Genomic DNA, 55,620 nt, shown 5'->3' on the forward strand with positions numbered 1-55,620 from the left:
ATTTCGTCGAGATGTTCGTGGGTGTCGGCGCGAGCCGCGTGCGCGACCTCTTCAAGGAGGCCAAGGAGAACGCTCCGGCCATCATCTTCATCGACGAGATCGACGCCGTCGGTCGCCACCGCGGCGCCGGCATGGGCGGCGGTCACGACGAGCGCGAGCAGACGCTCAACCAGATGCTCGTCGAGATGGACGGCTTCGACCCGAAGGTCTCGGTGCTCGTGATCGCGGCGACGAACCGCCCCGACATCCTCGACCCCGCGCTCCTCCGCCCGGGCCGCTTCGACCGCCAGATCGGCGTCGACGCGCCCGACCTGAAGGGTCGCCAGCGCATCCTCGAGGTGCACGGCCGCGGCAAGCCGCTCTCGCCGTCGGTCGACCTCGCCGTCATCGCGCGCAAGACGCCCGGCTTCACCGGCGCCGACCTGGCCAACGTCCTGAACGAGGCCGCGCTCCTGACCGCCCGCTCGAACGCCCAGCTCATCGACATGCGCGCGCTCGACGAGGCGATCGACCGCGTCATCGCCGGTCCGCAGCGTCGCACGCGCGTCATGAAGGACAAGGAGAAGCTGATCACGGCGTACCACGAGGGCGGCCACGCCCTCGCCGCCGCAGCGATGAACCACACCGACCCCGTCACGAAGGTCACGATCCTTCCCCGTGGCAAGGCGCTCGGGTACACGATGGTGCTGCCGCTCGACGACAAGTACTCCATCACCCGCAACGAGCTGCAGGACCAGCTGACGTACGCGATGGGCGGCCGCGTCGCCGAGGAGATCGTCTTCCACGACCCCACCACGGGTGCCTCGAACGACATCGAGAAGGCGACCGGCATCGCCCGCAAGATGGTCACCGAGTACGGCATGACCACCGACGTCGGGCCCGTGAAGCTCGGCTCGTCGTCGGGTGAGGTCTTCATGGGACGCGACATGGGTCACGGCCGCGACTTCAGCGAGCGCATCGCCGAGCGCGTCGACGCCCAGGTGCGCGGACTCATCGAGCAGGCGCACAACGAGGCGTACGAGGTGCTGAACGCGAACCGCGAGGTCCTCGACCGGCTCGCCCTGGCGCTGCTTGAGAAGGAGACGCTCGATCACCTCGAGCTCGCCGAGATCTTCAAGGACATCAAGCGCCTGCCGCCCCGGCCGCAGTGGCTCTCGAGCAGCGAGCGTCCCGTCTCGACGCTTCCGCCCGTCGAGGTGCCCCGTCGCGCCGAGGCTCCGGTCGCGGCGAACACCGAGGCCGAGCAGCCGGCCCCCGAGACCTCGTCGGCGCGCCACGCGACCGGGCAGGCTCGACCCGCGACGGCCTGAGGCGGCGCGCATGGCGGTCGACCGCGAGCGCGTCTCCGAACTGGTGCGGGAACTGCTCGTCGCCATCGGTGAAGACCCGGAACGTCCCGGCCTGAAGCTGACTCCGCAGCGCGTTGCCGACGCGTACGCGGAGTTCTTCTCGGGTGTGGGTGAGGATGCCGCAGCCCCGCTCGCGCATACGATTTCGGTCACGCGCGGTCCGGCGCCCGACACGCTCCCCTCCGGTGCGGTCATGCTCCGTGACATCCGGTTCCGCTCCGTCTGCGAGCACCACCTGCTGCCGTTCGCCGGGCATGCGCACGTCGCCTACCTTCCCGGCGAACAGGTCGTGGGACTCGGCGCTCTGCCGAAGGTGATCGACATCCTCGCGGCGCGCCCGCAGGTGCAGGAGCGCCTGGGCGAGCAGGTCGCCGACACGATCGCCGGCTCGATCGACACCCGCGGTGTGCTCGTCGTGCTCGACGCGGTGCACGAGTGCGTGACGATGCGCGGGGGACGGCAGCCCGCGGCATCCACTGTCACCATCGCCGCCCGCGGCGTGTTCACCGACCCCGTGGCGCGCGCCGAGGCGATCGCCCTGCTGACCGGCGGTCGGACATGACCCTCGTCATGGGCATCGTGAACGTCACGCCGGACTCGTTCAGCGACGGCGGACGGTACGCCACGCACGAGGCGGCGATCGCCCACGGCCGCGCCCTCCTCGCCGACGGGGCTGACCTGCTCGACATCGGCGGGGAGTCCACTCGGCCCGGCGCGACGCGGGTCGCGCAGGGCGACGAGCAGGCGCGCATCCTGCCGGTCATCGAGACGCTCGCCGCCGAGGGGGCGGTCATCAGCGTCGACACGATGAACGCGGGCACCGCCGCTGCCGCGGTCGCAGCCGGTGCCCGGATCGTCAACGACGTCTCGGGCGGCCTCGCCGACCCCGACATGCTCGCCGTCGTCGCCCGCACCGACGCGGACGTCGTCGTGCAGCACTGGCGCGGGCACTCCGACGACATGTACGGCACCGCCGTCTACGACGACATCGTCGCGGAGGTGGTCGGCGAACTCGCTGAGCGCGTCGCCGCGGCTCGGGCGGCCGGCATCCCGGATCACCGCATCATCGTCGACCCGGGCTTCGGCTTCGGCAAGACGCCCGAGCAGAACTGGCACGTCGTCCGCGGCCTCGACGAGCTCGTCGGCGGTGGTCATCGCGTGCTCATCGGCACGAGCCGTAAGCGGATGCTGGCGGTCGCCGCATCCGCCGCGGGTATCGAGCTCAGCGGTGAGTCGGACCTCGACCTCGCCACGGCCGTCACGAGCGTCCTCGCCGCGCAGGCCGGCGCCTGGGCGGTGCGCGTGCACGACGTCGCCGCGACGCGTCTCGCCCTCGCCGTGCGGACCGCGTGGGAGGGTGAAGGATGACGACCGACGAGATCGCGATCACCGGCATCCGTGCCACCGGATTCCACGGCGTCTACGAGCACGAGCGCCGCGACGGGCAGGAGTTCGTCGCCGACCTGGTCCTGTCGCTGTCGTTGGCCCGCGCCGCGGCGACCGACGACGTCACCGACACCGTCCACTACGGGGAGGTCGCCGAGCGCGTCGCCGCGATCCTCGCGGGCGACCCCGTCGACCTCATCGAGACCGTCGCCGAGCGCATCGCGACCGCCGTCCTCACGGGCTGGTCGCTCGTCGACGCGGTCGCCGTCACCGTGCACAAACCCGCCGCGCCGATCCCGGTGCCGTTCGGCGATGTCGCCGTCACGGTGAGGCGGTCCCGCGGATGAGCCGCCGCCTGGCCGAGGGGATGCCGCAGAAGGAGCCGCGCGCGCACGGCCCCGCCCACCGCGCCGTCGTCGCCCTCGGCGCGAATCTGGGTCAGCGCGTCGACACCATCGCCGAGGCGATCGCCGACCTCGGCCGCCTGCCGATGACCGAGCTGGTCGCCGCGGCCGAGCCGATCGAGTCGGTCGCGATCACCCTCGGCGGGCCGGATGCCGACGCCCCCCGCTACCTGAACACGGTCGCGCTCATCGACACGCGTCTCGCCCCGTCGCTGCTCCTCGGCTATCTGCACGCGATCGAGGGCCGGCACGGCCGTGAGCGGCGCGAGCGGTGGGGGAGCCGCACCCTCGACCTCGACCTCATCACCTACGGCGACGTGCGTTCCGACGACCCGGCTCTCGTGCTGCCGCATCCCCGCGCCGCGGAACGCGACTTCGTGCTCGACCCGTGGCTGAGTATCGACCCCGACGCGGTGCTCCCCGGCGTGGGCACGGTCGCCGATCTGCGCGCCGCGTTGCCCGGAGGTGCGGGATGAGGCGTACGAACCCGCTCCTCCTCGTCGCGGTCGCCGTCGTTGCCGGCATCGCGGGGTTCTTCGTCGACCAGGTGCTCACGGGGATGGGGCAGCCGACCTTCACCCCGTCGCCGCTGTTACCGATCCTGCTCGTCGCGCTCGGTGCCGCCGTCGTCCTCGCTGCCATCCCGGTCCGCCGGGCGACAGCCGGAACCGCAGCACCCGTCGACCCCTTCCGAGCGCTCCGCATCGCGATGCTGGCCAAGGCATCGAGCATCGTCGGAGCGCTCGTCGCCGGATTCGGCGGAGGGCTTCTCGCTTTCGTGCTCACACGACCCGTGTCGCCCTCGTTAGGCTCAACGGGTGCGGTGATCGCCGCGGTGGGGGGCGGGTTGCTCCTCGTCGCCGGTGCACTCGTCGCCGAACACCTGTGCACCATCCGGAAGGACGATGATGACGACCAGCCCGGACCCGACGAACCCGGCTACGGGCTCTCCCACTCCGACTGACGAGACGTTCACGAAGATCCTCGAACCGCGGGGTGCCTCGCGGCTCCCGCTGGGGGATGGCGCCTGGCGCCAGCTGTCGCGCAAGTACGTGATCGGGCAGGTCATCGGCTACGTCGTCGTGCTCCTGCTGATCGCGGCCGCGGTGCTGACGCTCTGGCTCATGTTCGAAGCGACGTGGCCGTTCATCCCCGGCGGCATCCTCTTCGCGATCTTCCTCGTGACGCTCGTCGTCACGCCGCGTCAGGCGCGATCGATCGGCTACCAGCTGCGCGAGGACGACCTCGTCTTCCGCCGCGGCATCCTCTGGCAGCGAATGGTGTCGGTCCCGTACGGCCGCCTCCAGCTCGTCGACATCACGCACGGCCCGCTCGATCGGATGCTGGGCATCGCCCAGTTGAAGCTCGTCACCGCGGCGGCATCCACCGGTGTGACGATCCCCGGCCTGCCGCAGCGCGACGCCGAACAGCTGCGCGACACGCTCATCGAGGTGGCTGAGACCCGGCGGACCGGTCTGTGAGCGATCTCGACCCCCAGCCCGCGCCGCTCGAGCAGGCGTCCGCTCCGCCGCCCGCCGCGGTCCGCTCCGAGATGAGCGACGGCGAATGGCACCGGATGCATCCGCTGTCGCCGCTCCTGCGCGGCGGGCTGACGCTCATCGTGATCATCGGCATCCTGGTCGCGAACCTCCGCGACCGACTGATCTCGTTCTTCCTGCCCGAGAACTTCCGCTACGGCGAGGAGGACCCGGTCGACTTCGTCTTGCAGAACGGCATCGCGGTGCAGGCCATCGTCGCCGTGGCGGTCGGCCTCGTCATCCTGATCGCCCTCTTCTGGACCGCCTGGCGCTTCCATACCTTCCGCATCACGGGCGACGAGGTCGAGGTGCGCAGCGGCGTGCTGTTCCGCACGCACCGTCGCGCACCGCTCGACCGCGTGCAGGGCGTCAACCTCACGCGCCCCGCCCTCGCCCGCCTCGTCGGACTCGCCAAGCTCGAGGTGGTCGGCGCCGGCCTCGACGCGAACGTCAAGCTCGAGTACCTGTCGACCCGCAACGCCGAGACGGTCCGCGGCGACATCCTGCGCCTCGCGTCGGGACACCGGACGAAGGATGCCGCGAACCGCCCGGCATCCGCGGGCGGGCCGCTGACCTCTCGCGTGACCGCCGGGATCAGCGAGATCATCGACGGTGTCGACGACGACGGTGCCGAACCCGAATCCATCGTGCGCGTGCCGATATCGCGCCTCATCCTCGCGGGGTTGCTGTCAGGCTCGACCATCTGGTTCGTGCTGGTCGTGGTGGCGGCGATCGTCGGGCTCGTGCTGCAACCGATCTGGATCATCCCCGCTCTCGGTGCGTCCATCCCCGCGGCGATCGGTTTCGGCGCGTACGCGGTGCGGCAGTTCATCAAGACGGTCCGCTACTCGATCGCGCCGTCGTCGGCGGGGGTGCGCGTCACCTTCGGTCTGCTCACGACGGTCACCGAGACGCTGCCCCCGGGTCGCGTGCACGCCGTCGACATCCGGCAGCCGCTGCTGTGGCGGTGGGGTGGCTGGTACCGGATCAGGGTGAACAAGCTCTCGGGCCGCTCGGCAAGCGACGCATCGGCAGCCCAGATGGGCGACGTGCTGCCCATCGGTACGCAGGCCGACGTCGAGCGGGTCCTGCGACTGCTGCTGCCGTCCCTCTCCGTCGACGCCGCGATGCTCGACGCGGGTCTCCGCGGTCCCCGCGAGGGTGACGGGTACGTCACGTCGCCTGCCCGGGCGCGGGTGATCGACCCGCTCACGTGGCGACGCAACGGCATCCTCGTCCTGCCGCAGGCGGTGCTGATGCGGACCGGCCGGCTGTGGCCGAAGCTCACGATCCTGCCGCTGGCCCGCATGCAGTCCGTGCGTCTCTCGCAGGGGCCGCTCGCGCGTCGCCTCGGGCTGGCCGCCATCACGGGACACACGGTCATGGGACCCGTGAACGGCACCATCGAGTCGATCGACCACACGCGCGCTTACGAGCTGTGGCGGGCGATCACGGATGCCGCGGTGGCCGCGGCATCCGCCGAGAGCGCTCAGCCGACCGACGGGAACGCGGTCGAGGTGGAGTGGCCGGAGGCGGCTTCGGTCGCGCCGCCGCTCGCGCCCCCTGCGCCGGTGCCGCCCTTGTGGGTGCCCCCCGCCCCGCCGACGGGGGAGCGATGAACCGTGAGGGGCGCCTCGGTGTCGGCGTGATCGGCGCCGGGCGGGTCGGGCCCGTCGTCGCCGCCGCTCTCGCCGGGGCCGGGCACGCGCTCACCGGGATCACCTCGGGTTCGGACGACGACCGCGTCGAGGCGATCCTCCCCGAGGTGCCGAGGGTCAGCGCCGAAGAGGTCGTCCGGCGCAGCGAACTCGTGGTCCTCGCCGTGCCGCACGATGAGCTGCCAGGGCTCGTGGCGGGCCTCGCCGAACTCGGTGCGTGGCAGGTGGGGCAGATCCTTATGCACACGGATGCCGCGCACGGCATACAGGTGCTCGCTCCCGCGGCGGCGCGAGGCGCCATCCCCGTCGCCATCCATCCCGCGATCGCCTTCACCGGCACGTCGACCGATCTCCGCGCCCTCAAGGACGCGTATGCAGCCGTGACGGCGCCCGCCGCGGTCATGCCGATCGCGCAGGCGCTCGCGGTCGAGATGGGATGCGAACCGGTCGTGGTCGCCGACGCCGACCGCGCCGCATATGGCGAGGCGATCTCGACGGCGACCGCGTTCTCGGCATCGATCGTGCAACAGGCGGCCGGCTTGCTGCGCGGCGCCGGGGTCGAAGACCCCTCGCGGTACCTCTCGGCGCTCGTGCACACGACGATCGACCGCGCACTGAGTGACGCCGCGCCCGCACTCGGCGACGGGCCGCCCCTTCCGTGAGCGACGTGGAGCTCGCCCGCATCTCGGCGGGCATCGTCGAACTGCGCGACGCGCGTCGTCGTCGGCGGTGGACCGTCGCTCTCGAGCCGTTCGAGATCGGCGTCTACCCCGTCACGCAGGAGCAGCTCTCGGAGGTGATCGGGGTGGCGGCATCCGACCCCCGCCGTCCCGCCGTCGAGGTGAGTTGGCTGCGCGCTGTGCGGTTCTGCAACGCGCTGTCGGAGTGGGAGGGGCTCGATCCGGCCTATGCCGTCGACGGCGAAGAGGTGCGGTGGCACGTCGACAGCGACGGCTTCCGCCTGCCGACGGAGGCCGAGTGGGAGTACGCGTGCCGCGCCGGGTCGGCCGGCCCGCACTACGGTCCGCTCCCCGAGGTGGCGTGGACCGCGGGTGACGGTGTGACCTCGCCGCAGCCGGTCGGCGGCAAGCTCCCCAACCTGAACGGGCTGTTCGACACCCTCGGCAACGTGTGGGAATGGTGCTGGGACTTCCTCGACACCGAGCGCTACGACGACTACCGGGTGTTCCGCGGCGGCGGTTTCGCTGACGACGCGTGGAACGTCCGCGCCGACACCCGCCGCGGCGGCGGACCCCGCATGACGCACGACGACGTCGGGTTCCGCGTAGCGCGGGGCGGCTTCGATGCGGTCGACGCCGCACAGGGCTGGTCGGCCGCGTTCGACGCCGAGCGCGCTGCCGGCGGCGACCCCCGCCCGCCCGGCTGGACCCCGCGCCGCTGAGGCTTGGCGGTCGAGGTGTTCGCGGATGCAAGGGATTGTGCGCGACACCCCGGGGTGGGATGCCGTGCCGCGGCGTGTCGGGGCGGATCTCTTGCATCCGCGCACACCTGGCGCACACCCGGCGCACACACCCCGCGCCCGCGTCGCCCGCGCCGAAACCGCCCGCAGCCCGTCGATAGACTGAAGGGTCGAATCCCCGAGGAGCCCCCGAACATGACCGACGCGTCCGCGCCCACGCCCGCCGAGACGACCGAAGAGGACGTCATCGAGCAGAAGGCGGTCCGTCTCGCGAAGCGGGAACGGCTGTTGAGCGAACGAGCGGATGCCGCGGGTGGCGCCTACCCCGTGACCGTGCCCGTCACCGACACGATCTCGGCACTGCGCGAGCGGTTCGCATCGCTCGAGGCGGGCGATGAGACCGGCGAGACCGCGTCGGTCGCCGGCCGGATCGTGTTCAGCCGCAACACCGGCAAGCTCTGCTTCGCAGCACTCCAGTCCGGCGACGGAAGCCGCATCCAGGCGATGGTCTCCCTCGCCGAGGTGGGCGACGAGTCGCTGCAGGCGTGGAAGGAGCTCGTCGACCTCGGCGACCACGTCTCGGTCACCGGTCAGGTCATCTCCAGTCGCCGCGGCGAGCTGTCGATCATGGTCACCGACTGGACGATCGCCGCGAAGGCGCTGCTGCCGCTCCCGAACCTGCACTCCGAGCTGAGCGAGGAGAGCCGCGTGCGGTCGCGCTTCCTCGACCTGATCGTCCGCGACACCGCCCGCGAGACCGTCGTCGCCCGCGCCAAGGTGAACGCGTCGCTGCGGCGCACGTTCGACGCGCACGGCTTCCTCGAGGTCGAGACGCCGATGCTGCAGGTGCAGCACGGCGGCGCCGCGGCCCGCCCGTTCATCACGCACTCCAACGCGTTCGACACCGAGCTGTACCTCCGCATCGCGCCGGAGCTCTTCCTCAAGCGCGCCGTCGTCGGCGGCATCGACCGGGTCTACGAGATCAACCGCAACTTCCGCAACGAGGGCGCCGACTCCACCCACAGCCCCGAGTTCGCGATGCTCGAGGCCTACCAGTCCTACAGCGACTACAACGGCATCGCCGACCTGACGCAGGAGCTCATCCAGAACGCCGCGATCGCTGTCGCCGGCTCCACCACCGTCACGTGGGCCGACGGCACCGAGTACGACCTCGGCGGCCAATGGGACCGCATCTCGATGTACGAGTCGCTGTCGGATGCCGCCGGTCGCCGCATCACGCCCGAGACCTCGTTCGAGGAGCTCCAGACCTTCGCGGCCGAGTCGGGCGTCGAGGTGCCGGAGAAGATCGCCACCCACGGAAAGCTCGTCGAGGAGCTGTGGGAGCACTTCGTGAAGGGCGGCCTCGAGCGCCCAACATTCGTCATGGACTTCCCGCTCGACACCTCGCCCCTCGTGCGCGAGCACCGCACCATTCCCGGTGTCGTCGAGAAGTGGGACCTCTACGTCCGCGGCTTCGAGCTCGCGACCGGCTACTCCGAGCTCGTCGACCCCGTCATCCAGCGCGAGCGTTTCGTCGAGCAGGCGAAGCTCGCCGCGCGCGGCGACGACGAGGCGATGCGTGTCGACGAGGAGTTCCTGCGCGCGCTCGAGCACGGCATGCCGCCCACCGGTGGCATGGGCATGGGCATCGACCGCCTGCTGATGGCGATCACCGGCCTCGGCATCCGCGAGACGATCCTCTTCCCGCTCGTCAAGTGAGCGCGGGCGCGGGCGCACGACGATGCGTCCTCGCCAGCGGAACCGTCTCGGCGATCCGAGCCGACAGCGCGTCGACCTCCGCGGGGCGGAACCGGAGTGCCCGGAAGGTGCGCGGCATCCCCGCGTAGAAGCACACGTCGGCGACGAGCGGATGCCCCGCGAGCCGGCTCGTGCCCACGATGTGCACGGCCGCGGCGGACAGCACCGTCTGCCGTTGCACGACGTGACTGACGAGGAGGACGACCCGGTTGGAACCTGCGTCGACCCGCAGTCGTGAACAGAGGACGACCGTGACGGGCCAGGCGATCGCGAAGACGATCGCACCGGCCGCGAGGACGAGCAGCGGCGGCCACCCCAGTCCCGCGGCGACCCAGCCGGCGAGGACGGCGGCAGCGATCAGCCCGGCGAGCAGAACGACACCCGTACCGGTGGCTCGGGCACCCCGATCGCCGGTGAGCAGGCGCGTCGACGGGTCCTCGTCGAACGCCTCGTGCAGCAGGCGTTCCACGACCCGGCGGGGGAGCGACGGGAGCAGGAGGTTCGTGCCGAGCTGCGCGGCCGAGTCCGTCGTCAGAAGCGACAGTCGGACGCGTCCGAGCAGCGTCTCGACGAGGTTGCGCTGCAGCACGACGCCGATCGTCGTCGCCCGCGAGACGCTCCGGGTGTGGGTGGAGAACAGGCCGTAGGAGATCACGATCCGGTCGCCCGGCATCCGTCGCACCTCGAACGAGGCGTAGCGCACCACCGTCAGCACGAGGCCGAGCGCGACGATGCCGACGGCGATCGCCACCGCCCAGACGACCGGGGGGAGCGGGAGCCACCGGGTGAGCGCCGCGTCGGCGCCGAACATACCCAGCGTCTCGGACACCCCCAACGCCGCGCCACCGCCGATGAGGGCGAACTGGCCGTAGACGACGCTCGCGAGCAGCAGGTGCGTCAGCCGCACCCGGTAGAGCAGGATGCCGGGCGCCGGCCGCGCCTGCTCGGCAGGCTGCTCGGCGGTCACCTCCGCCTCAGTCGTCCCGAGCGCGTGCCCGGCGCGCGCCGTCACCTCGCGATGGAGGTCCTCGTCGACCGCCCACAGGTGGACCTTGGTCCGCTCGTCGCCGGCCTGAGACAGCGTGAGGACCCGCAGGTCCCACCGGGCGAAAGCCCAGGACTGCCTGCTGTCGACCGTTCCGATGTCGGCCCAGGCGAGGGACTGCTGGCGTCGCGTGAACGCACCGGTCGTCACCACCAGGTGCTCCGGGGTGAGCGCCACCCGGGTGAAGGTCCACCGCCAGATCGGTTCGCACAGGAGAACGGCGATCAGGGGGCCGAGCGCCAGCCACGCCCAGGCGCCCGGCCACACGGCCGGTCCGAAGAGATAGACGGCGCCGGCGATGAAAGTGCCGACGAGTTTGGGAGAGGACTCCAGGTACGACGCCGGAAGGTAGCGCAGCGGAAGACGCCGGGGGACCTCGTCGGAGGGGACGGTCACCGCGCCGGCTCCGCCTGCGCGTGGAGCACGGTCGTGCGGATGCGCTCCGCCGCGCGCGGTTCGAGCGGGCCGAGGCCCTCGACCTCGGAGATGCACGTGAATCTCACGCTCACGGCGTCGAACGCGCGCAGCAGCGGCCCCTGCACGACCTCGACGTTCAGGATCTGGGCCGTCGCGATGACGGTGGTCCGCCGCCAGAGCCAGCCGCGCGTGATGTAGACGTAGTCGGCGGTCGCGGTGTAGCTCGTGTTCTCGACCTGCTTGCGATTGAGCCAGGGCAGTTCGATCAGCAGGGAGACGACGGCGAGGATGCCGACGATCACCCAGAGCGCCGTGCGCCACCCTGGATCGGGGAGGAAGGCGATGGCGACGGCGAGTGCCGTGGTGACGAGGACCGTCGTCACGCCCTCGCGGACGTTGAGGTAGGTCAGGGCGCGGGGTGCCAGCACCGAGTCACCGCGGGTGCCGTGCGCCGGCGGGTATCCCGAGGACGGGGTGCTCGCGTAAACTGATCCCGCTTCATCTCGATCCGATTCGAAGCACCCCTGGCTGGCGTCTTGACCGAGACGCCAGCCAGACCCCTTTCCAGAGGGGGCGCCGGTCATTGCACGTCGGCCCGCTGATTGCGGGCGAATCCGATGGCGAGCGGGACGACCAGCCACAGGAGTCCGGCCGTCAGAGCCGGGCCGAGCTCGCCCGTGCCGCTGCCGGCCTCGGTGATGGCGGTCAGCCGGAACCACGAGCCGATGCCGTGCGGGATGAGCATGAGCAGCGGGTCGATCACGAATCCCTGCACGAGCGAGAACACGATGGCGATCGCGACGCGCTGCGTCGCCGCGCCGTACGCGATGCCCGACACGGTGCCGACGGCGGCGCTCCAGAGCAGGACCGCGATGCTCTCGGCATCCGCGTTCCACACGATGGTCGCCCCGGCGGCGAGGGCGAGGCCGGCGGTGAACACGACGGCCAGGACGGCGGCGACGGCGACGAGGACGGTGCACACGATGAGCGCCGTCAGTGCCTTGGCGAGGAAGACGATGTGCCGGCGCGGTTCGAGGGCGAACGTCGTCAGCACGTCTCGCGACTGCCAGTCGGCGGCCATGATGAAGATCGCCAGGATGGGGACGAACACGGTGACGGCCGCTCCCATGCCGAGGAGCGCGCCGGAGATGCTCACCGATTCCGCGTCGACGAGCAGCGCGATCGCGGCGACACCGGCGCCGACGACGACCCAGAGCGCGGCGGTGAGGCCCAGCGCCCACCGCGTCCCCCGTGTCGTGCGGACGTTCCGCAGTTCGGCCCGCAGGCTGCGGCCGAAGCGGCCGGCCGTCTGCGGGGTGCTGTCAGCGAGGATCAAAGACGTCACCTTCCACTCGGTACTGGCCGCGCGTCAGGCGACGGTAGAGGTCGCTGATCGACTCGCGGTCCTCGGCGAGCTCGTCGAGCACGATGCGGTCGGCGATGCAGATCTCGCTGAGGGAGCGGGGGTCGATGCCCACCGAGAAGCGCCCGTCCTCGGGACGCACACTGAACGGGATGCCGCGGGTCGTGAGCGCGCGTCGCAGCAGGTCGGTGTCCGCAGCGATCGCCGTCGCGTTCTTTTCGGCGGTGAGGTCGCCGACCTCGCCGGAGTAGCGGATGGCGCCCTCGCTGAGGACGACGATGCGATCGGCGAAGGTCTGGAGTTCCTGCAGGAGATGCGTCGAGACGAGGACGCAGCCGCCCGTCGTGTGCGCGTGATGGACCAGAGTCGATCGCAGCCAGTCGCCCGTCTCGATGTCGAGACCGTTCATGGGCTCGTCGAGGATGAGGTGTCGAGGCCGACCGACGAGCGCGACGGCGAGGGCGACCCGCTGCTTCATCCCGAGGGAGAGCGCGCCGAATCGGCGACGTGCGGCAGAGGCCAGGCCGAGCGTGGCGATGAGTTCGCCGACCCGCTCGCGCGGTGAGCCGGTCAGGATGGCGGCCGTCGCGAGGGTGTCCTCGACACTGCGCCCGGGGTGGTGGGCGCCCGGGTCGAGAAGGGCTCCGACGGTACGGCCCGGCTGCGCGAGATCGCGGAAGAGGACGCCGTCGAACGTGGTCGATCCGGCGTCGGCGATCGTCAACCCGAGCATCGTGCGCATCGCGGTCGACTTGCCGGAGCCGTTGGGACCCAGCAGGCCCGTGACGGTGCCCGCGGGGATGTCGAAGGAGACGTCGTCGAGGACGCGCTTGACGCCGTACGTTTTGGAGACGCCCCTCACGCGGATGCCGGTGTCCGGTGTCTGCGGCATAGGTCGCCTCTCCTTCTCTCTCAGGTGGTCGCGGTGTCCCGATGGGACGGCACGCACGTGTGCCGTCCCATCGGGACAGATCTCAGCCGATGCCGAGGATCCGCAGGATGTAGTCGACGATCGTCGCGAACGAGATGCCCGCGTTGATCCACTCGAGCACGCGACGCCAGTTGTTGCGTGCCCACGCGGTGATACGTCCGACCTGGCCGGCGACGGCACGGCCCCAGCGGCCGATGTTCGCGATGACCCACGCGATGAACCTCAGAACTGCCCCCATGATGTTTCCTCTCGATCCGTTGGTGTTTGTCAGTGACGCTGCGTTCGTGACCGCGATCGCAGCGCCGGAAGTGACGCTACCGACGGCTCGGGCCGCCGCTCTTGAGCCGAAAGGCCCCAGCGTTCGTGCGGGGGACGCAATCCGCATCCGCCTTTAGACGCAACGGGACCACCCGGGGTGCCGCCCCCGGATGGAATGCGCTCTCGCGCCGTATCGAGGTGCGCAGGCCGCGGCTAGGCTCCGAGGCGTTCCCACCCACATCGACGCGCGGCAGACACACGGTGCCCGTTCGTCCGCGACGTAAGGAATCCCATGGCTGACAAGAAGCGGACCGCCGCGGACGGCGCGGCATTCGCCGCACTCTTCATCGTCGCGCTGACGGTCAACATCTGCCTGGCCGTCTTCACCGACGTCGAGGTGATCCTGCGCTGGGGGATCACCGCCGTGGCCGGCATCGCCGCCGCGGCGACGGCCTACGCGATCGTGTCGCGCCGGAGCCGTTCGCGCAGCTGAGGGACGCCGCCCCGCTCAGGGGAGTCGGATGACGCCGGTGGTCGCGGCGTAGAGGAGGACCTGCACCCGATCGCGCACGCCCCACTTCGTCATGATCCGGCGCAGGTGCGACTTGACCGTCGCCTCGGACAGGAAGAGGTCCCGCCCGATCTCGGCGTTCGACATCCCCTTGGCGAGCAGCTCGAGGACGTCGAGCTCACGACGGGAGACCTGTTCCGCGGGGCTCAGTGTGACGGTGGGCTGACCCGCCTGCGCGCCGATCCGCCGGACGAGATCTCGGCCGGCGACCGACGACAGGACGAAGCCGCCGTGGTGCGCGCTGCGGACGGCCGCCGTGATGTGCTCCGGTTCGGAATCCTTCACGAGGAAGCCGACGGCGCCGACCCGGAGGGCGCCGGCCACCGTCTCGTCGGATCCGTAGGTCGTGATCGCGATGGTCCGTGCGGACGGCAGGTCGACCGACAACTGCTCGATCGCGCGGATGCCGTCGCCTCCCGGCATCCGGATGTCCATCAGGATCACGTCGGGCTTCAGTTCGAGGCTCAGGCGGACAGCGCTCGGTCCGTCGCTCGCCTCTCCTACGACCGTCATCCCCGGTTCTGCGTTCAAGAACACCTGGAGAGCCCGTCGGACGAGAGCCTCATCGTCGGCGATGAGAACTCGGATGGGGTCCATGCGATCAGCATAGGTGCCGGTTTTGCGTCTTGCGGTGACGGGATTGCGTCTTGAGCAGGAGCGTCCCCCGGCACTCCTCGCGTCAGGATGGGCGCAGGGCGTGCCGGGAGCTCCTTCCGGCACGAAATCGAGATGGGGAGAGAAAGAATGTTCCGATGGATCCCGTTCGCGAGTCAGCCGACAAATCTGTGGACGCACCTGTGCCGGGTGCTGCGCATCTGCAACTGACCCGCGGCATGCACGGCGCGGGCGGAGCAGCCCGTGCCGTGCAGCGCGAGCTGTGGGACTACGTCCTCCCCCCGAAGGTCGCCCGCGCCATCCTGGCTCTGCTGCCCCTGCTCGCGGCGGTCGACGTCGTGTGGGCGCAGCTGACATCGGGGCCGTCGGTCTCGTGGCCGACGATCGCCGCCTCCGTGCTCACCAACGGCTCGATCATCGCGATGGCCTGGCGGCCCACGTGGGGAGCCATCGTCCTCGTGCTCGCCGGATTCGTCGCCGTCGTCGCGGGTCAGAGCGGTGAGTATCTGACCGCGGTCGCCATGAGCATCGGGGTCGTCTTCTACTGCTGCAGCGCCGTGTTCTCGACCGCGTACGGTGTCGCGGCCGTCGCCTGGGTGGCGGCGATCGCCACGGTTCCGCCGGGTCTCGACGTCGGCGGAGTCGTGGCCGTCTTCGTCGTCGGGCTCCTGTCGGCGACGGTCGGACGGGGCCTGCGTCGCGTCGTCCGCCGGAACGTCGTCCTCGCCTCGCAGGTCGACGCGCACGAGGCGCAGCTCGACGCGGCGCTGCTGGCGGAGCGCACCCGTATCGCCGACGAGCTCCACGACGTCATCGCGCACGAGATCTCCATCACCGTCATGCACGCCCGCGTCCTGGAGCGCACGGACGACCCCGAGATCCGCTCCAGCTCGCAGCGCGCGATCGTCGCGGCATCCGCTCAGGCGCTGACCGACACGCGTCGCGTGCTGCAGCTCATCCACGGCAGGACGGGGACGGACGGCGTGACGGATGCCGGTGCCCCCGGCATCCGCCGAGAGGTCGACTCCCTCGCCCAGAAGCTCCGCGACCTCGGGCACACGGTGCGGACGGAGGTCACCGGTGACGCGGCGCTCGCCGGCATCATCGAGACGACCCTCACCCGCGCCGCGCGGGAGGCGGTCACGAACATCGTGAAGCACGGCGCGCCGGCCATGACGATCGATCTGTCGCTCGTCGTGACCCCGCACACCGTCGTGCTGTCGGTGATCAACGATCCGCATCGCCCCGTGTCGGGTCAGCGCCCCGGTCCCGCATTCGGACTCGCCCGGCTTCGAGAGCGCGTCGAGGTGCTGAGCGGCACGTTCGCCGCAGGCCCCGACGAGGGTCGATGGCGCGTCCGCGTGGAGCTGCCCACGCGCTGACCAGCGTCTACGCCCGCGCCGATGCGCGTGTCAAGGTCTTGCTTTTTCGTCGTCTGAACCGGTTTAGTGGATCAGGTCCGCCACGAAGGAGTGACCGATGCCCCCCGCGACCCGTCCCACGATCGCGGATGTCGCGCGCGCGGCGGGCGTCAGCAAGGGCCTCGTCTCCTTCGCACTGAACGGTCGTCCCGGCGTCGCCGCCGAGACGCGGCAGCGCATCATGGACACCGCCGCCGAACTCGGCTGGACGCCGAGCCTGAGCGCCCGGTCGCTCAGCGTCGGGCGCGCCTTCGCGTGCGGACTGGTGATCGGGCGGAGCCCCGACGTCATTGCGGCCGACCCCTTCTTCCCCTCGTTCATCGCCGGGCTCGAAGACGAGTTCTCCGTCACCGGGCAGGCCCTCGTCCTCGCCGTCGCGAACCCGGGCCGTCAGGAGGAGGCCACCTACCGGGCGCTCGCCTCGGACCGGCGCGTGGACGGCGTCATCCTCACCGACATCCGCGTCGCGGACCCGCGCATCGCGCTCCTCGCCGAAGTCGGGATCCCCGCCGTCACCCTCGGCGTCCCCGACGTCGCCTCGCCGTTCGCCTCGGTCTCGACGGACGACGGAGCCGGCATCCGTCTCGCCGTCGAGCACCTCGCCGGCCTCGGCCACCGCCGCGTCGGGCACGTCGCAGGGCCCTCCGGCATGCTTCACGCCCAACGCCGCCGCGACGCCTTCCTCGATGCCGCGGATGCCGCCGGCCTCGACGTCGTCGTCGTGGAGACCGACTTCAGCGCCGCCGACGGCGCGCGCGCCACGGCATCCCTCCTCGACGAGGGGACCCCGCCGACAGCCATCATCTACGCGAACGACAGCATGGCGGTCGCCGGCATGGGGATCGCCCACCAGCGCGGGCTGAGCGTGCCCGACGACCTCTCGATCACCGGATTCGACGACACCGAGATCGGCCGCTGGGTGCACCCCGCTCTCACGAGCGTCGCGACCGACGCCCGCGGCTGGGGCGTGGCCGCCGCACGCACGCTGCTCGCCGCGATCGCCGGTGACGCGCCCACTCACCTCGACCTCCCCGATCCCACCCTCGCCGTCCGGGGTTCGACGGCACCTCCACGGGCGCGTGACGCGCGACCGACGACAGCAAGAGAGCACGAGTAACCGAACGAAGGAGCAGGACATGCAACGACGCATCCTCATCACGGCAGCCGGCGCAGCCGGTGTGCTGGCCCTCACCGCGTGCGGCGGCGGAGGCGGAGGTGGTGGCGGCGACCTCGAGAGCCGAGGCGACATCACCATCTGGTACTCCAACAACGAAGCCGAGATCGGCTGGGGCAAGAAGATGGTCGAGGCATGGAACGCCGACCACCCCGACGAGCAGGTCAAAGCGCAGGAGATCCCCGCCGGCGCCTCGAGCGAAGAGGTCATCGGGGCCGCGATCACCGCGGGCAACGCCCCGTGCCTCGTCTTCAACACCTCGCCCGCGGCGGTGCCGGGCTTCCAGCGCCAGGGGGGCCTCGTCGACCTGTCGACCTTCGAGGACGGCGACGACTACATCACGGCCCGCAGCGGCGACCTCGCCGACCAGTACCGCTCCGACGACGGCGATTTCTACCAGCTGCCGTGGAAGTCGAACCCGGTGATGATCTTCTACAACAAGGCCCTCTTCGAGAAGGCCGGGCTCGACCCCGAGAACCCGAAGCTGTCCACCTACGACGAGTTCCTCGAGACCGCGCGGACGCTCAAGGAGAAGGGCGTGTCCGAGTACGCGATCAACCCCGCCCCCACGAGCGAGTTCTTCCAGTCCTGGTTCGACTTCTACCCGCTCTACGCGGCGCAGACCGGCGGGACGCAGCTGCTCGAGGACGGCAAGGCGACGTTCGACGACGACAACGGCAAGGCCGTCGCCGACTTCTGGCGGACCCTCTACGAGGAGAAGCTCGCCGGCAACGAGCAGTACCAGGGCGACGCGTTCGCCGACGGGTACGCCGCCATGGCGATCGTGGGGCCGTGGGCGATCAGCGTGTACGGCGACTCGATCGAGTGGGGAGCCGTGCCGGTGCCGACGAAGGACGGCACCTCGGCGGGTGACACCTGGACGTTCAGCGACGCGAAGAACGTCGGCATGTTCACCGCGTGCAAGAGCAAGGGCACGGCCTGGGACGTCCTCAAGTTCGCCACCAGTGAGGAGCAGGACGGCGAGTGGCTGAAGGCCACCGGCCAGATGCCGCTGCGTCAGGACCTGACGGGTACCTATCCGGACTACTTCGCCGACAACCCCGCCTACGAGCAGTTCGGCGATCAGGCCGCGCGCACCGTCGAGGTGCCCAACGTCGTCGGATCGGTGGAGATCTGGCAGGCCTTCCGTGACGGCTACTCGAAGTCGGTCATCTTCGGTGAGACGCCGGTCGATCAGTTCCTCTCCGACACCGCGGCAGAGGTCGACAAGCTGGCGGCGGGCTGAGATGACCGCCGTCGTCCCGGGTCGCGCCGGGTCCGATCCCGGCGCGACCCGCGGTGCCACCCCCGGGAAGGACGGGAAGGATGCCGCGCCTCGCCGCGGCATCCTCCACCGCCTCCTCGGCGCGCAGCCGCACGGGCTCCTCTTCTCGGCGCCCTACATCGTCTTCGTCCTGGTCGTCTTCGCCTACCCGGTGGTGTTCGCCGTCTGGATGTCGTTCCAGGACTACTTCTTCGCCGCCCCGGGGGCAGTGGTCGACCGGCCGTTCGTCGGCTTCGACAACTACGTCACGGCGCTCAGCGACCCCGAGGTCTGGCGGTCGTTCGGCAACGTCGGGATCTTCCTGATCATCAACGTGCCGCTGACGGTCGTGCTGTCGATCCTGCTGGCGACGGCGCTCGACCGCGTCACGAAGGCGCGGACCTTCTTCCGGGTGAGCTACTACGTGCCGTACGTCACGGCATCCGTCGCCGTCGTCGCGGTCTGGCTCTTCCTCTTCGCCCGCGGCGGACTCGTCAACAACGTGCTCGGGCCGCTCGCGCCCGACCCGTCGTGGCTCGTGAACTCGGCGCTCGCGATGCCGACCATCGCGATCTTCGTGACGTGGAAGGGGCTCGGGTTCTACATCCTGCTCTACCTCGCCGCCCTTCAGAACGTGCCGCGCGAGCTGTACGAATCGGTGTCGATGGACGGCGGCGGGAAGATGCGGCAGTTCTTCTCGGTGACGGTGCCGAGCGTTCGGCCGGCGACGCTGCTCGTCGTCCTGCTCGCCACGATCACCGGGGCGAACCTCTTCACCGAGCCGTATCTGCTGACCGGTGGCGGCGGTCCCAACGGAGCCTCGACGTCGCCCGTGCTGCTCATGTACCAGCGCGGCATCGAGCAGCAGAACCCCGACGTCGCCGCCGCGATCGGCGTCGTGCTGATCGTGTTCGTCCTGGCCATCGCTGCCCTGCAGCGCAAGCTCGTGGGAGGTGAGGAGCGATGAAGCGCGCACTCGGGTCGAAGATCGCGATGTACACGGCGCTGTCGGTCGGTGCGCTCGCGTTCCTGTTCCCGTTCTTCTACATGATCGTCGGCTCGTTGCAGACGAACGTCGATCCGACGCCGGCGGGGGCGTTTCCCAACCCGTCCAATCTGACGCTCGACAATTACGCCGCCATCAACGGGCGCATCGACCTGCTGCAGGGGCTCGCCAACTCGGGCATCTTCACCGGCGGGGTGATCCTCGGCACGGTCGTCTTCGGCGTCCTGGCCGGGTACGCCCTGGCGATCCTCCGCTGGCGGGGGCGCGGGGCGACGTTCGCCCTCGCCCTCCTGGTGCAGGTCGTACCGTTCCAGCTGTTGATGATCCCGCTCTACGTCATGATCGCCCGGGATTACGGCCTGGCCGACAGCTACCTCGGCATGATCCTGCCGTTCTTCATCAACTCGACGGCGGTGGTGATCTTCCGGCAGTACTTCCTGCAGCTGCCCAAGGAGCTCTTCGACGCCGCGAGGATCGACGGCTCGAACGAGTTCCGTCTGCTGTGGAGCGTGGCGCTGCCCCTCGTGCGACCGGCGCTGCTGACGGTCGTGCTGCTGACCTTCATCGGGCCGTGGAACGAGTTCCTGTGGCCGTTCCTCATCACGAAGGATGCCGAGATGCAGCCGCTCGCGGTGTCTCTCGCGAACTTCATCTCGAACATCGCGGCATCCACCGCGAACCCGTTCGGGGCGATGATGGCCGGTGCCGTGGTGCTGGCCGGCCCCGCCGTCGTGCTGTTCCTCGTGTTCCAGCGCTACTTCACGTCCAACGACCTCGGATCCGGAGTGAAAGGTTGACCATGACCACCGAGACCCACGTGCCCTACCGACTCACCCGCATGGGGGTCGTGATGACCCCCGCCGCGGGCGATCCGAACGAGGTCGAGGGGGTGTTGAACCCCGGTTCCGGCCGCGGCCCCGACGGGGAGCTCTACCTGCTGCCGCGACTCGTGGCCGACGGCAACGTGTCGCGCGTGGGCCTGGCCCGCGTCGTCGTGGAGGACGGGGTGCCGACCCGCGTCGAACGCGAGGGCGTCGTCCTCGAACCCGACCGAGGGTGGGAGCGCGGGGTCGGCAACGCCGGCGTCGAGGACCCCCGGGTCACCTGGATCGAGACGCTCGGGCTGCACGTCATGACCTACGTCGCCTACGGGCCCCTCGGCCCGCGCACGGCGATCGCGGTGTCGAGCGACCTGCGCGAGTGGCGCCGACTCGGGCCGGCGCTGTTCCGGTACCAGGACGACCTCGACATGGACCTGAACCTGTTCCACAACAAGGACACGGTGTTCTTCCCCGAGCCGGTCACCGCGCCCGACGGGCGGGAGGCGCTCGCCGTCCTCCACCGCCCCATGTGGGACCTCGGCGAAACGAAGCCCGGCCAGGGCGTCCGCCTCCCGGCGGGCGTCGAGGACGAACGGCAGTCGATCTGGATCAGCTACATCCCCCTCGCCGACGTCCGCGACGACCTCGCGGCGCTGACCCTGTGGGAGCAGCACCGCTTCGTCGCCGGCCCGGAGTTCCCGTTCGAGGCGCTGAAGATCGGCGGGGGACCGCCGCCGCGCCGCATCCCGGAAGGCTGGCTCGTCCTGCACCACGGTGTGACGGGCGTGCTCGAGAGCGCCTTCGCGCAGCAGCAGAAGGTCAACTACGCCGCCGGGGCGCTCATCCTCGACGCCGACGACCCCTCGACGGTCGTCGCCCGCACTCCGGAGCCGCTGCTGGCACCGGAGACAGACGACGAGCGGAGCGGCATCGTGCCGAACGTTGTCTTCCCGACCGCGATCGAAGAGGTCGACGGTCGCCTGTTCGTGTTCTACGGCATGGCCGACTCGAAGATCGGCGTCGCCCTGCTCGAACGCACCGACTGATCGCGTGCCGAGTGCAGGTCCCCTCGGCCATCGGGCGCCCTGAAGCGCTCCGATCCGACTCTGGACCTGCACTCGGCACCGCAACGAAAGGAATCCCCCCGTGAACACCTCCGCACACCGTCGTGCGAGGACCGTCGGCCTCACCGCGCTCGCTGCGCTCGCCCTGACCGTCCCGCTCGGCGTCACCGCCGCTGCCGCGGCGCCCGCCGACCCTCCCGTCACGAACCTCGCGCACCTCGACTTCCTGCTCGACGAAGCGACGCCGCCCGCCGACGTCGACGGGCACAGCACCTACCGACAGGCCGAGGAGCCCGCGCTCGTCATGCCCTGGACCTATGCCGATGCCCGGGACGGTGGGACGTTCGAGCGGGTCGGCGGCGGACCCCTCGACCCCGAGACCGGCTACTGGGGCCAGGGGGCCTACAACGCCGACGACATCACCCGTGCCGCCGTGGTCTACATCCGCCACTGGGAGCTCACCGGCGACGACGACAGTCGCGACACCGCGTATGAACTGCTCCGCTCGGTCGCGTACTTCCAGAGGACCGATGGTCCGGATGCCGGCAACGTCGTCCTCTGGATGCAGCCCGACGGCACCTTCAATCCCTCTCCCGAGCCCGTCGAGCTCCCCGACCCGTCCGACAGCGGGCCGAGCTACTGGCTCGCCCGCACCCTGTGGGCGCTCGGCGAGGGCTACGCCGCGTTCAAGGACGAGGACCCCGCCTTCGCCGCCTTCCTCGACGACCGCTTCGACCTCTCTCTCGGCGCGCTGAACCGCCAGGTCCTGTCCAGGTACGGCACCTGGACGGTCTCGGACGGCAAGCGCGTGCCGGCCTGGCTCATCACGAACGGGGCGGATGCCTCGGCTGAGGCCGTGCTCAGGTTGGCGGCGCGTGTCGCCGCGAGTCCCGACCGGGCCTCGGCGACGGCGCTCCGCCGGCTCGCGAAGGGCATCGCCGCGATGTCGGACGGGTCGACGCGGGAGTGGCCGTACCGAGCCGTGCTGCCGTGGGCGGAGTCTCCGGCGATCTGGCACGCGTGGGGCTCGCAGATGCCGGCGGCGCTGGCCGCGGCATCCGTCGTCCTGAAGGATCGTGCGCTCGCTCGTCCCGCCGTCGCGGACGCGACGAGTTTCGCGACCACCCTGCTCACCGCGGGTGGACCCGACAACGGCTGGAACCCGAGCCCGGTCGACCGGGTGCAGATCGCCTATGGCGCCGACTCGCGGGTGCAGTCGCTCCTGGGGGTCGCCGACGCGACCGGGTCGGAGGGGTTCGAGGACCTCGCGGCGATGCAGGCCGCCTGGTTCTTCGGCGCAAACCACGCCGGTCAGCGCATGTACGACCCGGCGACCGGCGTCACCTACGACGGTCTGCAGCCGGACGGCACCGTCAACCGCAACAGTGGTGCGGAGTCCACGATCCACGGGTTGCTCACCGCGCTCGCGCTCGACGCCCACCCGGACGTCCGGCGTCATGCCCTCTCGCTGACCGAGGTCGGCGACCGTGAGGGGCTCACGTGGGTCGAGGCGGAGGATGCCGCCCGCACGACGGGTGAGATCTCGACGCCGGAGTCGTGGACGGGCGAGTCGAGCTGGTCGGGCGACAAGCTGACGCTGTCGCGCGGTGAGACCGCGGTGTTCGACGTCGGTACGGCGGGCACGGATCGATGGATCGAGCCCATAGTCTGGTCGGAGGTCGGCGAACGTACGTCGTCGACGTGGACGAGCGACCGCGGCCGACTGGGGAGCCTGCAGCTCACCGGTCCTCGGCAGGGGATCTCAGCGACACCGGGTGCGATGCATCCGCACACGCTGCAGAAGGCCCTGCCCGGTTCGCGTGACGAGCTGCGCGTCGTGTCGACGCGCGGCGAGGTGCAGCTCGACGGCATCCTCGTCCGGCCGTTCGTCTCCCGCCTCGTGCTCGAGGGCGACGGCGGTGCGCGCACCGAACTCGTGCACTCGGCGGCGCGCTCGCCGCAGAAGGTCAGGGTGGGCGCCGGCGACCTCGCGGTCTACGACGACCGCGGGCGCGAAGTGCGCGCCAAGAAGGACCGCACGGGCGTCCTCACCCTGCCCGCCGGCGGCTTCGCGATCGTCGAGCGGTGACGATCCGACCGGGCCGTGGGATGCCGCGGCCCGGTCATCGCCGGAAGGCCCAGTCGGGCAGGTGGGCGTGCGCCACGAACGATCGCACGATCTCGCCGAGTCCGTGCTCGCGTTCGAGGCGCAGCGCCGCCGCGGCGTGACGATCGGCGTGGGTCGAGCGTCCGAGCGCCCAGGCGAGCCATGCGGCAGTCGCCAGCGGACCCGCCCGGTGGGCCTCGGGCGTGCGGGCGGCCACGTGCCGCACCAGCTCGAGCGCCGCCTCGAGCCGGGTCGGGTCGGGCCGTTGGCTCTCGCCCCACATGACCGACGCCAGGTCGGCGGGGTACTCCTCGCCGTCCTCCCACCGGCGTTGCGCGTCGAGGGCGGCATCCCCTCCGGCCCGGTCGGTCGCCCACTGCACGATCCCGACGTCCCGGAGCGACGGACGTGCGAGGCACCACGCGAGCACGGCCGTCCGCATCGGGTCGAGGTGTGCGGCATCCCACGTCAGGCAGGTCTCGAACAGGGCGGGCAGGTCGTCGAGCGCGCAGCCAGCCTCGAGCGCCGCCGGATCGATGCGCGTCGGGGCATCCGCCAGAGCCGGGATGCCGCACAGCACGGCCAGCGCCGACTCGAGCGACTGCAGGGCGGCGGCGACGTCCGCGATGACGACGGGGTCCGCGGTCGGCAATGCGGCGCCGTCGTGCTGGTCGTGATCCAGGCGGGGCAGGTGACGCTCGAGTTCTGCGAGCGCGCGGCCGCCGCGGGGCAGCCGCTCGTCATAGTGCGAGCCCCAGCCGTCGCTCGCGACGGTGAGCGCGTCGACGATCCCGAGTCCGCAGGTCGCCGCAGCCCGTTCGAGCGCCTCGGCCAGGTCGCCGTGGGGGAGTCGGCGACGAGCGGATGCCGCCGTGTAGACGACCGCGGTGAAACCATCGGCATCCGACACCCGGCAGATCATGCCGACGACGGTCGACGCGACGGGATCGAGCGGAGCGCCCCGGGGTGGCAGGTCGATGCGCAGGGCGCCGAGACTGCGCCCGCGGGTCATCGGGACGACGACGAGGCTCTCGGTGGGGGTGAACCCGAGCAGGCGGGGGACGAGGGCGAGGAAGTGCGCGGAATCCGCGGCGGTGACGATGGTCGACATGGCCCCACGGTCGTCGGGCGGGACCCCTCGCGGGCGCGAGGATGCGAGGCTGTGGACGATCCGCCGAGGATGCCCCCGGTTAGGGGAGCTCCGCGCCGTCCGGCCGCACCGGCACATTACGATGGAGACATGGATGAGGTCTGGAGCGCGGTCATCTGGGGACTGATCCCCACGATCGTGGTGGCCGGGCTCTTCGCCTTCGTGATCCGCAGCATCCTTCGCATGGACCGCACCGAGCGAAAGCTCTACGCGCAGGTCGAGGCGGAGGAGCGGAGCAAGCGAGGTCTTCCTCCCCGCGACGAAACCGCCGGTCGATCCGCCAAACGATAGGCTGACCCCACACTCTCTGGGGGCCTCGTGATCAGCATCAGCGTCGACTGGACGTGGACGTGGTGGATCGTCCTCGTCCTCCTGTTCGACATCTCGGTGCGCGCCATCGCGGTCTTCATCATCCCGCGCAACCGCCGCCCGACCGCGGCGATGGCCTGGCTGCTGGCGATCTACTTCATCCCGGTCTTCGGCATCCTCCTCTTCCTCCTCATCGGCAACCCGCGTCTTCCGCGCAAGCGCCGCAAGGAGCAGGAGTCGATCAACGACGCCTTCCGTGCCGCGAGCGAGGGTCTCGACTTCGGCACGCTCCGCCCCGACGCCCCCGAGTGGTTCACGCAGCTTGTCGGCCTGAACCGCAAGCTCGGCGCTCTTCCCATGGCCGGGGACAACGGGGCGCAGATCATCTCGGACTACCAGGGCAGCCTCGACACGATGGCGTCCGAGATCGACCGCGCCCAGCGCTACGTGCATGTCGAGTTCTACATCCTGCAGTCCGACGGCGCCACCGACGGCTTCTTCGCCGCGCTCGAGCGCGCGGCCGCCCGCGGGGTGAGGGTCCGAGTGCTGCTCGATCACTGGGCGAACCGCTGGAAGCCGAACTATCACGCGACGCTTGCGCGCCTCGAGCGGATGGGCGCGGAGTGGCACCTGATGCTTCCGGTGCAGCCGCTGAAGGGCAAGTACCAGCGGCCCGACCTGCGCAACCACCGCAAGCTGCTCGTGATCGACGGCGCTGTCGGGTTCGTCGGTTCGCAGAACGTCACCGACCGCAGCTACAACCTGAAGACGAACCTGCGCCGCGGGCTGCAGTGGGTTGACCTGATGGTCCGCGTCGACGGGCCGGTCGTGGCATCCCTCTCGGCCGTGTTCGTCTCGGATTGGTACGGCGAGACCGGCGAGGTGTTCGCGGTCGAATCCGACTTCCTGATGGATGCCGGGACCGGCGACCTCGACTGCCAGATCGTCCCGAGCGGGCCGGGGTTCGAATACGAGAACAACCTGAAGCTGTTCCTGAGCCTCATCTTCGGCGCGAAGAAGAAGATCGTCATGGTCAGCCCGTACTTTGTGCCCGACGAGGGACTGCTCCTCGCGATCCAGACCGCCTGCCACCGCGGCGTCGAGGTCGAGCTGTTCGTGTCCGAAGAGGGCGATCAGGCGATGGTCTACCACGCGCAGCGCAGCTACTACGAGCAGCTGCTCGCGACCGGTGTGAAGATCTGGATGTACAAGCGGCCTTACATCCTGCACTCCAAGTCGATGTCGATCGACGACGAGGTCGCCGTGGTCGGGTCGAGCAACATGGACATGCGCTCGTTCGGCCTCAACCTCGAGGTGACGATGCTCGTCCGAGGGGCGGAGTTCGTCGAGCAGCTCCGCACGGTCGAGGACCAGTACCGCGGCATGTCGCGCGAGCTGACGATCGCTGAATGGGAGAAGCGGCCTATGCGATCGGTCGTGCTCGACAACCTCGCCCGGCTGACGTCGGCGCTGCAGTAGGGGTTCCTCCCCGGCGGGCGAATTTCCGCCGTTGCGCACACAGGGCGGGGCGCGGCATCCGTTCGCCTTTCGCATCAGCGACCGTGACGGGATGCGCGCGCGATCCCTCCCCGACGGGCTCGGGGAGCCGTTCTCGGTCGCGCAGGCGCGCGCGGCGGGAGTGAACCGGTCGCGACTGCGGGCCGCGGACCTGACACGTCCGTTCCACGGCGTACGGTCGACGGCTGTTCCCGACGGCGACCTTGCGCAGATGGTCGCGGCCTACGCCTGCGCGATGAGCCCGCACGTCTTCTTCAGTCACGTGACGGCCGCGGAATTGTGGGGGATGCCGCTTCCCTCCTCCGCGGGTGGGCCGCTGCACGTCTCCGTGCGCGCGCCGCATCGCGCGCCAGCCGGGGCCGGTGTGGTGGGACACGCGGTGCACCCGTCGATGGTGGGGGTGGTGCGGCATCCGCTGTTCGGGGTGCCGGTGACGTCGCCCGCGACGACCTGGGCGATGCTCGGGGGTGCGCTCGGGAACGTGCGCGATCTGGTCGCGACCGCGGATGCCGCTGTGCGCGAGCCGATGCACCCGGCCGATCCGCCGCCGCTCACGACGCGGACGCAGCTCGAGCGGGCGGTGGCGGCTGGCCGTCGTGTCGGCGCCGCGCGTCTGCGCGAGGCGTTGCCGCGGGTCTCGGTGCGGTCGAGGTCGCGGCCCGAGACGTGGCTGCGCCTGATCGTGGTGGACGCCGGTTTCCCGCCTCCGGCCGTGAACCATGACGTCGTCGCTCGGGGGATGTGGTTGGCGCAGGTGGATCTCGCGTACCCGGCTCGGCGCGTGGCGCTCGAGTACGAGGGCGAGCATCATCTGACCGATCCGGCGCAGTGGGCCGCCGACCTCGCGCGCTACGACCGACTGGTCGAGGCCGGGTGGCGGGTGCTGCGGGTGACGAAGGGCGACGTGTTCGGAGACCCGCGTGACCTGCTCGCGCGACTGGGGCGGGCTCTGGCCTGAGGTGTGCGGCTGGGTGCGCGGCGGTGCGTGGTCGGTCGCGCGGCGCGGGCGTTCGGTCGCGCCGAATGGCGGGTGCGCGGGCGCGAAGGTCACCGTTCGGCGCGACTGAATCGCGAGGCGTGTGTTCAGTCGCGCCGAATGGCGGGTGCGCGAGCCTCGAGGTCGCCATATGGCGCGAGTGAATGTGCGGGTTGCCCGGGCATGCGAGATGCGGGTGCGGGTGTGCTCGCCCGAGCTCAGTCGCGCCGTATGGCGGGTAGACGGGTGCGGAGGTCGCGACATGGCGCGAGTGAATCCCGGGGCGTGCGTTCAGTCGCGCCGTATGGCGGGTACACGGACGCGGAGGTCGCCATTCGGCGCGACCGAACGCGCAACGCCACACGACGCGCGGCGGGCTCAGTCCGCGCGCACGAGCAGCTCGCCGACCTCGCAGTCAAGGGCACGGCAGATCGCCGACAGCGTCGAGTACCGGATCGCGCGGGCGCGGTCGTTCTTGAGGATCGACAGGTTCACAACCGAGACCCCGACGATCTCGGAGAGGCGCGTCAGCGTCATCCCGCGTTCGGCGAGCAGTTCGTCGAGTCGACAGTGGATGCCGGTGAGCTCGTCCTCCTCGGTCGGACTCACACGAGCCCCTCGGTGTCGCGCTGCAGTCGCTCGCCCTGCGCGAAGGCGCTCGCCAGCACGGCCGCGGCGACGGCGACCAGCAGGATCGGCAGCAGGGGCAGCAGATCGAGCATCGACAGCGTCTCGAACCGGATGCCGAGGGATTGCATCGCGTGCTGTCGCCCCATCCCGTCGACGATCGGCCACGCGAACACGGCCGCCGTCAGCGTTCCGGCGATCACCGCAAGCGCGCGGGTGGCGCCCCCGGCGAACACGCGTCCCCGGCGCACGGCGAGAGCGACGCGCATGAGCGCTGCGGCCACGACCACGCTCGCGACGGCGACGAGCAGGACCGCCGCGATCATCCAGGAACGGCCGCCGACGCCGAGATCGGGCGCCCGGACGCTCACGGTATCCACCGTCGTCCCCACCGAGAGTCCCAGTGCAGTGGATGCCGCATCCGCCCCGACCGTGATGGCAGGGCCCTCAGGGCTCAGGATCTCGGTGATGCGGAAGACAGCGACGGCTACCGCCGCGAGGGAGGCGGCGACGCCGTAGACGACGAGGTCCAACGCGCCCGTGGTCCGGGTCCCGGCGGCCATCAGACGAGCCCCGTCACGTCCCGCTGGAGGCGGGAGCCGTAGCGGAAGAACGCAGCCAGAGCAGCGAGGCCGAGGCCTGCCGCGATGGGCCAGAACGGGAAGGTGATGAGGAGGTTGGCCTGCGGAACCCAGGCGGCGAAAGGGTCTTCGATCCCGGGAATGTCTTTCCAGGATCTGCCCGTCACCTCGAATACCTGCGACGACGCCACGCTTCCCGCGATGTCTCCGAACACCTGCGCAAGAGTGCCGCCAGCAGTGACGCAAACGGCCGACACCGACGCCATCCGCGCAACCACCGGAGCGAATCCGCGGCCAGACAGGAGGTGGGAGCACGCAACGGCGACAAGAGCGGCGATCGACGCGGGCACCAGCCAGGCAGCGACCTGACTGATCGCCCAGGTGATCCGTGCGGCCGGGTTCAGGCCCGCCACGTCGAGCGTCACGGAATCGAAGCCGCCGCTCACGCGCGTGGCCTCCGTCGGCTCGGCACGGACCTGGCTGGGCAGTTCTGGCCAGAAGCTTTGAATCGGCATGGTGATCGACACTGTCGGCGAGAGGAGGATGAACAGGAGCGTGACGAGTGCGCCGACGGCCGACACTCCGGCCCACACGACAGCCACGATCTGAGTGACGCGCATCAAGGACGTCGGGTCCTTCTGTTCGCGTCGACGCTCACCCGCAGCAAGCACGAACGCGAGGATCATCGCCGCGATCAGGATCACGACGAGCATCGCGGCCATGCCGATCGTCCAGGTGAATCCGCCCATGTCACACCAACCCTTCGGTCTCGCGCTGCAACCTCGCGCCCTGCTGGAAGATCACGCTCAGCGCCCCGAGCCCCAGCGCCACACCGAGCGGCCATACCGGTGGGTTCAGGCTGAACGCCCACGGCGCCGTCACCGGGGAGTCGGCGATCGGCTCCGCCAGGACGGATTGCGCAACCAGGAACGAGCCGACGTCGTTGAGGAGAGACCCGAGCGTGCCGGCCACGAGCACGACGATCGCGCTCACGAGCAGCCACCGCGCGGAGCGAGCGGCGAACGGCGCTCGTGTCAGGGCGCGCTGGCCGAGGACGGCGATCACTACTCCTGGGACCGCCGCGACGAGCAGAGAGAGGACGCTCCCGAAGCCGAGCAGCGCACGCAGTCCGCCGTCGAGGCCGCTGACCGTGGCGCTCGCCGAATCGGCGACGGCGCAGTGCAGCACAGCGCCTTCACCTGTGATCCCGCCGCTGCGCGACTGGCACGGGAGCTCGGTCGGCCACCTGAGCGTGACAGGCATCTCAGCCAGGTCGTAAGGGCCGCCGGACACCCAGCGGATGATCGTCACGACGATCCCGAGCGCCACGATCGCCACCCACACGCGGGCCATCGCAGCGATCACGTCGAGCAGGACCGACGGAGACTTCCGGCGCCGCGCATCCCACACCATCAGCCCGACGATCGCCGCGACGATCGCGAGCCCGATGGTGCCCCACAACAGCACGCTCGGCATGTCCGTCCCAGAAACCATTCCCGCCCCCATAACGACATTCGTTGTTATCGACAAACGTTATGCCCACGGATGCCGCGGCCGCAAGCCCCGGCATCCCGTATGCCCACGGCGAACACGGGCATACCGGCATCCCGCCGTCGTTAGCCTCTACGTAAGACGCCGCCAGTGCGTCGAGTGGAGGTGGAGACGATGTTCGAGAGATTCACAGACCGTGCACGTCGTGTGGTGGTGCTCGCCCAAGAAGAGGCGAAGATGCTGAACCACAACTACATCGGCACGGAGCACATCCTCCTCGGCCTGATCCACGAGGGTGAAGGCGTCGCCGCCAAGGCCCTCGAGAGCCTGGGCATCTCGCTCGACGCCGTGCGCGAGCAGGTCCAGGACATCATCGGGCAGGGGCAGCAGCAGCCTACGGGTCACATCCCGTTCACGCCGCGTGCCAAGAAGGTGCTCGAGCTGTCGCTGCGCGAAGCGCTGCAGCTGGGCCACAACTACATCGGCACCGAGCACATCCTGCTCGGGCTCATCCGCGAGGGTGAGGGCGTCGCCGCGCAGGTTCTCGTCAAGCTCGGCGCCGACCTGAACAAGGTGCGCCAGCAGGTCATCCAGCTGCTCAGCGGCTACCAGGGCAAGGAGCCCGCGGGCGTCGCTTCCGGCGCCGGCGAGCAGGCCCAGGCCACGGCGCAGGGCGGCTCCGCCGTCCTCGACCAGTTCGGCCGCAACCTTACGCAGGCAGCGCGCGACAACAAGCTCGACCCCGTCATCGGGCGCGAGAAGGAGATCGAGCGCGTGATGCAGATCCTGTCGCGCCGCTCGAAGAACAACCCCGTCCTCATCGGTGAGCCCGGTGTCGGCAAGACCGCCGTCGTCGAGGGCCTCGCTCAGGCGATCGTCAAGGGCGAAGTTCCCGAGACGCTCAAGGACAAGCAGGTCTACTCGCTCGACCTCGGTTCGCTGATCGCCGGTTCCCGCTACCGCGGTGACTTCGAGGAGCGCCTCAAGAAGGTCACCAAGGAGATCCGCACGCGCGGCGACATCATCGTCTTCATCGACGAGATCCACACCCTCGTGGGTGCGGGTGCCGCCGAGGGCGCGATCGACGCCGCCAGCATCCTGAAGCCGCTGCTCGCCCGCGGTGAGCTGCAGACGATCGGTGCGACGACGCTCGACGAGTACCGCAAGCACTTCGAGAAGGATGCCGCGTTGGAGCGCCGTTTCCAGCCGATCCAGGTGGCGGAGCCGAGCCTTCCCCACGCGATCAACATCCTGAAGGGCCTGCGCGACCGCTACGAGGCTCACCACAAGGTGCAGATCACCGACGGCGCCATCGTCGCCGCGGCGAACCTCTCCGACCGGTACGTCTCGGACCGCTTCCTGCCCGACAAGGCCATCGACCTGATCGACGAGGCCGGCGCACGCCTGCGTCTGTCGATCCTGTCCAGCCCGCCGGAGCTGCGCGAATTCGACGAGAAGATCGCCAAGGTCCGCGAGGACAAGGAAGCCGCCAGCGAGGAGCAGGACTTCGAGAAGGCAGCCTCCCTGCGCGACGAGGAGAAGTCGCTCCTGGCCGAGCGTCTGCGCCTCGAGAAGCAGTGGCGCTCGGGTGACGTCGCGTCGCACGCGGTCGTCGACGAGGGTCTGATCGCCGAGGTGCTGGCGCAGGCCACCGGCATCCCCGTCTTCAAGCTCACCGAAGAGGAGACCAGCCGTCTCGTCTTCATGGAGAAGGCCCTGCACCAGCGCGTCATCGGTCAGGAGGAGGCCATCGCGGCCCTCTCCCGCACGATCCGTCGCCAGCGTGCCGGACTCAAGGACCCGAACCGCCCCTCGGGCTCGTTCATCTTCGCCGGCCCCACGGGCGTCGGTAAGACCGAGCTCGCCAAGGCGCTCGCCGAGTTCCTCTTCGACGACGAGGGCGCGCTGATCTCCCTCGACATGTCGGAGTTCGGCGAGAAGCACACGGTCTCGCGACTGTTCGGTGCCCCTCCCGGGTTCGTCGGCTTCGAAGAGGGCGGCCAGCTCACCGAGAAGGTGCGCCGCAAGCCGTTCTCCGTGGTCCTCTTCGACGAGATCGAGAAGGCCCACCCGGACATCTTCAACTCGCTGCTGCAGATCCTCGAAGAGGGTCGACTGACCGATGGTCAGGGCCGCGTGGTCGACTTCAAGAACACCGTGATCATCATGACGACGAACCTCGGTTCGTCGGCGATCGCCGGTGGTCCGGTCGGCTTCCAGGTCGAGGGCAACTCGCAGACGACCTACGAGCGGATGAAGGGCAAGGTCGACGAGGAGCTGAAGCGTCACTTCAAGCCCGAGTTCCTCAACCGCGTCGACGACGTCATCGTCTTCCCGCAGCTCAACAAGGCCGAGCTGCGCCAGATCGTGACGCTGTTCACGAAGCGCCTCAGCGAGCGTCTGCTCGACCGTGACATGACGGTGGAGCTGACGGATGCCGCCAAGGACCGCCTCATCGAGATCGGGTTCGACCCGACCCTCGGTGCCCGGCCCCTGCGCCGCGCCATGCAGCGCGAGGTCGAGGACCAGCTCTCCGAGCGCATCCTCCGTGGCGAGCTGAACGCCGGCGACCACGTCGCGGTAGACGTCCAGAACAACGCCTTCGTCTTCGCGACGACCCGCCAGGAAGGCCGCGAAGCGGTCGGTGTGGGCGCCGCGGGCGAGATCACCGCGAGCCCGGACATCATCGCCGGGTCGTAAGCGACACGAACGACAGGGGTCGGATGCCGAGAGGCATCCGACCCCTTCGTCGTTCAGTCCCGGCGGACCAGGAAGACGTCGACCTCGTCCTCGCTGTCGAGGACGAAGCCGTGACGCTCGTAGAGGCGGCGGGCCGGGCTCTGCTGCAGGACATTGATGCGCCAAGGTCCCGGGTGGTCTTCGGCGAGGACCGACTGCAGGACCTGCGTCCCCACACCGTGCCCCTGCACACGCTCGTCCAGATAGAAGTGCTCGATCCACGTACCGTCCGGGGCCGAGCGGACGGCGACGCAACCGGCATCCGCCCCGTCGACGACGATCACCCGGGTCAGGGCAGGATCGAAGGCGTCGAGGAACCGCTGCCGCACCCGCTCGGGGCTGAAGACGCCGAGACGCTCGAGATCGGGGCGCATGACGACGGCGCGGAGTTCAGCAATCCACGTCGCGTCTGCGGGCGTCGAGGGGCGGGTCGTCCAGCGCATCCGTCCATTCAACCCCGGCGGGCGCGACGCCGAGATATCACGTGCGATTCGTCGCCTCCGCTGACAGGCGAGGATGGTCGGGTGCCTCTCCTCGTTCGCCCGGCCGTCCTCGACGGTGCCGATCTCGGCCTGGTCGCTGCGATGCTGGCTGACTATCACGCGCAGACCGAGGGCGAGAAGGTCGAACAGGGGCTCGCCGAGCGGGGCCCGTTGCCCGAGCGTTACGCGGCCGAGGTGCGCGACCCTGCGGCAGCCTTCGCAGGCGCCGAGGTGATCGTCGCAGAGCGCGACGGCAGCGCGATCGGGATGGCGGTGCTGCACCGGTCGGGATCGGATCTCGAGATCAAGCGGCTCTGGGTCGCGCCCGCGGGGCGTCGCTCCGGCGCCGGGTCGACGTTGCTGACGGATGCCGCCGACCGCGCGCGTGCCGTCGGTGCGACCGGACTTCGCCTGTCGGTCTGGGACTGGCGTGCCGACGCGCTCGCCCTCTACGCGCGGCAGGGCTTCGTCGAGGCGCCGTCATGGGAGTCGCGCGATCGGCTCGTGTGCCTCCGCCTCGTGCTCTGACCCGCTGTCGTCGGATGCGAGGGATGCCGGCGCCGCGAGGCATCCGAACGTGGCCGCACGTGCGAACGGACCGGGTGCGCCCTCAGCAGCACCCGGCCCGTCCGGGTCGGTCAGGAGCGCGTGTCTCCGAAGACGTCCTTTTCCATGGCGTCGTAGCCCTCGCGCTGCGGGTCGCCGTGGAGGCCGCCCGAGAGCGCGTACTCCTCCTCGGGCGAGAGGATGAGGCGCTTGCGGCCGTAGACGGCGAAGCCGATGAAGATCACGACGTAGACGATGATGATCGCGACGATCGCCAGGAGGAACGTCTCGTTGAACAGCAGTCCGACGAACACGATCGCGGCGATGATCGCGGCCGAGTAGGCGCCGAACAATCCCCACGGGCTCTTGTAGGGCCGCGCCGCGTTCGGGAACTTCTTCCGCAGGATGATGAACGACACCATCTGCAGGAAGTACGCGAGCACCGCGCCCCACACCGCGATGTTCAGCACGATCGCTCCGGCCGGGCTCGTGTCGCCGCCCGCGGCCTGCAGGATCACGAGGGCGATGAAGCCGAGCGCGGCACCGAACGTGAGCGCGACCCACGGGGTCTGACGTTTGCCGGTCAGTGACAGCCAGCGCGGGTAGTACCCGGCCCGCGAGAGGGAGTACATGTTGCGTCCGTAGGCGAACATGATGCCCATCAGGGACGCGAGTAGGCCGACGAGGGCGAGTAGCGACAGGATCGCGGCGGCCTGGTCGGGCAGGAACGCCTGGAAGCCTTCGAGCAACGGCTCGGTCGACGGGCCGGTCGCTTCCGCGCCGAGCACGCCCGTGTTGATGAAGAGCACGATGAGGCCCGTCACGATGAGGGTGCCGCGCGCCCAGAGGCCGGCGCGAGGGATGTCGCGGGCCGGGTTGTGCGATTCCTCAGCCGCCAGCGGAAGCTCTTCGATCCCCAGGAAGAACCACATGGCGAAGGGCAGCGCGAACAGGACCGCGCCGATTCCCTCGGGCAGGAAGACGGACGCGCCGAACGCGTCCGGGTTGGGGGCCATGTCCCACAGGGAGTCCCAGCTGAACGCGCCGGACGCGACGGCCATCACCCCGAACACGACGATGATGCCGATCGAGATGATCGAGACCACGATCGCGAAGCCGAACGACACCGCGGCGCCCGCGGCGTTGAGCCCGATGAAGAGGGCGTAGAGGATGACCCACCACAACCACGGCGGCAGGCTCACACCGGTGAGCAGGTTCAGCGCCTTGTCGGCGTACGAGCCGGAGAAGTAGACGACGACGGCAGTGGTCGCGACGTACTCGATCGTCTCCGCGAGACCGGTCGCGAGCCCTCCCCACGGCCCCATCGCGGAACGCGAGAACGAGTAGGCACCGCCGGTGTGCGGCATCGCGGCGGCCATCTCGCCGATCGAGAAAGTGAGTCCGTAGTACATGAGCACGAGCACGGCGAAGGCGATCAGCATGCCGCCGAAACCGGCGAAGTCGATGCCGAAGTTCCACCCCGAGAAGTCGCCCGAGATGACGGCGGCGACGGCGAGGCCCCAGAGCCCCCAGACTCCAGCGGAGCGCTTCAGGGTGCGTTTCTCGAAGTAGCCCTCTTCGGCTCGGGCGTAGCGCACGCCGCCGGTCGCGGGGGGAGTGGTGCTCGGATTCGTCATGAGACCTCCTGGCTGCGGGTCGGCGCGAGGCGCGCCGTCGGGTCGGCGCGCTGGCTCACGCCTTGCGGAAGAGTGTGGCGTCTATTGGTATGCCATGTCTACCTTTGGGATGTAGCGTTCTCGTTACAGCCCCACGACGATCCCGCACAGTGCACGACGGAAGGACCACGGATGCCCGGAAACCTGACGGTGGGCGAACTCGCCGATGCGATCGCTGCCGACGAGATCGACACGGTGATCGTCGCCTTCCCCGACGCGCAGGGACGCCTCGTCGGCAAGCGCGTCGCGGGCCGCTTCTGGCTCGACGAGGTCGCCGGGCACGGCGCCGAGGTCTGCGACTACCTCCTCTCGGTCGACGTCGACGTCAACACGATCGACGGCTACGAGATGTCGGGCTGGGACAAGGGCTACGGCGACCTCGTGCTCCGCCCCGACATGGCGACGCTCCGCCGCATCCCCTGGCAGCCGGCGACCGCGCTCGTCATGGCGGATCTGGACTACGTGCGCGGCGGTGCGGTCATCCAGTCGCCCCGCGGCATCCTGAACGCGCAGCGTCAGCGGCTCGCCGACCGCGGTCTCGTCGCCTACTCGGGTACGGAACTCGAGTTCATCGTCTTCGACGACTCGTTCCGGGATGCCTGGGCCAAGCGTTACGTCGGACTGCAGGCATCCACCGACTACAACGTCGACTACAACCTGCTCGCCACGACCCGTCTCGAGCCGCTGCTGCGCGACATCCGCCGTGGCATGGAGGGTGCCGGTCTCTACTGCGAGGGCGTGAAGGGCGAGTGCCACGACGGGCAGCAGGAGATCGCGTTCCGCTTCGCCGAGGTGCTCGAGACCGCCGACCAGCACACGATCTACAAGAACGGGGCGAAGGAGATCGCCGACGCCCACGGCAAATCGCTGACCTTCATGGCGAAGTTCGATCAGCGCGAGGGCAACAGCTGCCACATCCACCTGTCGGTCCGCGGCGAGGACGGCGAAGCGGTCATGGCGGGCGACGGCGAGCACGGGTTCAGCCCGCTCATGGAGCACTGGATCGCCGGCATCCTCGCGACGCTGAAGGAGTTCACGCTGCTCTACGCGCCGACGATCAACTCGTACAAGCGCTTCGCGAAGGGCTCCTTCGCCCCCACGGGCATCGCGTGGGGCGTCGACAACCGCACGTGCGCGCTCCGGGTCGTCGGGAAGGGGCCGTCGCTGCGAGTCGAGAACCGCGTGCCGGGCGGCGACGTCAACCCCTACCTCGCCATCTCGGCGATCATCGCGGGCGGTCTGCACGGCATCGAGCACGAGCTCGAGCTGCCCGCACCGCTCACCGGCAACGCCTACGACTCCGACGTCGATCACCTGCCGACGACGCTGCGGGAGGCGGCGGACCTGTTCGAGGCCTCCGAGATCGCCCGCGCCGCGTTCGGCGACGAGGTCGTGGCCCACTACCTGCACCAGGCGCGAGTCGAGGTCCTCGCCTACGACGCCGCCGTGACCGACTGGGAGCGCATCCGTGGCTTCGAACGTCTCTGATCCCGCGGGCGGTCGCCGCCCCGTCATCGGACTCACCACCTACCTCGAGCGCGCGGTGCAGGGGGTGTGGGACGTCCGTGCGAGCTTCCTGCCGCAGCAGTACTTCGACGCAGTGACCGCCTCGGGCGGCGTCGCCGTGCTGCTTCCGCCGCAGCCGTCGGCCCAGGCCGCGGCGGCGGTCGTGCTCGACGGACTCGACGGACTCATCCTGACCGGCGGACTCGACGTGCAGCCCGAGCTGTACGGAGCGCCCCGGCATCCGCTCACCGACCCTGCCCGCGCCGACCGCGACGAGTGGGAGCTCGCCCTGCTCGCCGGCGCGCGGGAGCGCGGCATCCCGGTCTTCGGCATCTGCCGCGGACTGCAACTCATCAACATCGCCTACGGCGGCACGCTGCATCAGCACCTTCCCGAAGCCCTCGGGACCGAGCGCTACAAGATCGGCGGCGGGGTCTTCGCCGAGAACACCGTCGAGGTGGATGCCGACACGACACTCGCGGGCCTCATCGGCGCCGGTCCCTACGGCGTCCACAGCTACCACCACCAGGGCGTCGACCGCCTCGGCGAGGGGCTCGTCGTCACCGCCCGTACCGACGACGGGCTCGTGCAGGCGTTCGAGACACCGGGCGACGACTACCTCGTCGCGGTGCAGTGGCACCCCGAGGAGAACTCCGCCGATCGGCGGCTCTTCCTCGGCCTGGTCGCCGCCGCCGACGCCTACGCCGCCTCGCACCGGGAAGTCAACGCATGAGCGCCTTCACTGTCCTCAACCCCGCGACCGGCGCCGCCGTCCGCGACGTCGCGCTCGCCTCGGTGGAGGAGACGGATGCCGCGGTCGCCCGCGCCGTCCGCGCGCAGCGCGCGTGGGCCGAGCTGGCCCCCGTCGCCCGCGCCGATGCGATCCGGAACTTCGCGCGCGTCGTCGAGGACCACGCCGAGGAGCTCGCCCAGCTCGAGGTGCTCGAGGCGGGGCATCCGATCTCGTCCGCCCGGTGGGAGGCCTCGCACGTCGCGCAGGTGCTCAACTACTACGCCGGTGCGCCGGAACGCCTGATCGGAAGCCAGATCCCGGTCGCCGGCGGGCTCGACGTGACCTACCACGAGCCGTACGGGGTCGTCGGGATCATCGTGCCGTGGAACTTCCCCATGACGATCGCGGCGTGGGGCTTCGCGCCCGCGCTCGCCGCCGGCAACGCCGTCGTGCTGAAGCCCGCCGAGATGACCCCGCTGACCGCGATGCGCCTCGGCGACTTGGCACTCGAGGCGGGGCTGCCGGACGGCGTCTTCACCGTCGTCCCCGGCGCCGGTCCCGTCGTCGGGGAGCGGTTCGTGACGCATCCCGACGTCCGCAAGGTCGTGTTCACCGGCTCGACCCGCGTCGGCACCGAGGTCGCCGCGGGCTGCGCGCGCCAGCTCAAGCCCGTGACGCTCGAGCTCGGCGGCAAGAGCGCCAACATCGTGTTCGCCGACGCCGACCTCGAGGCGGCCGCCGCGGCCGTCCCCGGCTCGGTCTTCGACAACGCCGGGCAGGACTGCTGCGCCCGCAGCCGCCTGCTCGTCGAGCGCTCGGTGTTCGACCGGTTCCTCGAGCTCGTCGAGCCCGCCGTCGCCGCATGGCGCGTCGGTGACCCGAACGACGAGTCGACCGAGATGGGCCCGCTCATCTCCGCCGCACAGCGCGATCGCGTCGCCGGGTACGTCGACGGTGCCGACGTCGCCTTCCGCGGCGCCGCCCCCGAGGGTGACGGGTTCTGGTTCGCTCCGACCGTCGTGCTCGCCGACCGCGGCGATCGCATCGCGACCGAGGAGGTCTTCGGACCCGTCGTCGCGGTGCTGCCGTTCGACGACGAGTCCGACGCGATCGCTCTCGCCAACGACACCGTCTACGGGCTCGCGGGCTCGATCTGGACGCGCGACCTGGGTCGCGGCATCCGCGTGACCCGAGGCGTGCAGAGCGGAGTGCTGTCCGTGAACTCGCACTCGTCGGTCCGCTACTCGACCCCCTTCGGCGGCATGAAGGCCTCGGGCCTCGGCCGCGAGCTCGGGCCCGACGCGGCCGAGCACTTCACCCAGACCAAGAACGTCTTCTACGCCACCTCCTGACCCGGAAGGACTTCCCCGAATGGACCTCACCCAGCGCCTGCGCGACCGCGTCGCCATCATCACCGGCGGTGCCAGCGGCATCGGTCTCGCGACCGCCCGCCGGTTCGCCGCCGAGGGGGCCCGCGTCGTCATCGCCGACCTCGACCCCGTGACAGGCCAAAAGGCCGCCGACGAGGTGGGCGGTGTCTTCCGCCAGGTCAACGTCGCAGACCAGGCATCCGTCGACGCGCTCTTCGACGGGGTCGCCGCCGACCTCGGCTCGGTCGACATCGCGTTCAACAACGCCGGCATCTCGCCCGCAGACGACGACTCGATCGAGACGACCGAGCTGCCCGCGTGGGACAAGGTGCAGGACGTCAACCTCAAGAGCGTTTACCTCTGCTCGCGCGCGGCGCTGCGTCACATGGTGCCGGCGGGCAAGGGCTCGATCATCAACACGGCGTCGTTCGTCGCGCTGCTGGGCTCGGCGACGTCGCAGATCTCGTACACCGCGTCGAAGGGCGGCGTCCTCGCGATGACCCGCGAGCTCGGCGTGCAGTTCGCCCGGCAGGGCATCCGCGTCAACGCGCTCTGCCCGGGACCGGTCAACACGCCCCTGCTGCAGGAGCTGTTCGCGAAGGACCCCGAGCGTGCGCAGCGCCGCCTGGTGCACGTGCCGATGGGCCGCTTCGCCGAACCCGAGGAGATGGCGGCCGCCGTCGCGTTCCTCGCCTCGGACGACTCCTCGTTCATCACCGCGAACGCGTTCGTCGTCGACGGCGGCATCACCAACGCCTACGTGACGCCGCTGTGACCCGCGCCGCGTCGTCGCCCGATCTCGGCCGCACCGTCTACCGGCCGGTGCGCGGCGGCAACGCGCTCGAAGACACCGTCGCGCGGCTCGTGCAGACCGTGCGGCTCGGCGTGGTCGCGCCGGGGGAGTCGCTCCCCTCGGAGCGCGACCTCGCCGAGCGGTACGGCGTCAGCCGCGACACCGTCCGGCAGGCGATCGGTGAACTCGCCGACGCGGGGTACGTCGAGCGGCGGCGCGGCCGGTACGGCGGCACGTTCGTGGCCGATCCCCTCCCCGTGCCCGCGGGCCCGGTCGACGCGGCCGAACTCGAAGACATCCTGGGCCTGCGCCGCGTGCTCGAAGCGGGCGCCGCGCGCGCCGCTGCGTCGCAAGCGTTGACGGATGCCGCCCGCTCCGCGCTCGAGCAGCATCACCGCGCGACCGTCGGAGCCGCAGAGGGGGAGTACCGCCGGCTCGACTCGCTGCTGCACCTGGCCATCGCGGAGGCAAGCGGCATCCCGTCGCTGCTGCCCCTGGTCGTCGAGAACCGGGCGCGCATCAACGCCTGGCTCGACACGTTCCCGCTGCTGCCGCGCAACATCGAGCATTCCGACGCGCAGCACGAGCGGATCGTCGCGGCGATCCTGGCGGGGCGGGCGGACGCGGCCGAGGCCGCCGTGCTGGAGCACCTCGCCGGGTCGGAGGCGCTGCTGCGAGGGTTCTTGGGCTGAGGTCGCGGCCCGCACGGTGACGGATGTCCGGCCGCTGGGGGCGATGTGGCGTTCGGGGCCGCGTCTGGTCACACCTGCACCGGCGGCCGTGCATCCGTCACGGTCCGACTGGTGCCGCCGCGGCGAATCTGGTGTGCTGAGCGGTGATGATGCGGCCCGGGATGATGCAGCGGCGTGTGGTGATGCAGCGGGCTGGCGCCGAGGCGGCCGGATGGGGTGCGGCGCTGGCTCTCGCGCTCATCGCCGTGGCCGTCGTCGCCTCGACGAGTTCGTGGCTGCTCTACCGCGATGGGGATTCGGTCGTCGTCGCGCTCATGGCGGATTCGCTGCGGCGCGGGGACTCGCAGGACTGGGCGCTGTCACCCGTGCTCTTCCTGCCCGAGACCACGGTCTACGCGGCGCTGTCGTTCCTGGGGCTCGGCACGACAGGGACGCTCACGCTCAACGCCGTGGTCAACCTCCTCGCCGTGTACGGCGGGATCCGCCTGGTCGCCGGGCGCTCCCGGCCGGGCTCGCGGCCCGTGACGGGGAGCGTTCTGGCGTTCGCAGCGTTCGTCGCGCTGGTCCTCCTCGAAGGACCCGACGGGATGCCGGGGTTCCACCTCGCGCTGCTGACGGCGACGACGACCTACTACTCCGCGACGGTCGTCGGCACTCTTGTCACCGTGGGTCTGTTCCGGCGGCTGCTGGACGGCGCGCCGGCCGTTCGTGTCGTGCCCGTCGTGGTGGGCGTCGTCGCGATCTCGACCCTCACGAATCCCCTCTTCGTCGTGTGGTGCGTCGGACCGGTCGCGGTGACCGTCGGCATCCTGCTTGTCGGTCGCAGGATCGTGCCGCGTCTCGCCTTCGTGACGCTGCTCGCGGTCGCGGGCGCGGCGGCGGTCGGGTACCTGCTGCGGGGGTTCTTCGCCGCGAACATCGTCGCCGCCGGCGGTAACTACCTGCGCCCCGACCAGGCGGGTGACGCGCTCGCCCGTCTCGCCGGTGTGCTCGGCGACACGGTGGTCTCCGTGAACGGACTCCTCTGGCTCGCCGTGGTGCTCGCCCTGTTCGCGGCGAGCGTCGTCGTCGCGGTGCGGTCGTGGCGTCGGCGTGACGGCGTCGTCGCGGCCGTCTGCGTCCTCGCGGTCGTCGCGCCGCTCGCGGCGACCGCCCTCGTCGTCGTGGCCGGCACCGACGCCGATCGCTATCTGCAGCCGTGGGTGTTCCTGCCGGTGGTGGTGCTCGCGGTGGCGCCACCCGTCCTGTCGGTCCCTCGCGCCCTGAGCGCGAGTCTTGCCGGCGTGCTCGCTATCGCCGCCGTCGCCGCGGTTCCTGTGACCGTCGCCGCCGCGGGCCGCCCGGACGCCGATCTCGCGTGCGTCACCCGCTGGGTCGAGGCATCCGGCCGCACCGGTGCGGGGCAGTTCTGGACCGTGCGCGCGCCGAAACTCGCCCTCACCGACCCGTCGCGCCTGGTGCAGGTCGACAACACGATGCGCCCCTACGACTGGCTCGTCAACCGCGCCGAACGTCGCGGACCGGTGACGTTCCTGATCCAGGATGCCGCGACCGTCCCCTTCGCCGGTGTCTCGACGTTCGACGCGACGCCCGTCCGCTGTGGTCGCTACACGATCCTCGACTTCGGCTCGCGCGTGCTGCCGCTCGGTGACCCCCGCAACTGAACCCGGCGTCGGCGGTGCCCGGTGCGCGCGGAGCGCCCGGTGGCGGATGGGGCTGCGGGTGCCTGGTGCGCCCGGTGACGGATGCAATAGATCGCGGGCGACACGCGGCATCCCCTCGCCTGGGATGCGGGGTGTCGCGGCCGATCTATTGCATCGGCGAACGCGCGGCCATGGGGCTGCGCGTCGCCCGCGGTGACGGGGACCCGATGGCGGATGCACGAGATCGCGGGCGACACGCGGCACCCCCTCGCCTGGGGGCGGGGTGTCGGGGCCGATCTATTGCATCGGCGAACGCGCGGCGCGCTAGTCGAGCGGTGCGACGTCGACCTGCACGCGCAGGGTCGAGGTCTTCGCCTCGGTGAAGATGATGCCCGTCACCGGTGAGACGTCGCCGTAGTCGCGGCCCCACGCGACGGTGACGTACCGATCGTTCGCCCACTGATTGTTCGTCGGGTCGATCGCGAGCCACTGGTCGGTGCCGGGCAGCCACACCGCGAGCCACGCGTGCGAGGCATCCGCCCCGAAGACGCGCTCTTTGCCGGGCGGCGGCTGCGTCGCGAGGTACCCCGAGACGTAGCGCGCCGCGATGCCGTGACCGCGCAGGCAGGCGAGGGCGACGTGGGCGAAGTCCTGGCAGACGCCCGCCCGCTTCGTCATCGCATCGCCCACGGTGCTCGTCACGGTCGTCGCGGTCTTGTCGTAGTCGAAGTCGCGGAAGATCCGCTGCATCAGGTCGGTCGCGGCTTCACCGATCGGCCTCCCCGGTATCAGCGACTCGGCCCCGTAGGCGAGGGCTGCCTCGTGGTGCGCGACCCGGGCGGACTCGAGCGCATACTCGGTGGCCTCGACGGCGCCGTCGAGTTCGGGATGCCGCAGCGGCCGCGCGAGCTCCCATGGCTGCGCGAGCGCCTCGGCGTCGTACTCGGGCACCGCGACCGTCACTTCGCTCGACGCCTCGATCGTCAGCGCCTCGTGCGGATCGGTCACGTGGAAGTACGTCGACGAGTTGCCGAACCAGTCGGTGCGGGGGGAGATGTCGCCCGGGAGGGGGTCGACCGTCACCTCGGAACCGGCGATCCGCTGCCACGGCAGGTCGCGCGGGCGCAGGTGGAACTGGCCGATGCTGTCCTGCACGGCGTCGCTGTAGGTGTACGCCGTGCGATGCCACACGCGGTACCGGGTCATGCGCGCGCACCCATCAGCTCGACGAGCGACAGCTCGGTCATCGACACCGCCGGCGGGCCGGCCTCGAAGTGCAGGTCGCCGATCGCGTCCGAGAGCTGCTCCAGCTGAGCGCGGACGCCCTCGAGCCCGTCGACGAGCCGCTCGCGGCGTCCCCCGACGACCGCCGTCATCTCGAGCACCTCGATCTCGGCGAGCTCGGTCTCGAGCTGGTCAAGCAGACGCTCCGCACGCGACGAGCCGGTCGAGGCGGGCATGGCGGCCAGGTGGCCGCGCAGGGTCTGCAGCGAGAACGCGAGCGAACGAGGGTTGCCGCGGTCGAGCAGCAGCAGCTCGGCGACATCGGCCGCTCGCATCGCACCGCGGTAGCGGCGGCGGTGCGTCACGACGCTCTCGGCCGTCAGCAGCAGCGATTCGAGCACTTCGCGGTCGGTTCGCGGACTGCGACTGGCCGACAACGCCGACGACAGCAGGGTCGTCAGTTGCAGGCCGCGCTCCAGGTAGCGACCGGCCTCCATCATGTGCCAGCCGGGGTCGCGGATCATGTTGGCCGTCACGCCGTAGAGAGACAGCATCGAGGCGAGCATCCGTCCCGCGGACTCCGCCGTCCGGTGCGGATGCGGCGCGGTCCGGAGCGCGCGCACCGCGCGCTCGATGTTCGAGAAGACGCGCCAGGTGTCGCCTGAGAGCTGATCGCGCACCCCCTCCATGGCGTCGCGGAGGCGCGCGATCGAGTGCGCCGCCGATCCGGGACGCGCGGCATCCAGCAGCAGCGACCGGAACTCCGCCTCGGGTTCGCTCGCCCGCGTGCCGGCGAGGGTGTGTATCGCTGCGAGCAGCACCCGCACGCTCTCGCCCGCCTGGCCAGCCCGGTGGGCGCCGGGCTGGTCGAGCGCCGCCTGAGTCGAGATCACGAGACGCAGGAGATCCTCGGCGCGCTCGGCGTAGCGGCCCGTCCAGAACAGGTCCGACAGCGCGCGCGGCGCGAGGGTCGGGTCGCTTCTGGTCGTCGGCAGGGATGCCACGTCGACGATCCCCTGGTCGGCCTCCGCCTCGTCCGACTTCAACACCCACACGTCCTTCGTGACGGGGGCCGACTCGGGTGCGGTCCGCACCGTCGCCAGGCCGCCGACGAGCGGACGGTACGTCGACCCGAAGCGGATCGCGAAACCCCGCAGGGTGACGGGCAGAGCGGATGCCGCGCCACGGGCATCCCACACCGGGACCTGCGACAGGGCCAGCTGCTCGACCGCGGCGAACCGGTGCGGCTCGCGCGCCAGGCGGGCGCGCAGCTCGGGGTCGGCCGCGTCGAGGCGGCGACGGGGGTCGTCGATGTGGCGCAGTTCGAGCGTCGGGTCGCCGGCGGTCAGGCGCGGGAGGGCGTCGGCACGGGCGTCGGGGTCGCCGAGCCACCATGCGGGGACGGACGGCAGGCGCAGCTGCTCGCCGAGGAGCCGTTCGCAGACGGCGGGCAGGTAGGGGAGGAGCGCGGGGTTCTCGAGTACCCCGGCGCCGAGTCCGTTGACGACGCGCACGTGCCCGCGGCGCACCGCTTCGGCGAGGCCCGCGACGCCGAGCCGCGATCCCGAGCGGAGTTCGAGCGGGTCGCACCACTCGGCATCCACCCGTCGGAGGATGACGTCGACGCGCTCGCGCGGGGCGCGCTGCGGCCAGCCGGCGGGCTTCATCCACACCGCGCCGTCACGGACGACGAGGTCGCTGCCCTGTACGAGAGGGAAGCCGAGCGCGTTGGCGAGGAAGGCCTGATCGAACGCGGTCTCGGACAGCGGGCCGGGGGAGAGGACGACGATGCGGGGACTGCTCGCCCCCTCGGGGGCCGCGGCGATCAGCGCGGCACGGAGGGCGGCGAAGTAGGGGTCCATGCGGTGCAGGGTGCCCTCGTCGAGCAGGTCGGGCAGCACCTGCGAGATCACGCGCCGGTTCTCGGCGGCGTACCCGAGGCCCGACGGCGCCTGCACGCGGTCGGCGAGCACGTGCCAGTCGCCGGCGGCGTCGCGACCGAGGTCGGTCGCCGAGAGCAGCAGGTCGGGCGGCGGGTTCTCGTCGCCGGCGCGCGCCATCGCGCGGAGGAACCCGGCGTGACCGAGGATGACCGCGGCCGGCACGATCCGCTCGTGCAGCACGACCTGCGGCCCGTAGAGGTCGGCGAGGAGGGCGTTCAGCAGCTCGGCGCGCTGCGCGAGGCCGACGTCGAGGCGTGCCCAGCCCGCGGCATCCAGGACGAAGGGCATCGGGTCGAGTTGCCACGGTCGCAGGTCGTCTCCCGCACGTGCGTACGAGACGCCGTCGTCGGCGAGGAACCGCGAGATCTCGCCGTCGACGCGTTCGAGCTCTTCGCGGGTGAGGCCCAGGGCGAGCGAGGCGAGCCCCTGCCAGGCGGGACGCAGTGCGCCGTCGCCGTCGACGACCTCGTCGTAGCGTGGCGCTGTCGACGCGAGCGACAGCGTCGGTTGCGACACGGCCGCGGCATAGTCACGGAGCACACTCACGGGGTCACCTTCCTGGGTCAAGCGTAGGGGCACGCGACCGGTCGATCCGCGCGTGCGACCGGTCGCACGCGAATACAGTGGGACGCATGACGGGACCGGACTCCACCTTCACCGTCCGCCCCGCGCGGACATCCGACGTCCCCCGCATCCAAGAGCTCCTCGAGCCGTGGGTTCAGCGGCGCATCCTGCTCGGCAAGGAGCGCGTCACCCTCTACGAGACCGTCCAGGAGTTCGTCGTCGCCGAGGCAGGCGACCGTCTCGTGGGATGCGGCGCCCTCCACGTGATGTGGGAGGACCTCGGCGAGATCCGCACGCTCATCGTGGCCGACGACTGGCTGCACCGCGGGGTCGGCGGGGCCGTCGTCGACCTGCTCGAGGAGAACGCGCGGGCGCTCGGTCTCAGCCGGCTGTTCTGCCTCACCTTCGAGGTGCCCTTCTTCTCACGCCGCGGGTTCGCGGAGATCGGCGAACAGGTCGTCGACCCCGATGTCTATTCGCAGCTGCTCCGCAGCGCCGACGAGGGCGTCGCCGAGTTCCTCGACCTCGCGCACGTGAAGCCCAACACCCTGGGCAACACCCGCATGCTCAAGCAGTTGTAGGCGCGCCGGACGGTCCACCGCCGAGGCCGCGCTTACCCTGGGACGCGTGAGCAGCCAGACCCCTCGTCGTCGGCCGTCGCCGGCCGTGTACCGACGACGTCGGCTCGCCGTGCTGCTGCTCGCCGTGCTCATCGTCGGCGGCATCGTCGCGCTCGTCGTGGGTCAGCCCTGGCGGGCGATGACGGATGCCGCATCGCGGCCCTCCGGCGTAGGGGCGGCATCCGCCGGCCCGACCGCGTCGTCCGACGCGCCGCTGCCGGCGGCGACGGGTGTCACCCCCGCACCGTCGGGTACGCCGAGCCCGCGCGTCACCTCGTCGGCGGATGGCGACACCGGTGCGCCCGGTGACGACGACGGCGGGAGTGCGAGTGACGTGCCCGCCTGCACGACCGGCGATGTGACGGTCACCGCCACCACCGACAAGACGTCCTACGGCACGGGTGAGCTGCCGAAGCTCTCGATCACGCTCGTCAACGACACGGACCAGCCCTGTCTCATCAACGTGGGAACGGCCGCTCAGACGTTCGAGATCACCAGCGGCACCGATACCTGGTGGCGGTCGACGGACTGCCAGACCGAGCCGAGTGATCAGATCGTGCAGCTCGACGCGGGCAAGACCGTGAAGAGCTCGGCTCCGATCGTCTGGGACCGCACACGATCGGCCGTCGACACCTGCGACGGCGACCGACAGAAGGCCCTGCCCGGCTGGTACAACCTGGCCGTGACGATCGGGGGGATCGGCTCCGCCGAGCCGGCCTCGTTCACCCTCCGCTGAGCAGGGGCTCCGGCACAGCGTTTTCTGAGAAATTTCTCATGAGAGATGGGCTGTCCCGCGATGCTCGAGTGTGCGTACCCTGGGGTTCAGCTCACGGCGGCTCTCCTCCACTGGTCCCCAGCAGCGGAGTCCCGCTACCCCCCCAGGCGGGACGTCGGATCCCCCGGGTCGCCGGCGAGCGATGGGCCCTCTCGACTTCTCCAGTCCCCAATGGGGAGTTCGAGAGGGCCCCCTTCTTTTTATGCTCGCCGGTGTCCACGATGCGCGGATCGGCGACGCGCGGCATCCCGCTTAGGCTGAGGGGATGGCCGGGAAGAAGCGCGAGAAGAAGCCGCTCGAGTTCCGCAACACCGCACTCGCCGACGCGCTCCAGACGCAGGACATGGCTGCCCTCGCGTTCGCTCTGCGGCACGGACCGACGGTCGTGCCGCTGCTGCGCCCCGGCGCCCGCGACGACCCCCGTGATTCGGGTGAGGTCTGGACGTACCGCGATCCGGCCACCGGCGACGTCGCGCTCCTCCTGTTCAGCGATGCCGCGAACAAGCCCGCATCACTGCCGCCCGGTGTCGGGCTGCAGTCTCCGGCGTGGCTGCGGGCGTTCCTCGGCACATACGGTGACGAGATCACGACCGTGTTCTTCGACATCGCCGGTCCGCACGCGATGCAGGCGTCGCCGGCCGACCTGATCGCGGCGCTCGACGCCTGATCCGCCTCGGAAACCCGACCTGGCTCAGAAGCCCGACCCGCCTCAGAAGCCTGACCCGCCTCAGAAGCCTGACCCGCCTCAGAAGTCGGGCCGGTCGTCCCGCATCGGTGCGTGGTGCCGTGCTCGCTGGTTGAGGGCGTCCCGGAGCGTGCCGGCGCTCGCGTCGATGACCGCTTTGTACCCCAGTCGTGCGGCCTCGGACCGTCGCTGGTCGTGCTGGGTGACGCGGCGGATCTCGCCCGACAGGCTCAGTTCGCCGATCGCCGCGAGCTTCGCGGGGTTCGGTCGCTCGGCTGCAGCGCTCGCGATGGCGAGGGCGATGGCCAGGTCCGCGGCCGGTTCGGTGAGACGCACCCCGCCGACCGTGGAGACGTAGACGTCCTGGTCCGACAGCTTGATGCCGGCGCGCTTCTCGAGCACGGCGAGCACCATCGCGACACGGGCACCGTCGACACCGCTCACGATCCGGCGCGGGTTCGGAGCCGACGTGTGGAGAGTCAGGGCCTGCACCTCGACGGGCAGCGCGCGACGACCCTCGAGGGCCACGGTCACGCACGTGCCGGGCTCGCTGGGACGCGTGCTGAGGAAGAGCGCGCTGGGATCGGGGACCTCGGCGATGCCGTCGCCGGCCATGTCGAAGCAGCCGACTTCGTCGGTGGCGCCGAAACGGTTCTTGAGCGCCCGCACGAAGCGCAGCGACGTCTGCCGGTCGCCTTCGAAGTGGCAGACGACGTCGACGAGGTGTTCGAGGATGCGCGGCCCCGCGACCTGACCGTCCTTCGTGACGTGTCCGACGATCACGACCGGCAGGTCGCGCTCTTTCGCGACGCGGATGAGGGTGGATGCCACCTCCCGCACCTGACTCGGCTGCCCGGCCGCCCCGTCGATGAGCCCTGACGAGACGGTCTGCACCGAGTCGACGATCAGCAGGTCGGGTCGCACGTCGTCGATGTGCCCGAGCGTCGTGGCCAGGTCGGTCTCGCTGGCGAGGTAGAGCTCGTCGTGCAGCGCGCCGGTGCGTTCGGCGCGCAGGCGCACCTGGCCGAGGGATTCCTCGGCGCTGACGTAGAGGACGCGCCGCCCGGCGCGCGCGCTCTGCGCGGCGACCTCGAGCAGGAGGGTTGATTTGCCGACCCCCGGCTCGCCGGAGAGCAGGATCGCCGCGCCGGGGACGATGCCGCCGCCCAGGACGCGGTCGAACTCCCCGACGCCGCTCGAGCGGCGCGGCGTCTCACGCGTGTCGATCTCGGTGATGCGACGCGCGCTCCGTGTCGGGGCGATCGGGGTGACGGATGCCGTGATCCCCGTCTGCGTGGCGGCTTCGACGACGGTGCCCCACTGCTGGCACTCGCCACAGCGGCCGACCCACTTCGCGGTCGTCCAGCCGCACTCGGTGCAGCGGAAGGCCGCGATCGGTGCGGGTCGTCGTGAAGCCATGTCCTCAGGCTAATCGCGGCATCCGACATCGCCGGTGGGCACCGCTCTTGTTCGTCCAATGGATATGCAATATATTGCGTATCGCTGGCGTTACATCAACCAGACCTCGACTGGGGGTCACCGACAGAGAAGGAAGAGACCTATGACCACTGCAGACATCACCAACGTCGTCCTCGTCCACGGCGCTTTCGCGGACGGATCCGGCTGGCGCTGCGTCTACGATCTGCTCACCGCCCGCGGCTTCCGGGTGTCGATCGTGCAGAACCCGCTCACCTCGCTCGAGGCCGACGTCGCCGCGACCACGCGCGTCCTCGACCAGCAGGACGGCCCAGCGATCCTCGTCGGCCACTCGTGGGGTGGCACCGTCATCACGCAGGCGGGGATCCACCCGAACGTGGCGGGTCTCGTGTACGTCTCGGCGCTGATCCCCGATGCGGGGGAGTCCTCCGGTCAGCAGTACGAGGGCTTCGCCGCGACCCCCGAGTTCGTCATCGACGTGCGGGACGACGGCTACGGCTACCTCGCCCGGGATCACTTCGGTGCCGGGTTCGCCGCCGACATCGCCGAAGCGGATGCCGCCTTCCTCGCCGACAGCCAGGTGCCCGTCAACATGTCGGTCTTCGCCGAGCCCGTCACGGCGGCGGCGTGGCGCGACAAGCCGAGCTGGGCCGTCATCGCCACGGAGGACAAGGCGTTCGACCAGGCGATGCTCCAGCACATGGCCTCGCGCGCTGGAGCGCAGATCACGAACGTCCCCGGCAGCCACGCACTGTTCATCTCGCAGGCCGAGACGGTCGCTCGAGTGATCACCGATGCCGCGGGCTCCGTGCGCTGATCCGCGCCTGCCGAATCGAGGAGGAGTCTGATGAGTGTCGCCCTGTTCGCCGTCCCCCTGTGGGTCGAGCTCCTCGCCGCCGGGCTGGGCGGGCTGCAGGGCGCCCTCGTCGCGGCGGAGCACCGTCACCAGCGCATCGATGTGTTGGGCGTGCTCGTCATCGGTCTTCTCGTCGCACTCGGGGGAAGCCTGCTGCGCGACGTCGTCCTGAATCAGCCTCCCGTCGTGATCTGGCAGAACTGGTACCTGCTGGTCGCGGCGGGAGGCGCCCTGGTGGGGATGGGGCTGCGAGCCGTCGTCTCGCGGCTGACGTGGCCGCTGACCGTCCTCGACGCGATCGTCATGGGGATGTTCGGCGCCATCGGGGCGTCGAAGGCCCTGGCGCTCGATGTCGGCCCCGTCGGCGCCGTCGTGGTCGGGGTCATCGGTGCGATCGGCGGTGGGATGCTGCGCGACGTCGCACTGAACCTGCCGTTCTCGTTCCTGCAGGTCAGCACGCTGTACGCCGTCGCCGCCGCAGCGGGGGTGACCGTGCTCGTGGTGCTGAACGCGTTCGCGGTGCCGATTCTCGTCTCCGGACTGGCCTGCATCGCGGTCACGGTGGTCGTGCGTGTCGTCGCCGTCGCGTTCGGGTGGACGTTCCCCGAGCTTGGTTCGCTGCGACGCTCGCGCGCGGCCTGACTCGGTCGGGTCAGCGCAGCGAGGCGGCAACCGCCTTCAGGGCGTCGGCGGAGCGGTGGAAGAGCGCCAGCTCGTCGTCCGAGAACGAGGTCTCGAGGATCGGGCGGGCTCCCGCGCTGCTGACGACGGAGGGCACCGAGAGTGCGACGCCGTCGACGCCCTGGAAGTCGCTCAGCACCGTCGACACGGGCATGACGGCGTGCTGGTCGCCGAGGATCGCCTCGACGATGCGTGCGCTCGACAGCCCGATCGCGTAGTTCGTCGCTCCCTTGCCGCGGATGACCGTGTAGGCGGCATCCCGCACATCGACGGCGATGCGGTCGAGCTCCAGGGCCGTGAAGGGCGGCTGGCCGTCCAGTGGCTGCCAGTCCAGGATCGGGACGGTGCCGATCGTCGCGCGCGACCAGTGCGGGAACTCGGTGTCGCCGTGCTCGCCGACGATGTACGCGTGGACGCTCGAGGTCGACACCCCTGCGCGCTGCGCGAGCTTCCACCGCAGGCGCGACGTGTCGAGCACGGTGCCCGACGCGAAGATCCGCTCGGGCGGCAGCGCCGTGACCTCCTGGCCGATGACGGTGAGCACGTCGCACGGGTTCGTGACGATGACGTAGACGGCGTTCGGGGCGACCTCGAGCAGCTCGGGCAGCATCCGCTTCAGGATGCCGGCGTTCACCCCGGCGAGCTCGGTGCGGGTCTGCCCGGGGTTCTGCTTCGCCCCGGCGGTGATGACGACGACGTGGGAACCCGCGGCGACCGAGACGTCGGACCCGCCGGAGATGTCGCTCGACCCGGTGAACTGCGCGCCGTGGGCCAGGTCGAGGACCTCGGCCTCGACTTTCTCGGCGGCGATGTCGTAGAGGGCGACGTGCCGGGCCGATCCGCGGATCAGCGCGGCGTAGGCGACGCTCGATCCGACGGCGCCCGCGCCGACGACGGTCAGTTTCGAGTTCTCGATGACGCTCATACCGTCAGTGTGGCAGTCGACGGATGCCGGCGGCCCGGATCCAGCCGTGCAAATCAGATGGGCTGCGCGTCCGCCGCCGCGGGCCGGCGGATCCCGAGGAACGAGACGAGCGCGCCCGCCACCATGAGGATCGCGGTGATCAGCGCGGCACGGTGGAAGCCGTCGAGATCGAGCGATCCGCCGATGATGACGGCGAGCAGCGCGATGACGACGAGTCCGGCGATGCGCGAGACGGCGTTGTTCGTCGCCGAGGCGATGCCGGAGCGCTCGCCGCCGATCGCGCCCAGGATCGTCGAGGTCAGCGGCGACACCGTGACGCCGAGCCCCAGGCCGAAGACGATCAGGCCCGGCAGGACCTGCGTCCAATAATCGAAGTCCTTCTGAACGGCGAGGAGCATCAGCGCTCCCACCGCCATCACGAGAGGGCCGACGGTCATGAACAGGCGCGGACCGAACCGGTTCACCCATCCGCCCACGACCGAGCTGAGCGCGATCAGGGCGAGCGTCGTCGGCAGGCTCGAGAGCCCGGCGAGTGTCGCGCTGAGGCCCGCGCCCTGCTGCAGGTAGACCCCGACGACGAAGCCGTTGAGCGAGAGGGCCGCGTAGATGAAGAAGGTGGCCAGGTTGCCGGTCCAGAAGTTCCGGACGCGGAAGATCCCGAGCGGCAGGATGGGGGAGCGCACGGTGCGCTGACGCAGCAGGAACGCCGCGAACAGCAGGATGCCGGCAGTCAGCGGCATCCAGATCGCCGGATGCCCCCACCCCAGGTTCGGCTGTTCGATGAGCGCGAAGACGATGCCGCCGAGGCCCAGTGTGCACAGGGCCGCACTGAGGAGGTCGATGTGCGCGTCGTCGCGCCGACGGTCGACGTCGCCGAGGCGGGTGAGGAGGACGAACGTCACCGCGATCGGGAGGATGTTGACGAGGAAGGCGAAGCGCCACGACAGCAGGTCGACGAACAGGCCGCCGATGAGGGGTCCCGCGAGGTTCGCGCCCGTCGTCCACGCCGTCCACTGGCCGATCGCGCGCGCCTGCGCCGGGCCGTTCAACAGCGACGTGATGAGGGCGAGCGAACTCGGTACGAGGAACGCACCCGCCGCGCCCTGCAGTGCGCGGGCGATGATGAGGACGACCGGGTCGGGAGCGAGGCCGACGCCGATCGACGCGATCCCGAAGCCGATGAGGCCGATGCGGAGGACGAGCACGCGACCGAACGCGTCGCTCACCGACCCCGCGAAGAGGATGAGGGAGCTCAGGGTGAGGAGGTAGGCATCCACCGCCCACTGCTGCGTGGACAGGCCGCCGCCCAGCTCGTCCCGGATGGCGGGTAGTGCGACGTTCACGACCGTGCCATCGAGGAACGCGACAGCCGACGCGAGCGCTGCGATCGCGACGATCAGCCCGAACCGGGGGGATGTCGTCGGAGCGCTCACAGGCTCACGTTACGCCCGGGGAGGAGGTCAGCGGGGGCTCGAGCCGACGCGAATGGTCGTCATTCGGGCGGGGAAGCGACAGGTCGCGTCGGGTCGAGGCCGTCGAGAGGAGTGGAGGGGAGGGCGATCCATCCTTCCCGGCGGGCGCGGTCGAGCGCGGCGGGCGGGACGGGGTGCGTTGCGCCCAGCGCGTGTGCGCGGGCGATGAGCGCGGCGACGACGGCGTCGACCGCGTCGTCGGAGGTTTCCATCAGTGCGCGCTGGCCGGGGGTGACCGCGAGCCACGGCGCTGCGGCGAGGAGGTTCGCCGTCGCCGTCGAACGGGCCGCGGCACCCGTCTTGTATCCGGACACCGCGACGCTACCCGTCCGCCGGTGCGTCGAGACGTCGCAGATGGTCGCCGTTCCGGGCGGAGAACGACCATCCGCGACGCTTCGGCGATGCAGGATGAGGCTCGGTTCGCGGCATCCGCTCTCGTGTCGTAAGCTGGACGACGGTGACGTGTCCGAGCGGCCGAAGGTGCAACTCTCGAAAAGTTGTGTAGGGTAACCCCCTACCGTGGGTTCAAATCCCACCGTCACCGCCATGAAAACCCCTGCTGATGCGGGGGTTTTCTGTTTCTCTCGGCGGACGTCAGCCTTCCAGCAGCGACACGCTCTGGACGGTGGCGATCCGATCGACCAGGTCGCCTGCCGCGCGATCGATCGCGGCGGCCGACCAGGAGATGACGAGCGCCGCGACGAGAAGGGCACCCGCAGTGGCGGCCCAATCGACGCCGCGGCGGATCGTCAGGACGACGAAGGCGAGCGCGCTGAGGATCGCGACGGTCTGGCCCGCGACCTGGGCGAAGGCCATGCGCACGGCGGACTCCTCCGTCAGTGGGCCCCAGCTGTTGAAGACGAGCATCAGCGCGAGCGGGACGACCACCACGCCGGCGACGAGCACGGTCCACCGGGTCGGTCGGTAGCGACGGCGTGCGACGGGACGGGCCTCGGACGCGGTGACGGCGGTCATAGCCCCGACCCTAGCGGCGTGCTCCCGGCCGGGACCAGGGCGAGCCGACGCGAACGGCATCCATCCGCTCACGGTCAGCGCATATCGCGTCGGGTCGAGACCCGGCACGCCGCCCTAGAGTGAGTCGGATGCCACGACGGGGGAGGCGACGATGCTCGCGACGGTGACCTATGCGCCGACGGACGGTCAGGATGCGACCGCGCTCGGCTTCCTGGTGCACAAGCACCCCGCCAAGGTGCAGACCTTCTCGGCCCCGGTCGGCGACATCCACGTCTTCTATCCCGAGGCGACCCCCGAGCGCACCACGGTAGCGGTCATGCTCGAGGTCGATCCGATCGCGCTCGTGCGAAACAAGCGGTTCCGGGGGGATGCCGGGGCTCTCGGCCATTACGTCAACGACCGCCCGTACGTCGCCTCGAGCATGCTCGCCGTTGCGCTCGGGACGGTGTTCCGCACCGCGATGACCGGTCGCAGCGACTCGTACCCCGAGCTGGCGGCATCCGCTCTGCCGCTGCGGATCGAGATCCCCGTGGTCTCCGCCCGCGGCGACGACGACCTCGTGCGTCGGCTGTTCGAGCCGTGCGGATGGTCCGTCGAACAGACCCGCATCGCGCTCGACGGCGACCACCCCGAGTGGGGCGACTCGCGGTACAGCTCGGTCGTCCTGACCGGCGAGGTCCGACTGGCCGAGGCGCTTCGCCAGCTCTACGTCCTGCTGCCCGTCCTCGACGACGCGAAGCACTACTGGGTCGGCGACGACGAGATCGGCAAGCTCGAGCGCGCCGGCGAGGGATGGCTCGCAGGCCATCCTGAGCGCGACCTCATCACGCGGCGCTACCTCGTGCACCAGCGCGCGCTGCTCGCCGATCCCGCCGAGGGCGAGGACCGCCCGACACCGCTCCGCCAGCACCGCGCCGACGCTGTCCTCGCCGCGCTCGCGGACGTCGGCGCGCACCGCGTCGTCGACATGGGCTGCGGCCCCGGAGCGCTCCTCGCCCGCCTCGCGAAGGACCGCTCCTTCACCAAGATCGTCGGCGTCGACGTCTCTGCCCGCTCACTCG

At 70.5% G+C, this 55,620-nt stretch carries 56 protein-coding genes and 1 tRNA gene (2 of these 57 only partly in view); 37 read left to right on the top strand and 20 right to left on the bottom strand.

Annotation, left to right across the window (positions count from 1 at the left end; genetic code table 11):
- From ftsH to lysS, 11 genes are all read left to right on the top strand, one after another.
- Positions 1-1,310, top strand: partial view of an ATP-dependent zinc metalloprotease FtsH gene (ftsH, locus tag H286_RS0108320; RefSeq protein ID WP_020097779.1) — the 3' portion only. It extends 694 nt beyond the left edge of the window; 1,310 of the gene's 2,004 nt are visible here — the last part of the coding sequence; its start codon lies off the left edge, out of view; its stop codon occupies positions 1,308-1,310.
- Positions 1,311-1,320: 10 nt separating this feature from the next.
- Positions 1,321-1,911 (top strand): GTP cyclohydrolase I, encoded by a 591-nt coding sequence (gene folE / locus H286_RS0108325; RefSeq protein WP_018185760.1) that lies wholly within the window; start codon positions 1,321-1,323, stop codon positions 1,909-1,911.
- Positions 1,908-2,717 carry a dihydropteroate synthase gene (folP, locus tag H286_RS0108330; protein WP_020097780.1) on the top strand — a complete coding sequence of 270 codons (810 nt, stop codon included), beginning with the start codon at positions 1,908-1,910 and terminating at the stop codon, positions 2,715-2,717. The genes folE and folP overlap by 4 nt, the downstream gene beginning before the upstream one ends.
- Positions 2,714-3,082, top strand: a complete 369-nt coding sequence (gene folB, locus H286_RS0108335; RefSeq protein ID WP_020097781.1) for a dihydroneopterin aldolase — start codon at positions 2,714-2,716, stop codon at positions 3,080-3,082. The genes folP and folB overlap by 4 nt, the downstream gene beginning before the upstream one ends.
- On the top strand, positions 3,079-3,615 hold the full coding sequence (folK, locus tag H286_RS0108340) for a 2-amino-4-hydroxy-6-hydroxymethyldihydropteridine diphosphokinase (RefSeq protein ID WP_028497449.1): 537 nt from the start codon (positions 3,079-3,081) through the stop codon (positions 3,613-3,615). The genes folB and folK overlap by 4 nt, the downstream gene beginning before the upstream one ends.
- On the top strand, positions 3,612-4,103 hold the full coding sequence (locus tag H286_RS0108345) for a DUF3180 domain-containing protein (RefSeq protein ID WP_018185756.1): 492 nt from the start codon (positions 3,612-3,614) through the stop codon (positions 4,101-4,103). Before folK ends, H286_RS0108345 begins: the two co-directional genes overlap by 4 nt.
- Positions 4,048-4,620 (top strand): PH domain-containing protein, encoded by a 573-nt coding sequence (locus H286_RS0108350; protein WP_018185755.1) that lies wholly within the window; start codon positions 4,048-4,050, stop codon positions 4,618-4,620. The genes H286_RS0108345 and H286_RS0108350 overlap by 56 nt, the downstream gene beginning before the upstream one ends.
- Positions 4,617-6,296 (top strand): PH domain-containing protein, encoded by a 1,680-nt coding sequence (locus H286_RS0108355; RefSeq protein WP_020097783.1) that lies wholly within the window; start codon positions 4,617-4,619, stop codon positions 6,294-6,296. The genes H286_RS0108350 and H286_RS0108355 overlap by 4 nt, the downstream gene beginning before the upstream one ends.
- Positions 6,293-6,997 (top strand): DUF2520 domain-containing protein, encoded by a 705-nt coding sequence (locus tag H286_RS0108360; RefSeq protein ID WP_028497450.1) that lies wholly within the window; start codon positions 6,293-6,295, stop codon positions 6,995-6,997. Before H286_RS0108355 ends, H286_RS0108360 begins: the two co-directional genes overlap by 4 nt.
- On the top strand, positions 6,994-7,737 hold the full coding sequence (locus H286_RS0108365; protein ID WP_020097785.1) for a formylglycine-generating enzyme family protein: 744 nt from the start codon (positions 6,994-6,996) through the stop codon (positions 7,735-7,737). Before H286_RS0108360 ends, H286_RS0108365 begins: the two co-directional genes overlap by 4 nt.
- A 213-nt stretch (positions 7,738-7,950) precedes the next feature.
- A complete protein-coding gene (gene lysS / locus H286_RS0108370; protein ID WP_018185751.1) occupies positions 7,951-9,474 on the top strand; it encodes a lysine--tRNA ligase in 1,524 nt (507 codons plus the stop codon).
- Here the strand turns inward: lysS and H286_RS0108375 are convergent.
- From H286_RS0108375 to H286_RS0108395, 5 genes are all read right to left on the bottom strand, one after another.
- Positions 9,467-10,954: a PH domain-containing protein gene (locus tag H286_RS0108375; RefSeq protein WP_028497451.1), complete on the bottom strand. Its 1,488-nt coding sequence runs from the start codon at positions 10,952-10,954 to the stop codon at positions 9,467-9,469. The genes lysS and H286_RS0108375 overlap by 8 nt on opposite strands.
- Positions 10,951-11,403, bottom strand: a complete 453-nt coding sequence (locus H286_RS0108380; protein ID WP_020097786.1) for a PH domain-containing protein — start codon at positions 11,401-11,403, stop codon at positions 10,951-10,953. The genes H286_RS0108375 and H286_RS0108380 overlap by 4 nt, the downstream gene beginning before the upstream one ends.
- 152 nt (positions 11,404-11,555) lie before the next feature.
- Positions 11,556-12,320 carry an ABC transporter permease gene (locus H286_RS0108385; RefSeq protein WP_231370919.1) on the bottom strand — a complete coding sequence of 255 codons (765 nt, stop codon included), beginning with the start codon at positions 12,318-12,320 and terminating at the stop codon, positions 11,556-11,558.
- The gene (locus H286_RS0108390) at positions 12,298-13,230 is read right to left on the bottom strand and encodes an ATP-binding cassette domain-containing protein (RefSeq protein WP_020097788.1); all 933 of its coding nucleotides are present in this window, start codon (positions 13,228-13,230) and stop codon (positions 12,298-12,300) included. Before H286_RS0108390 ends, H286_RS0108385 begins: the two co-directional genes overlap by 23 nt.
- An 82-nt stretch (positions 13,231-13,312) precedes the next feature.
- Positions 13,313-13,507 carry an aureocin A53 family class IId bacteriocin gene (locus H286_RS0108395; RefSeq protein WP_018185747.1) on the bottom strand — a complete coding sequence of 65 codons (195 nt, stop codon included), beginning with the start codon at positions 13,505-13,507 and terminating at the stop codon, positions 13,313-13,315.
- Between the two features lie 312 nt (positions 13,508-13,819).
- Here H286_RS0108395 and H286_RS0108400 point away from each other — a divergent pair, with 312 nt between their 5' ends.
- Positions 13,820-14,020: a hypothetical protein gene (locus H286_RS0108400; RefSeq protein WP_018185746.1), complete on the top strand. Its 201-nt coding sequence runs from the start codon at positions 13,820-13,822 to the stop codon at positions 14,018-14,020.
- A gap of 15 nt (positions 14,021-14,035) precedes the next feature.
- Here H286_RS0108400 and H286_RS0108405 read toward each other — a convergent pair whose 3' ends face one another.
- Positions 14,036-14,695, bottom strand: a complete 660-nt coding sequence (locus H286_RS0108405) for a response regulator (RefSeq protein WP_018185745.1) — start codon at positions 14,693-14,695, stop codon at positions 14,036-14,038.
- Positions 14,696-14,850: 155 nt separating this feature from the next.
- Between H286_RS0108405 and H286_RS0108410 the strand changes: the two genes are divergently transcribed.
- The 7 genes from H286_RS0108410 to H286_RS0108440 all read left to right on the top strand — a co-directional run bounded on the left by H286_RS0108410 (position 14,851) and on the right by H286_RS0108440 (position 23,552).
- Positions 14,851-16,095, top strand: coding sequence for a sensor histidine kinase (locus H286_RS0108410; RefSeq protein ID WP_231370920.1), 1,245 nt, complete (start codon positions 14,851-14,853; stop codon positions 16,093-16,095).
- 97 nt (positions 16,096-16,192) lie between these two features.
- Positions 16,193-17,251 (top strand): LacI family DNA-binding transcriptional regulator, encoded by a 1,059-nt coding sequence (locus tag H286_RS0108415; RefSeq protein ID WP_020097790.1) that lies wholly within the window; start codon positions 16,193-16,195, stop codon positions 17,249-17,251.
- A gap of 19 nt (positions 17,252-17,270) precedes the next feature.
- The gene (locus H286_RS0108420) at positions 17,271-18,554 is read left to right on the top strand and encodes an extracellular solute-binding protein (RefSeq protein WP_020097791.1); all 1,284 of its coding nucleotides are present in this window, start codon (positions 17,271-17,273) and stop codon (positions 18,552-18,554) included.
- Between the two features lies 1 nt (position 18,555).
- Positions 18,556-19,539: a carbohydrate ABC transporter permease gene (locus H286_RS0108425; protein WP_018185741.1), complete on the top strand. Its 984-nt coding sequence runs from the start codon at positions 18,556-18,558 to the stop codon at positions 19,537-19,539.
- Positions 19,536-20,375: a carbohydrate ABC transporter permease gene (locus H286_RS0108430; RefSeq protein WP_020097792.1), complete on the top strand. Its 840-nt coding sequence runs from the start codon at positions 19,536-19,538 to the stop codon at positions 20,373-20,375. The genes H286_RS0108425 and H286_RS0108430 overlap by 4 nt, the downstream gene beginning before the upstream one ends.
- 2 nt (positions 20,376-20,377) lie before the next feature.
- The gene (locus H286_RS0108435; protein ID WP_020097793.1) at positions 20,378-21,445 is read left to right on the top strand and encodes a glycoside hydrolase family 130 protein; all 1,068 of its coding nucleotides are present in this window, start codon (positions 20,378-20,380) and stop codon (positions 21,443-21,445) included.
- Positions 21,446-21,545: 100 nt separating this feature from the next.
- The gene (locus tag H286_RS0108440; RefSeq protein ID WP_020097794.1) at positions 21,546-23,552 is read left to right on the top strand and encodes a hypothetical protein; all 2,007 of its coding nucleotides are present in this window, start codon (positions 21,546-21,548) and stop codon (positions 23,550-23,552) included.
- Between the two features lie 34 nt (positions 23,553-23,586).
- On the opposite strand, the gene H286_RS0108445 is transcribed toward H286_RS0108440, so the two are convergent.
- Complete coding sequence (locus H286_RS0108445; RefSeq protein ID WP_020097795.1) at positions 23,587-24,681, bottom strand: DUF4192 family protein; 1,095 nt, start codon at positions 24,679-24,681, stop codon at positions 23,587-23,589.
- A 129-nt stretch (positions 24,682-24,810) separates the two neighbouring features.
- On the opposite strand from H286_RS0108445, the gene H286_RS0108450 reads away from it, so the two are divergent.
- The 3 genes from H286_RS0108450 (at position 24,811) to H286_RS0108460 (ending at position 27,505) form a co-directional block, all read left to right on the top strand.
- Positions 24,811-25,011, top strand: a complete 201-nt coding sequence (locus H286_RS0108450; RefSeq protein ID WP_020097796.1) for a hypothetical protein — start codon at positions 24,811-24,813, stop codon at positions 25,009-25,011.
- Between the two features lie 27 nt (positions 25,012-25,038).
- Positions 25,039-26,508: a cardiolipin synthase gene (cls, locus tag H286_RS0108455; protein ID WP_020097797.1), complete on the top strand. Its 1,470-nt coding sequence runs from the start codon at positions 25,039-25,041 to the stop codon at positions 26,506-26,508.
- Positions 26,509-26,599: 91 nt separating this feature from the next.
- Positions 26,600-27,505 (top strand): endonuclease domain-containing protein, encoded by a 906-nt coding sequence (locus H286_RS0108460; RefSeq protein WP_018185734.1) that lies wholly within the window; start codon positions 26,600-26,602, stop codon positions 27,503-27,505.
- Positions 27,506-27,901: 396 nt separating this feature from the next.
- Here the strand turns inward: H286_RS0108460 and H286_RS0108465 are convergent, their stop codons facing one another.
- Genes H286_RS0108465 through H286_RS0108480 form a run of 4 tightly spaced genes read right to left on the bottom strand, consistent with a single transcriptional unit; the run spans position 27,902 to position 30,225 of the window.
- Positions 27,902-28,132 carry a helix-turn-helix domain-containing protein gene (locus tag H286_RS0108465; RefSeq protein WP_018185733.1) on the bottom strand — a complete coding sequence of 77 codons (231 nt, stop codon included), beginning with the start codon at positions 28,130-28,132 and terminating at the stop codon, positions 27,902-27,904.
- Entirely contained in the window at positions 28,129-28,713 is a 585-nt protein-coding gene (locus tag H286_RS0108470) for a hypothetical protein (protein WP_020097798.1), read from the bottom strand. Before H286_RS0108470 ends, H286_RS0108465 begins: the two co-directional genes overlap by 4 nt.
- A complete protein-coding gene (locus H286_RS0108475) occupies positions 28,713-29,480 on the bottom strand; it encodes a hypothetical protein (RefSeq protein ID WP_020097799.1) in 768 nt (255 codons plus the stop codon). The genes H286_RS0108470 and H286_RS0108475 overlap by 1 nt, the downstream gene beginning before the upstream one ends.
- Position 29,481: 1 nt before the next feature.
- Positions 29,482-30,225: a hypothetical protein gene (locus H286_RS0108480; protein WP_231370921.1), complete on the bottom strand. Its 744-nt coding sequence runs from the start codon at positions 30,223-30,225 to the stop codon at positions 29,482-29,484.
- Positions 30,226-30,396: 171 nt separating this feature from the next.
- Between H286_RS0108480 and H286_RS0108485 the strand changes: the two genes are divergently transcribed.
- Positions 30,397-32,922 carry an ATP-dependent Clp protease ATP-binding subunit gene (locus H286_RS0108485; protein WP_026302767.1) on the top strand — a complete coding sequence of 842 codons (2,526 nt, stop codon included), beginning with the start codon at positions 30,397-30,399 and terminating at the stop codon, positions 32,920-32,922.
- Positions 32,923-32,975: 53 nt separating this feature from the next.
- On the opposite strand, the gene H286_RS0108490 is transcribed toward H286_RS0108485, so the two are convergent.
- Positions 32,976-33,404 carry a GNAT family N-acetyltransferase gene (locus tag H286_RS0108490; protein WP_020097802.1) on the bottom strand — a complete coding sequence of 143 codons (429 nt, stop codon included), beginning with the start codon at positions 33,402-33,404 and terminating at the stop codon, positions 32,976-32,978.
- An 81-nt stretch (positions 33,405-33,485) separates the two neighbouring features.
- Here H286_RS0108490 and H286_RS0108495 point away from each other — a divergent pair, with 81 nt between their 5' ends.
- On the top strand, positions 33,486-33,971 hold the full coding sequence (locus H286_RS0108495) for a GNAT family N-acetyltransferase (protein ID WP_018185727.1): 486 nt from the start codon (positions 33,486-33,488) through the stop codon (positions 33,969-33,971).
- A 110-nt stretch (positions 33,972-34,081) separates the two neighbouring features.
- Here the strand turns inward: H286_RS0108495 and H286_RS0108500 are convergent, their stop codons facing one another.
- On the bottom strand, positions 34,082-35,626 hold the full coding sequence (locus H286_RS0108500; protein WP_020097803.1) for an amino acid permease: 1,545 nt from the start codon (positions 35,624-35,626) through the stop codon (positions 34,082-34,084).
- A 171-nt stretch (positions 35,627-35,797) separates the two neighbouring features.
- On the opposite strand from H286_RS0108500, the gene H286_RS0108505 reads away from it, so the two are divergent.
- The 6 genes from H286_RS0108505 to H286_RS0108530 all read left to right on the top strand — a co-directional run bounded on the left by H286_RS0108505 (position 35,798) and on the right by H286_RS0108530 (position 42,423).
- The gene (locus tag H286_RS0108505) at positions 35,798-37,153 is read left to right on the top strand and encodes a glutamine synthetase family protein (protein WP_020097804.1); all 1,356 of its coding nucleotides are present in this window, start codon (positions 35,798-35,800) and stop codon (positions 37,151-37,153) included.
- On the top strand, positions 37,134-37,904 hold the full coding sequence (locus H286_RS0108510) for a gamma-glutamyl-gamma-aminobutyrate hydrolase family protein (RefSeq protein ID WP_020097805.1): 771 nt from the start codon (positions 37,134-37,136) through the stop codon (positions 37,902-37,904). Before H286_RS0108505 ends, H286_RS0108510 begins: the two co-directional genes overlap by 20 nt.
- Positions 37,901-39,256, top strand: coding sequence for an aldehyde dehydrogenase family protein (locus H286_RS0108515; protein WP_020097806.1), 1,356 nt, complete (start codon positions 37,901-37,903; stop codon positions 39,254-39,256). The genes H286_RS0108510 and H286_RS0108515 overlap by 4 nt, the downstream gene beginning before the upstream one ends.
- A gap of 19 nt (positions 39,257-39,275) precedes the next feature.
- On the top strand, positions 39,276-40,049 hold the full coding sequence (locus H286_RS0108520; RefSeq protein ID WP_020097807.1) for a 3-oxoacyl-ACP reductase: 774 nt from the start codon (positions 39,276-39,278) through the stop codon (positions 40,047-40,049).
- Entirely contained in the window at positions 40,046-40,759 is a 714-nt protein-coding gene (locus H286_RS0108525; protein WP_020097808.1) for a FadR/GntR family transcriptional regulator, read from the top strand. The genes H286_RS0108520 and H286_RS0108525 overlap by 4 nt, the downstream gene beginning before the upstream one ends.
- Positions 40,760-40,920: 161 nt before the next feature.
- Entirely contained in the window at positions 40,921-42,423 is a 1,503-nt protein-coding gene (locus tag H286_RS0108530) for a hypothetical protein (RefSeq protein ID WP_020097809.1), read from the top strand.
- 303 nt (positions 42,424-42,726) lie between these two features.
- On the opposite strand, the gene H286_RS0108535 is transcribed toward H286_RS0108530, so the two are convergent.
- Both H286_RS0108535 and H286_RS0108540 read right to left on the bottom strand, forming a co-directional pair.
- Positions 42,727-43,608: a transglutaminase family protein gene (locus H286_RS0108535; RefSeq protein WP_020097810.1), complete on the bottom strand. Its 882-nt coding sequence runs from the start codon at positions 43,606-43,608 to the stop codon at positions 42,727-42,729.
- Positions 43,605-46,115, bottom strand: coding sequence for a circularly permuted type 2 ATP-grasp protein (locus H286_RS0108540; RefSeq protein WP_028497452.1), 2,511 nt, complete (start codon positions 46,113-46,115; stop codon positions 43,605-43,607). The genes H286_RS0108535 and H286_RS0108540 overlap by 4 nt, the downstream gene beginning before the upstream one ends.
- Before the next feature lie 86 nt (positions 46,116-46,201).
- Here H286_RS0108540 and H286_RS0108545 point away from each other — a divergent pair, with 86 nt between their 5' ends.
- The 3 genes from H286_RS0108545 (at position 46,202) to H286_RS0108555 (ending at position 48,195) form a co-directional block, all read left to right on the top strand.
- Entirely contained in the window at positions 46,202-46,714 is a 513-nt protein-coding gene (locus H286_RS0108545; RefSeq protein WP_018185717.1) for an amino-acid N-acetyltransferase, read from the top strand.
- A gap of 46 nt (positions 46,715-46,760) precedes the next feature.
- Positions 46,761-47,489: a hypothetical protein gene (locus H286_RS0108550; protein WP_231370922.1), complete on the top strand. Its 729-nt coding sequence runs from the start codon at positions 46,761-46,763 to the stop codon at positions 47,487-47,489.
- Between the two features lie 304 nt (positions 47,490-47,793).
- Positions 47,794-48,195, top strand: a complete 402-nt coding sequence (locus tag H286_RS0108555; RefSeq protein ID WP_018185715.1) for a hypothetical protein — start codon at positions 47,794-47,796, stop codon at positions 48,193-48,195.
- A 78-nt stretch (positions 48,196-48,273) separates the two neighbouring features.
- On the opposite strand, the gene radA is transcribed toward H286_RS0108555, so the two are convergent.
- Positions 48,274-49,632 (bottom strand): DNA repair protein RadA, encoded by a 1,359-nt coding sequence (gene radA, locus H286_RS0108560; protein WP_020097814.1) that lies wholly within the window; start codon positions 49,630-49,632, stop codon positions 48,274-48,276.
- A 142-nt stretch (positions 49,633-49,774) separates the two neighbouring features.
- Here radA and H286_RS0108565 point away from each other — a divergent pair, with 142 nt between their 5' ends.
- Both H286_RS0108565 and H286_RS0108570 read left to right on the top strand, forming a co-directional pair.
- Positions 49,775-50,467, top strand: coding sequence for an alpha/beta fold hydrolase (locus tag H286_RS0108565; RefSeq protein WP_020097815.1), 693 nt, complete (start codon positions 49,775-49,777; stop codon positions 50,465-50,467).
- Positions 50,468-50,497: 30 nt separating this feature from the next.
- The gene (locus H286_RS0108570) at positions 50,498-51,148 is read left to right on the top strand and encodes a trimeric intracellular cation channel family protein (RefSeq protein ID WP_020097816.1); all 651 of its coding nucleotides are present in this window, start codon (positions 50,498-50,500) and stop codon (positions 51,146-51,148) included.
- A 10-nt stretch (positions 51,149-51,158) separates the two neighbouring features.
- Here the strand turns inward: H286_RS0108570 and H286_RS0108575 are convergent, their stop codons facing one another.
- Genes H286_RS0108575 through H286_RS0108585 form a run of 3 tightly spaced genes read right to left on the bottom strand, consistent with a single transcriptional unit; the run spans position 51,159 to position 53,898 of the window.
- Positions 51,159-52,112 (bottom strand): L-lactate dehydrogenase, encoded by a 954-nt coding sequence (locus tag H286_RS0108575; protein WP_020097817.1) that lies wholly within the window; start codon positions 52,110-52,112, stop codon positions 51,159-51,161.
- 53 nt (positions 52,113-52,165) lie between these two features.
- Positions 52,166-53,545 carry an MFS transporter gene (locus H286_RS0108580; RefSeq protein ID WP_020097818.1) on the bottom strand — a complete coding sequence of 460 codons (1,380 nt, stop codon included), beginning with the start codon at positions 53,543-53,545 and terminating at the stop codon, positions 52,166-52,168.
- A 59-nt stretch (positions 53,546-53,604) separates the two neighbouring features.
- Positions 53,605-53,898 (bottom strand): DUF429 domain-containing protein, encoded by a 294-nt coding sequence (locus tag H286_RS0108585; protein ID WP_020097819.1) that lies wholly within the window; start codon positions 53,896-53,898, stop codon positions 53,605-53,607.
- Positions 53,899-54,040: 142 nt separating this feature from the next.
- Here H286_RS0108585 and H286_RS0108590 point away from each other — a divergent pair.
- A tRNA-Ser gene (locus tag H286_RS0108590) sits at positions 54,041-54,131 on the top strand.
- Positions 54,132-54,178: 47 nt separating this feature from the next.
- On the opposite strand, the gene H286_RS0108595 is transcribed toward H286_RS0108590, so the two are convergent.
- Positions 54,179-54,559 (bottom strand): hypothetical protein, encoded by a 381-nt coding sequence (locus H286_RS0108595; protein WP_020097820.1) that lies wholly within the window; start codon positions 54,557-54,559, stop codon positions 54,179-54,181.
- 151 nt (positions 54,560-54,710) lie between these two features.
- Here H286_RS0108595 and H286_RS0108600 point away from each other — a divergent pair, with 151 nt between their 5' ends.
- Positions 54,711-55,620, top strand: the 5' portion of a protein-coding gene (locus H286_RS0108600) for a 3' terminal RNA ribose 2'-O-methyltransferase Hen1 (protein WP_020097821.1). 443 nt of this gene lie beyond the right edge of the window; only the first 910 of its 1,353 coding nucleotides appear in the window; its start codon is at positions 54,711-54,713; the stop codon falls past the right edge of the window.

The organism is Microbacterium sp. 11MF (assembly GCF_000383475.1).
In the GTDB taxonomy this organism is placed as follows: domain Bacteria; phylum Actinomycetota; class Actinomycetes; order Actinomycetales; family Microbacteriaceae; genus Microbacterium; species Microbacterium aquilitoris.

Excerpts from the sequence above, each read along its gene's own strand:
- folE (WP_018185760.1), top strand. The coding sequence starts at position 1,321 with ATGGCGGTCGACCGCGAGCGCGTCTCCGAACTGGTGCGGGAACTGCTC.
- folP (WP_020097780.1), top strand. The coding sequence starts at position 1,908 with ATGACCCTCGTCATGGGCATCGTGAACGTCACGCCGGACTCGTTCAGC.
- folB (WP_020097781.1), top strand. The coding sequence starts at position 2,714 with ATGACGACCGACGAGATCGCGATCACCGGCATCCGTGCCACCGGATTC.
- folK (WP_028497449.1), top strand. The coding sequence starts at position 3,079 with ATGAGCCGCCGCCTGGCCGAGGGGATGCCGCAGAAGGAGCCGCGCGCG.
- H286_RS0108345 (WP_018185756.1), top strand. The coding sequence starts at position 3,612 with ATGAGGCGTACGAACCCGCTCCTCCTCGTCGCGGTCGCCGTCGTTGCC.
- H286_RS0108350 (WP_018185755.1), top strand. The coding sequence starts at position 4,048 with ATGACGACCAGCCCGGACCCGACGAACCCGGCTACGGGCTCTCCCACT.
- H286_RS0108360 (WP_028497450.1), top strand. The coding sequence starts at position 6,293 with ATGAACCGTGAGGGGCGCCTCGGTGTCGGCGTGATCGGCGCCGGGCGG.
- lysS (WP_018185751.1), top strand. The coding sequence starts at position 7,951 with ATGACCGACGCGTCCGCGCCCACGCCCGCCGAGACGACCGAAGAGGAC.
- H286_RS0108390 (WP_020097788.1), bottom strand. The coding sequence starts at position 13,230 with ATGCCGCAGACACCGGACACCGGCATCCGCGTGAGGGGCGTCTCCAAA.
- H286_RS0108395 (WP_018185747.1), bottom strand. The coding sequence starts at position 13,507 with ATGGGGGCAGTTCTGAGGTTCATCGCGTGGGTCATCGCGAACATCGGC.
- H286_RS0108400 (WP_018185746.1), top strand. The coding sequence starts at position 13,820 with ATGGCTGACAAGAAGCGGACCGCCGCGGACGGCGCGGCATTCGCCGCA.
- H286_RS0108405 (WP_018185745.1), bottom strand. The coding sequence starts at position 14,695 with ATGGACCCCATCCGAGTTCTCATCGCCGACGATGAGGCTCTCGTCCGA.
- H286_RS0108410 (WP_231370920.1), top strand. The coding sequence starts at position 14,851 with ATGGATCCCGTTCGCGAGTCAGCCGACAAATCTGTGGACGCACCTGTG.
- H286_RS0108415 (WP_020097790.1), top strand. The coding sequence starts at position 16,193 with ATGCCCCCCGCGACCCGTCCCACGATCGCGGATGTCGCGCGCGCGGCG.
- H286_RS0108420 (WP_020097791.1), top strand. The coding sequence starts at position 17,271 with ATGCAACGACGCATCCTCATCACGGCAGCCGGCGCAGCCGGTGTGCTG.
- H286_RS0108425 (WP_018185741.1), top strand. The coding sequence starts at position 18,556 with ATGACCGCCGTCGTCCCGGGTCGCGCCGGGTCCGATCCCGGCGCGACC.
- H286_RS0108430 (WP_020097792.1), top strand. The coding sequence starts at position 19,536 with ATGAAGCGCGCACTCGGGTCGAAGATCGCGATGTACACGGCGCTGTCG.
- H286_RS0108435 (WP_020097793.1), top strand. The coding sequence starts at position 20,378 with ATGACCACCGAGACCCACGTGCCCTACCGACTCACCCGCATGGGGGTC.
- H286_RS0108445 (WP_020097795.1), bottom strand. The coding sequence starts at position 24,681 with ATGTCGACCATCGTCACCGCCGCGGATTCCGCGCACTTCCTCGCCCTC.
- H286_RS0108450 (WP_020097796.1), top strand. The coding sequence starts at position 24,811 with ATGGATGAGGTCTGGAGCGCGGTCATCTGGGGACTGATCCCCACGATC.
- H286_RS0108460 (WP_018185734.1), top strand. The coding sequence starts at position 26,600 with ATGCGCGCGCGATCCCTCCCCGACGGGCTCGGGGAGCCGTTCTCGGTC.
- H286_RS0108470 (WP_020097798.1), bottom strand. The coding sequence starts at position 28,713 with ATGGCCGCCGGGACCCGGACCACGGGCGCGTTGGACCTCGTCGTCTAC.
- H286_RS0108475 (WP_020097799.1), bottom strand. The coding sequence starts at position 29,480 with ATGGGCGGATTCACCTGGACGATCGGCATGGCCGCGATGCTCGTCGTG.
- H286_RS0108480 (WP_231370921.1), bottom strand. The coding sequence starts at position 30,225 with ATGGTTTCTGGGACGGACATGCCGAGCGTGCTGTTGTGGGGCACCATC.
- H286_RS0108485 (WP_026302767.1), top strand. The coding sequence starts at position 30,397 with ATGTTCGAGAGATTCACAGACCGTGCACGTCGTGTGGTGGTGCTCGCC.
- H286_RS0108490 (WP_020097802.1), bottom strand. The coding sequence starts at position 33,404 with ATGCGCTGGACGACCCGCCCCTCGACGCCCGCAGACGCGACGTGGATT.
- H286_RS0108500 (WP_020097803.1), bottom strand. The coding sequence starts at position 35,626 with ATGACGAATCCGAGCACCACTCCCCCCGCGACCGGCGGCGTGCGCTAC.
- H286_RS0108505 (WP_020097804.1), top strand. The coding sequence starts at position 35,798 with ATGCCCGGAAACCTGACGGTGGGCGAACTCGCCGATGCGATCGCTGCC.
- H286_RS0108515 (WP_020097806.1), top strand. The coding sequence starts at position 37,901 with ATGAGCGCCTTCACTGTCCTCAACCCCGCGACCGGCGCCGCCGTCCGC.
- H286_RS0108520 (WP_020097807.1), top strand. The coding sequence starts at position 39,276 with ATGGACCTCACCCAGCGCCTGCGCGACCGCGTCGCCATCATCACCGGC.
- H286_RS0108530 (WP_020097809.1), top strand. The coding sequence starts at position 40,921 with ATGATGCAGCGGCGTGTGGTGATGCAGCGGGCTGGCGCCGAGGCGGCC.
- H286_RS0108535 (WP_020097810.1), bottom strand. The coding sequence starts at position 43,608 with ATGACCCGGTACCGCGTGTGGCATCGCACGGCGTACACCTACAGCGAC.
- H286_RS0108545 (WP_018185717.1), top strand. The coding sequence starts at position 46,202 with ATGACGGGACCGGACTCCACCTTCACCGTCCGCCCCGCGCGGACATCC.
- H286_RS0108555 (WP_018185715.1), top strand. The coding sequence starts at position 47,794 with ATGGCCGGGAAGAAGCGCGAGAAGAAGCCGCTCGAGTTCCGCAACACC.
- radA (WP_020097814.1), bottom strand. The coding sequence starts at position 49,632 with ATGGCTTCACGACGACCCGCACCGATCGCGGCCTTCCGCTGCACCGAG.
- H286_RS0108565 (WP_020097815.1), top strand. The coding sequence starts at position 49,775 with ATGACCACTGCAGACATCACCAACGTCGTCCTCGTCCACGGCGCTTTC.
- H286_RS0108570 (WP_020097816.1), top strand. The coding sequence starts at position 50,498 with ATGAGTGTCGCCCTGTTCGCCGTCCCCCTGTGGGTCGAGCTCCTCGCC.
- H286_RS0108575 (WP_020097817.1), bottom strand. The coding sequence starts at position 52,112 with ATGAGCGTCATCGAGAACTCGAAACTGACCGTCGTCGGCGCGGGCGCC.
- H286_RS0108595 (WP_020097820.1), bottom strand. The coding sequence starts at position 54,559 with ATGACCGCCGTCACCGCGTCCGAGGCCCGTCCCGTCGCACGCCGTCGC.